This window comes from Pseudomonas sp. CFII64 (assembly GCF_000416235.1).
Lineage (GTDB): Bacteria > Pseudomonadota > Gammaproteobacteria > Pseudomonadales > Pseudomonadaceae > Aquipseudomonas.
In genome coordinates, this window is the sequence record NZ_ATLO01000051.1 from 110,962 (window position 1) to 168,632 (window position 57,671).

Annotated in this window: 48 protein-coding genes and 2 pseudogenes (1 of these 50 running past the window's edge); 24 read left to right on the forward strand and 26 right to left on the reverse strand. The window is 57.1% G+C overall.

Translation table 11 applies throughout. The features are described from left to right. From glgX to glgA, 6 genes are all read right to left on the reverse strand, one after another. On the reverse strand, positions 1–740 hold the 5' end (the start) of the coding sequence (gene glgX, locus CFII64_RS26105; RefSeq protein ID WP_020293872.1) for a glycogen debranching protein GlgX. 1,465 nt of this gene lie to the left of the window's left edge; the window shows 740 of its 2,205 coding nt (coding positions 1–740); the start codon lies at positions 738–740; its stop codon lies off the left edge, out of view. A 154-nt stretch (positions 741–894) separates the two neighbouring features. Beyond that, positions 895–1,317, reverse strand: coding sequence for a DUF2934 domain-containing protein (locus tag CFII64_RS26110; RefSeq protein WP_020293873.1), 423 nt, complete (start codon positions 1,315–1,317; stop codon positions 895–897). A 17-nt stretch (positions 1,318–1,334) separates the two neighbouring features. Beyond that, positions 1,335–4,118, reverse strand: a complete 2,784-nt coding sequence (locus CFII64_RS26115; protein WP_020293874.1) for a malto-oligosyltrehalose synthase — start codon at positions 4,116–4,118, stop codon at positions 1,335–1,337. Then, positions 4,115–6,193 (reverse strand): 4-alpha-glucanotransferase, encoded by a 2,079-nt coding sequence (gene malQ, locus CFII64_RS26120; protein ID WP_020293875.1) that lies wholly within the window; start codon positions 6,191–6,193, stop codon positions 4,115–4,117. Before malQ ends, CFII64_RS26115 begins: the two co-directional genes overlap by 4 nt. Beyond that, positions 6,183–7,997, reverse strand: a complete 1,815-nt coding sequence (gene treZ, locus CFII64_RS26125) for a malto-oligosyltrehalose trehalohydrolase (protein WP_020293876.1) — start codon at positions 7,995–7,997, stop codon at positions 6,183–6,185. Before treZ ends, malQ begins: the two co-directional genes overlap by 11 nt. A 14-nt stretch (positions 7,998–8,011) precedes the next feature. Then, positions 8,012–9,598, reverse strand: a complete 1,587-nt coding sequence (gene glgA, locus CFII64_RS26130; RefSeq protein WP_020293877.1) for a glycogen synthase GlgA — start codon at positions 9,596–9,598, stop codon at positions 8,012–8,014. Between the two features lie 596 nt (positions 9,599–10,194). On the opposite strand from glgA, the gene CFII64_RS26135 reads away from it, so the two are divergent. The 3 genes from CFII64_RS26135 to CFII64_RS26145 all read left to right on the forward strand — a co-directional run bounded on the left by CFII64_RS26135 (position 10,195) and on the right by CFII64_RS26145 (position 11,347). Then, a complete protein-coding gene (locus CFII64_RS26135) occupies positions 10,195–10,686 on the forward strand; it encodes a GNAT family N-acetyltransferase (protein ID WP_020293878.1) in 492 nt (163 codons plus the stop codon). 140 nt (positions 10,687–10,826) lie between these two features. Then, the gene (locus CFII64_RS26140; protein ID WP_156883271.1) at positions 10,827–11,015 is read left to right on the forward strand and encodes a hypothetical protein; all 189 of its coding nucleotides are present in this window, start codon (positions 10,827–10,829) and stop codon (positions 11,013–11,015) included. A gap of 23 nt (positions 11,016–11,038) precedes the next feature. Beyond that, the gene (locus CFII64_RS26145) at positions 11,039–11,347 is read left to right on the forward strand and encodes a hypothetical protein (RefSeq protein WP_020293880.1); all 309 of its coding nucleotides are present in this window, start codon (positions 11,039–11,041) and stop codon (positions 11,345–11,347) included. Positions 11,348–11,402: 55 nt separating this feature from the next. Here CFII64_RS26145 and CFII64_RS26150 read toward each other — a convergent pair whose 3' ends face one another. Together CFII64_RS26150 and CFII64_RS26155 are read right to left on the reverse strand one after the other, a co-directional pair. Beyond that, positions 11,403–13,145, reverse strand: a complete 1,743-nt coding sequence (locus tag CFII64_RS26150) for a phosphoethanolamine transferase CptA (RefSeq protein ID WP_044901701.1) — start codon at positions 13,143–13,145, stop codon at positions 11,403–11,405. 349 nt (positions 13,146–13,494) lie between these two features. Next, complete coding sequence (locus CFII64_RS26155; protein WP_044901702.1) at positions 13,495–13,668, reverse strand: DUF6026 family protein; 174 nt, start codon at positions 13,666–13,668, stop codon at positions 13,495–13,497. Between the two features lie 316 nt (positions 13,669–13,984). On the opposite strand from CFII64_RS26155, the gene gnd reads away from it, so the two are divergent. From gnd to CFII64_RS26175, 4 genes and pseudogenes are all read left to right on the forward strand, one after another. Continuing rightward, positions 13,985–14,962 carry a phosphogluconate dehydrogenase (NAD(+)-dependent, decarboxylating) gene (gene gnd, locus CFII64_RS26160; RefSeq protein ID WP_020293883.1) on the forward strand — a complete coding sequence of 326 codons (978 nt, stop codon included), beginning with the start codon at positions 13,985–13,987 and terminating at the stop codon, positions 14,960–14,962. Then, a complete protein-coding gene (zwf, locus tag CFII64_RS26165; protein WP_020293884.1) occupies positions 14,962–16,494 on the forward strand; it encodes a glucose-6-phosphate dehydrogenase in 1,533 nt (510 codons plus the stop codon). Before gnd ends, zwf begins: the two co-directional genes overlap by 1 nt. Beyond that, positions 16,487–17,305: a Cof-type HAD-IIB family hydrolase gene (locus CFII64_RS26170; protein ID WP_020293885.1), complete on the forward strand. Its 819-nt coding sequence runs from the start codon at positions 16,487–16,489 to the stop codon at positions 17,303–17,305. Before zwf ends, CFII64_RS26170 begins: the two co-directional genes overlap by 8 nt. 51 nt (positions 17,306–17,356) lie before the next feature. Next, positions 17,357–19,180: pseudogene (locus CFII64_RS26175) on the forward strand (glycoside hydrolase family 15 protein); the annotation flags it as partial. 16 nt (positions 19,181–19,196) lie between these two features. Here the strand turns inward: CFII64_RS26175 and alkB are convergent. From alkB to CFII64_RS26190, 3 genes are read right to left on the reverse strand one after another with little or no spacing between them, the layout of a single operon-like run. Further along, entirely contained in the window at positions 19,197–19,877 is a 681-nt protein-coding gene (gene alkB, locus CFII64_RS26180) for a DNA oxidative demethylase AlkB (RefSeq protein WP_020293887.1), read from the reverse strand. 20 nt (positions 19,878–19,897) lie between these two features. Beyond that, a complete protein-coding gene (locus CFII64_RS26185; RefSeq protein ID WP_020293888.1) occupies positions 19,898–20,080 on the reverse strand; it encodes a hypothetical protein in 183 nt (60 codons plus the stop codon). 25 nt (positions 20,081–20,105) lie between these two features. Next, the gene (locus tag CFII64_RS26190) at positions 20,106–20,411 is read right to left on the reverse strand and encodes a DUF1883 domain-containing protein (protein WP_020293889.1); all 306 of its coding nucleotides are present in this window, start codon (positions 20,409–20,411) and stop codon (positions 20,106–20,108) included. Between the two features lie 169 nt (positions 20,412–20,580). Here CFII64_RS26190 and CFII64_RS26195 point away from each other — a divergent pair, with 169 nt between their 5' ends. Then, positions 20,581–20,931, forward strand: a complete 351-nt coding sequence (locus tag CFII64_RS26195; protein WP_020293890.1) for a hypothetical protein — start codon at positions 20,581–20,583, stop codon at positions 20,929–20,931. Positions 20,932–20,994: 63 nt separating this feature from the next. Here the strand turns inward: CFII64_RS26195 and CFII64_RS26200 are convergent, their stop codons facing one another. After that, on the reverse strand, positions 20,995–21,276 hold the full coding sequence (locus CFII64_RS26200; RefSeq protein WP_044901730.1) for a hypothetical protein: 282 nt from the start codon (positions 21,274–21,276) through the stop codon (positions 20,995–20,997). 126 nt (positions 21,277–21,402) lie between these two features. Further along, entirely contained in the window at positions 21,403–21,591 is a 189-nt protein-coding gene (locus tag CFII64_RS26205) for a hypothetical protein (RefSeq protein ID WP_020293892.1), read from the reverse strand. Between the two features lie 35 nt (positions 21,592–21,626). Here CFII64_RS26205 and CFII64_RS30630 point away from each other — a divergent pair, with 35 nt between their 5' ends. The 4 genes and pseudogenes from CFII64_RS30630 to CFII64_RS26220 form a co-directional block, all read left to right on the forward strand. Further along, positions 21,627–21,992: a UDP binding domain-containing protein gene (locus tag CFII64_RS30630; RefSeq protein WP_324294191.1), complete on the forward strand. Its 366-nt coding sequence runs from the start codon at positions 21,627–21,629 to the stop codon at positions 21,990–21,992. Between the two features lie 60 nt (positions 21,993–22,052). Further along, entirely contained in the window at positions 22,053–22,886 is an 834-nt protein-coding gene (gene galU, locus CFII64_RS26210) for a UTP--glucose-1-phosphate uridylyltransferase GalU (RefSeq protein ID WP_020293893.1), read from the forward strand. Between the two features lie 111 nt (positions 22,887–22,997). Beyond that, complete coding sequence (gene gorA / locus CFII64_RS26215) at positions 22,998–24,365, forward strand: glutathione-disulfide reductase (RefSeq protein ID WP_020293894.1); 1,368 nt, start codon at positions 22,998–23,000, stop codon at positions 24,363–24,365. Positions 24,366–24,495: 130 nt separating this feature from the next. Then, positions 24,496–26,169, forward strand: a pseudogene (locus CFII64_RS26220) (ATP-binding protein); the annotation flags it as partial. On the opposite strand, the gene CFII64_RS26225 reads toward CFII64_RS26220, so the two are convergent. Further along, positions 26,160–27,170: a DNA-binding protein gene (locus CFII64_RS26225; protein ID WP_020293896.1), complete on the reverse strand. Its 1,011-nt coding sequence runs from the start codon at positions 27,168–27,170 to the stop codon at positions 26,160–26,162. The pseudogene CFII64_RS26220 and the gene CFII64_RS26225 overlap by 10 nt on opposite strands. A 171-nt stretch (positions 27,171–27,341) precedes the next feature. On the opposite strand from CFII64_RS26225, the gene CFII64_RS26230 reads away from it, so the two are divergent. The 3 genes from CFII64_RS26230 (at position 27,342) to ahpF (ending at position 30,647) form a co-directional block, all read left to right on the forward strand. Further along, a complete protein-coding gene (locus CFII64_RS26230; RefSeq protein ID WP_020293897.1) occupies positions 27,342–28,295 on the forward strand; it encodes a site-specific integrase in 954 nt (317 codons plus the stop codon). A gap of 100 nt (positions 28,296–28,395) precedes the next feature. Next, entirely contained in the window at positions 28,396–28,959 is a 564-nt protein-coding gene (ahpC, locus tag CFII64_RS26235) for an alkyl hydroperoxide reductase subunit C (RefSeq protein WP_020293898.1), read from the forward strand. Positions 28,960–29,084: 125 nt separating this feature from the next. Further along, complete coding sequence (gene ahpF / locus CFII64_RS26240; protein WP_020293899.1) at positions 29,085–30,647, forward strand: alkyl hydroperoxide reductase subunit F; 1,563 nt, start codon at positions 29,085–29,087, stop codon at positions 30,645–30,647. A 63-nt stretch (positions 30,648–30,710) separates the two neighbouring features. Here the strand turns inward: ahpF and gloA are convergent, their stop codons facing one another. Next, positions 30,711–31,232, reverse strand: coding sequence for a lactoylglutathione lyase (gene gloA, locus CFII64_RS26245; RefSeq protein WP_020293900.1), 522 nt, complete (start codon positions 31,230–31,232; stop codon positions 30,711–30,713). 153 nt (positions 31,233–31,385) lie between these two features. On the opposite strand from gloA, the gene CFII64_RS26250 reads away from it, so the two are divergent. Continuing rightward, the gene (locus tag CFII64_RS26250; protein ID WP_020293901.1) at positions 31,386–31,937 is read left to right on the forward strand and encodes a DUF4946 domain-containing protein; all 552 of its coding nucleotides are present in this window, start codon (positions 31,386–31,388) and stop codon (positions 31,935–31,937) included. Between the two features lie 473 nt (positions 31,938–32,410). On the opposite strand, the gene CFII64_RS26255 is transcribed toward CFII64_RS26250, so the two are convergent. The 6 genes from CFII64_RS26255 to CFII64_RS26280 all read right to left on the reverse strand — a co-directional run bounded on the left by CFII64_RS26255 (position 32,411) and on the right by CFII64_RS26280 (position 41,035). Continuing rightward, positions 32,411–32,773, reverse strand: coding sequence for a histone-like nucleoid-structuring protein, MvaT/MvaU family (locus CFII64_RS26255; protein WP_044901731.1), 363 nt, complete (start codon positions 32,771–32,773; stop codon positions 32,411–32,413). 366 nt (positions 32,774–33,139) lie between these two features. Beyond that, on the reverse strand, positions 33,140–34,240 hold the full coding sequence (locus CFII64_RS26260; RefSeq protein WP_044901703.1) for a tetratricopeptide repeat protein: 1,101 nt from the start codon (positions 34,238–34,240) through the stop codon (positions 33,140–33,142). A gap of 135 nt (positions 34,241–34,375) precedes the next feature. Next, positions 34,376–35,770: an efflux transporter outer membrane subunit gene (locus tag CFII64_RS26265; RefSeq protein WP_020293904.1), complete on the reverse strand. Its 1,395-nt coding sequence runs from the start codon at positions 35,768–35,770 to the stop codon at positions 34,376–34,378. Continuing rightward, on the reverse strand, positions 35,767–38,955 hold the full coding sequence (locus CFII64_RS26270) for an efflux RND transporter permease subunit (protein WP_020293905.1): 3,189 nt from the start codon (positions 38,953–38,955) through the stop codon (positions 35,767–35,769). The genes CFII64_RS26265 and CFII64_RS26270 overlap by 4 nt, the downstream gene beginning before the upstream one ends. 12 nt (positions 38,956–38,967) lie before the next feature. After that, positions 38,968–40,212, reverse strand: a complete 1,245-nt coding sequence (gene mexE, locus CFII64_RS26275; RefSeq protein WP_020293906.1) for a multidrug efflux RND transporter periplasmic adaptor subunit MexE — start codon at positions 40,210–40,212, stop codon at positions 38,968–38,970. A gap of 187 nt (positions 40,213–40,399) precedes the next feature. Next, the gene (locus CFII64_RS26280; protein WP_044901704.1) at positions 40,400–41,035 is read right to left on the reverse strand and encodes a LysE family translocator; all 636 of its coding nucleotides are present in this window, start codon (positions 41,033–41,035) and stop codon (positions 40,400–40,402) included. A gap of 144 nt (positions 41,036–41,179) precedes the next feature. Between CFII64_RS26280 and CFII64_RS26285 the strand changes: the two genes are divergently transcribed. Further along, positions 41,180–41,662, forward strand: coding sequence for an Lrp/AsnC family transcriptional regulator (locus CFII64_RS26285; protein WP_020293908.1), 483 nt, complete (start codon positions 41,180–41,182; stop codon positions 41,660–41,662). Between the two features lie 2 nt (positions 41,663–41,664). Here CFII64_RS26285 and CFII64_RS26290 read toward each other — a convergent pair whose 3' ends face one another. Next, positions 41,665–43,221: a Fic family protein gene (locus CFII64_RS26290; RefSeq protein ID WP_020293909.1), complete on the reverse strand. Its 1,557-nt coding sequence runs from the start codon at positions 43,219–43,221 to the stop codon at positions 41,665–41,667. A 294-nt stretch (positions 43,222–43,515) separates the two neighbouring features. On the opposite strand from CFII64_RS26290, the gene CFII64_RS26295 reads away from it, so the two are divergent. The 3 genes from CFII64_RS26295 (at position 43,516) to CFII64_RS26305 (ending at position 46,129) form a co-directional block, all read left to right on the forward strand. Further along, on the forward strand, positions 43,516–44,136 hold the full coding sequence (locus CFII64_RS26295) for a TetR/AcrR family transcriptional regulator (RefSeq protein ID WP_020293910.1): 621 nt from the start codon (positions 43,516–43,518) through the stop codon (positions 44,134–44,136). 310 nt (positions 44,137–44,446) lie between these two features. Then, positions 44,447–44,785, forward strand: a complete 339-nt coding sequence (locus tag CFII64_RS26300; protein WP_256208188.1) for an acyl-CoA thioesterase domain-containing protein — start codon at positions 44,447–44,449, stop codon at positions 44,783–44,785. Positions 44,786–44,857: 72 nt separating this feature from the next. Continuing rightward, positions 44,858–46,129, forward strand: coding sequence for an OmpP1/FadL family transporter (locus CFII64_RS26305; protein WP_020293912.1), 1,272 nt, complete (start codon positions 44,858–44,860; stop codon positions 46,127–46,129). Positions 46,130–46,234: 105 nt separating this feature from the next. Here CFII64_RS26305 and CFII64_RS26310 read toward each other — a convergent pair whose 3' ends face one another. Next, positions 46,235–47,020 carry an SDR family oxidoreductase gene (locus tag CFII64_RS26310; RefSeq protein WP_020293913.1) on the reverse strand — a complete coding sequence of 262 codons (786 nt, stop codon included), beginning with the start codon at positions 47,018–47,020 and terminating at the stop codon, positions 46,235–46,237. Between the two features lie 50 nt (positions 47,021–47,070). Beyond that, positions 47,071–48,531 (reverse strand): efflux transporter outer membrane subunit, encoded by a 1,461-nt coding sequence (locus CFII64_RS26315; RefSeq protein WP_020293914.1) that lies wholly within the window; start codon positions 48,529–48,531, stop codon positions 47,071–47,073. Positions 48,532–48,617: 86 nt separating this feature from the next. On the opposite strand from CFII64_RS26315, the gene CFII64_RS26320 reads away from it, so the two are divergent. The 4 genes from CFII64_RS26320 (at position 48,618) to CFII64_RS26335 (ending at position 55,370) form a co-directional block, all read left to right on the forward strand. After that, positions 48,618–49,232 (forward strand): TetR/AcrR family transcriptional regulator, encoded by a 615-nt coding sequence (locus CFII64_RS26320; protein WP_020293915.1) that lies wholly within the window; start codon positions 48,618–48,620, stop codon positions 49,230–49,232. A gap of 75 nt (positions 49,233–49,307) precedes the next feature. Beyond that, on the forward strand, positions 49,308–50,417 hold the full coding sequence (locus CFII64_RS26325; RefSeq protein WP_020293916.1) for an efflux RND transporter periplasmic adaptor subunit: 1,110 nt from the start codon (positions 49,308–49,310) through the stop codon (positions 50,415–50,417). Beyond that, positions 50,414–53,503, forward strand: a complete 3,090-nt coding sequence (locus tag CFII64_RS26330; protein ID WP_020293917.1) for an efflux RND transporter permease subunit — start codon at positions 50,414–50,416, stop codon at positions 53,501–53,503. Before CFII64_RS26325 ends, CFII64_RS26330 begins: the two co-directional genes overlap by 4 nt. 589 nt (positions 53,504–54,092) lie before the next feature. Continuing rightward, positions 54,093–55,370 (forward strand): ABC transporter substrate-binding protein, encoded by a 1,278-nt coding sequence (locus tag CFII64_RS26335; RefSeq protein ID WP_020293918.1) that lies wholly within the window; start codon positions 54,093–54,095, stop codon positions 55,368–55,370. 36 nt (positions 55,371–55,406) lie between these two features. On the opposite strand, the gene CFII64_RS26340 is transcribed toward CFII64_RS26335, so the two are convergent. Beyond that, the gene (locus CFII64_RS26340; protein ID WP_020293919.1) at positions 55,407–56,780 is read right to left on the reverse strand and encodes a HAMP domain-containing sensor histidine kinase; all 1,374 of its coding nucleotides are present in this window, start codon (positions 56,778–56,780) and stop codon (positions 55,407–55,409) included. Next, entirely contained in the window at positions 56,749–57,435 is a 687-nt protein-coding gene (locus CFII64_RS26345) for a response regulator transcription factor (protein ID WP_020293920.1), read from the reverse strand. Before CFII64_RS26345 ends, CFII64_RS26340 begins: the two co-directional genes overlap by 32 nt. Between the last annotated feature and the right edge of the window lie 236 nt (positions 57,436–57,671).

The following is a 57,671-nucleotide window of genomic DNA, read 5'->3' on the forward strand; positions in this document are numbered from 1 at the left end:
TGCTGGTCATTGACGAAGGCATGGATCGGCAGCAGCTCGACGGAGGTCACGCCCAGCTTGCGAATGTGTTCGATCACCGGCTCGACCATCAGGCCGGAGAACGTGCCCTTGAGTTCATCGGCCACTTCAGGGTGGCGCATGGTGAAGCCCCGAACGTGGGTCTCATAGAGAATAGTTTTATCCCACGGCACGCTGACCCGTTGATCGCGACCCCAGGTATAGGCGGGGTCAATGACCTTGCTCTTGGGTACGAACGGCGCGCTGTCACGCTCGTCAAAGCTCAAGTCGCCGTCTTCGTGGCCAATGGTGTAGCCGAACAGGGCTTCGGACCATTTCAGCTCGCCGACCAATTGCTTGGCATACGGGTCAATCAGCAATTTGTTGTGATTGAAACGGTGACCGTTTTGCGGATCATAAGGCCCGTAGACCCGGTAGCCGTAGATCAGCCCAGGGTGTGCATCGGGCAAATAGCCGTGGTAGATCTCGTCGGTGTATTCCGGCAGCTCGATGCGTTCGAGTTCAACTTCACCGGTGGAGTCAAACAGGCAGAGTTCGACCTTGGTTGCGTTGGCCGAGAACAAGGCGAAATTGACCCCCAGACCATCCCAGCTCGCGCCGAGCGGGAAGGGCAGGCCTTCTTTGATGCGCGAGGAATTGATTTCCGGGATCGCGCTCTTCTCCTTGGTGGGCTCGCCCTTAGGGGCCTCTTTTGTTGCGGTTTTAGACTGCTGCGTGCTCATGGCTTATCCTGGAATTGTAGATTTACAAGGCGGCCGGGACCGCTATCGAAGCCCATGGCTTCAACAAAAAACTGAAAAAAATGGGTTTGCCGCAGGGGAGGGCCGTGACCGACCTGTCCCCTGCGGTCTTTAACTAACGCTGCACCCTGAGAATTCAGGAAGCCGAAGGCTTGCGCGGCTTTTTAACAGCGGTTTTCGCAGGCTGTTCTGCCTGGGTCGCGGGTGTGGACTGTTTGGCCTTGGCTGCGGGAGCTGTTGCAGGCTTGGCCGCAGGTTTCGTCGCAGGCTTGACCGCCGGTGCTGCGGTGGCCTTGCTGGCGGGTTTGGTAGCTGGCTTTGACGCCGCTTTGGCGGTCGGCTTGGCGGCAGGCGCGGTTTTACCGTCAGCAGCTCCGTCGGCCTTGCTTGCCTTGGGCTTCGCTGCTTTGCCAGCCGAGGACTTTTCTGGAGCCTTCGCCTCAGCTTCGGCCAGTTTGCGGGCCATTTTCCAATGGCGCTCATCCTGACCTTCAGGCTGGCCTTCTGATTCCCAAATCTGATACGCAAACTCGCGAATTCGTTTTTCGTCGGCACTCATCTCGACACTCCCAGGTATTACGTAGTTTTGATAAATAGGTTCACAGAAAAATCCTTGAGCGCTGCGCTGAGCAACAACTCCCTACCCGTTGTGACTACAGCCTCCGAAAAAAGTCCCTTCCAACCTGCATCAGAATCCGTGAACGGTAAAAGGACCCGCGTATCTCCCCAATTGTCAGCGTTGATGAATGGAGCCTGGGCGGTGCCCAATAGTTCACTAAACAAGCGTGGAACAATGACAATTGCGCGTACGCCATCCAGGATCCGAGCGAAGGCGAGGACCCGATCAGCATGTACGCCCGCCACTTCCAGCGGGATGTACTGGCCGCGACTGAACAAGCCTGGATGTTCGGCACGCAGGTTCAGCACCTTGGCAATCACTGCCTGTTTGACCCGCCCGTCCTGCCAGTTGCCGAGTAACTCGGTTACACTGGCAGTCTCGTGCAATGATTGCGCTCTTGCACGATAGTCGACCGGGCGCCGGTTATCCGGGTCCACCAGGCTGAAATCCCAATACTCGGTGCCCTGGTAAAGATCCGGAACGCCGGGCACGGTATTGCGAAGCAAAGTCTGCGCCAGGCTATTGAGCGCTCCTGCTGCGGCGATTCGGTTGGCGGTGGCGCCTAACGACTGACGCAATGCAAGACCTTCAGGGGCAAGCAGGATGTTATTCAAAAATTCCCGGCAGGCACGCTCATACGGCTCATTATTGGCGCTCCAGCTGCTTTGCAGTTTAGCCTCGCGCAGGGCTTTTTCCTGCCATTGCGTCAGTCGCTTCGCATAGGCTTCGTAGTCGTCTTCGCTTTCCAGCCCGAACGGCCAGCTGCCCAGCATGGCTTGATACAGCATCAGCTCATCGCCAGTACTGATCGTGACGGCGTCACCCTTGAGGGGCAGGGCCAGTTGACGCCAGCGTTCGACCTGTTCGGCGTACCAGCCTGAACACTCGCTCAACACCGCCAGCCGGGTCCGGGTATCTTCGCCGCGTTTGTGGTCGTGCGTGGCGGTGGCCAGCAGGTTGTCGGGGAACGATTCCAGACGCTTGAGGCACGCCGCATGGAAGTCCTCAACGGGTGCGCTGAAGTGCTGCGGGTGGAAGCCCACGTCGTTACGCGACAGCAATACCGCGCTGCGATAAAACGACGTGTCCTCTACAGACTTGGCCGCCACCGGCGAGGTCAACTGCTGGAAACGCACACAGGCATTGCGATACAACTTGCGCTGACGGCCGCGTGGCAGCTCGCGCCAGGATTCGCCACCCAGCCAGCGTTGCAGGTAATCAAGCACCTGCCAGTCAGCTTCGCTCAACGTATTGCGCGCGCCTTGCATGGCTTGCTCAAAGAAGCGGTCATCTTCTTCGGAGCGGCCGCACACGCTGATATAGGTGCGGTAGATCGGGAAATTGACCACCAGCGCCAGCAACGCCCGGCGAATCGCTCCCAACGTCAGGTCACGGCTCATCAGATCGCTGCGCGCCACTTGCAGCAGGGATTGGGCTACGTTTTCGAAATCCCCGGCCAGGGTGCCGTGCAATACCAAGTCGCGAGCTTCCAGCACTTCCTGATTGAAATCTGCAGTGCGTTCACTCAATCGACTCCACAGCTCCGCCAGCGGAGCCTGTCCCTTGGGATCATGTTGCAGCAATGACACCTGGTTCATGAACTCGTAACCGGTCGTGCCGTCAACGCCCCAGTCTTCGCGCAGCTGCTCGTCAGGGCCCAGGATCTTCTCGACGAAGATCGGCAAATGCGCCAATTCGGTGCCCGTTGGTCGCTGCGAGAGCAGGCTTTCCACGCGACGGCGCAGTTTACGTCCATAGCCACGGGGATCGGCGAGCCCGTCGATGTGATCGATGCGCAACCCATCGACGAGTCCTCTGGCGATCAGCTCGAAGATTTTGCCGTGAGTCGCCTCGAACACATTGGGCCGCTCAACGCGCAAACCGCCCAGTTCATTGATGTCGAAGAATCGCCGCCAGTTAATGTCGTCACCCGCCGTTCGCCAGCTGGCCAGACGATAGTGCTGACGCTCAAGCAACTGGTGCAGGCGCTCGAAACCCTCCGGTTTACTGGAGTCGAAACGTGCCAGACCTTGCTCGATGGCTGCTGCGACGGCGCTGTCCTGGGCCAGTTCAGCCAGTTCCGCGCGAGCTTGACGCGCACGTTCATACGCCTGCGGATACTGTTCCAGCGCCGCAAAACGCTTGCTCAGCTCGATCAGCTCAGGGTGTTCTGCCGATTCCAGCAACGGACCGTAGGTGGCCGGGTTGATCGGGAAGTGGTGCTGGTAATGCTCGATGTAAAAAGCGCCATGCTCGGCGTCGAACCGCAAAGGGATCTCGCCTGCCTGCAACACGGTGCCGTAATCGCTGCTCAGGAATGGCAGCAGCAGTTGGCCCTCTAGCAAGGGGTCCGGCGAATTCCACTGAATGTCGAAAAAGTCCGCGTACGGGCTGCGGCGTCCCCATTCGAGCAGATCGAGCCACCATGGATTGTCCGCGCCGCCAACCGCCATGTGATTGGACACGATATCCAGAATCAGGCCCATGCCATGTTCGCGCATCGCGCCTACCAGGCGGAGCAGGGCGGGCTCGCCACCCAGCTCCGGGTTGATCAGGCGTGGATCGACCACGTCATAGCCGTGCATCGATCCTGCGCGGGCTTTGAGCAGCGGCGAAGCGTAGATATGGCTGATGCCCATGCTGGCGAAGTAGGGAATCAACGGCACTGCGTCGTCAAGGGTGAAGTCTTTGTGAAACTGCAAACGCTGGGTGGCACGCAGCGGATTGATCGTCGGGCTCATTGGTCACGCTCCGCAGCTTGAAGACGTGCCTGAGAAAGCAGCTCGATGCGACGCGCCACGTGTGGATCATCCAGCAAGCCGCTGCAATCACCTGGCAGTCGGCGTCTCCAGTTCGGGTGGCTGTCAGTAGTGCCCGGCAAGTTGAATTGCTCGGACAGACCCATCGCATCCTCCATCGGCAACAGCACCAACGGCGCGCGGGTATGGCCCAGATAACGAACCGACGCATCGATGATCTGGTCAATTTCCAGGCCGTCGTCGCAGAAATTATCGGAGTTCTGCTCCAGCGCAGTACACAGTCCGGCACGCTCCTTTTGGCGATCCAGGCGCCATTGCCCGGCTTGCTGGTCGTCGACCAAATCGAGCTTGCGGTTCCAGTCGATGTCTTTTTCGGCCAACCAGCCTGCGAGGGTTGGTAGGTCATGGGTGCTGGTCATCGCAAGGGCTTCGTCCGACCAATCCAGGACGGGTTTGAAATGAGCGTTGTGCTGTTCGAACAACAATACGCGCATGCCAAGGATGGCCCGGGCCGACAGTTTTTCATGCAGGCCTTCAGGCACGGTGCCCAGATCTTCACCCAGCACCACGGCTTTATGCCGCCATGATTCCAGGCTCAACAGGCGCAACATGTCGTCCAATGGATAATTCAGATAAGCGCCTTCACTGGCCAAAGCTCCCAGCGGCACCACCCAAAGCCGTTGCAAACCCATCACGTGATCGATACGCAGCCCGCCGGCATGCGCGAAGTTAGCGCGCAGCATTTCGATAAACGCACGAAAACCGTTGCGTTTAAGGCCAGTGGGGGAAAATGCCGAAATGCCCCAACTTTGTCCGGAACGGTTGAGAATGTCCGGCGGCGCGCCGACGGTCAGTTCAGACAGCAGCTCATCCTGGCGGCTCCAGGCCTGACTGCCAGCGCCGTCGGCGCCCACCGCCAGATCCGCAACCAGGCCGACCCGCATGCCGCTGCTGCGTGCCGCGATTTGTGCGCGCTCCAGGCCCCGCGCCATCAGCCACTGCGCAAAGGCGTGGAAACTGATTTGCGCGCCATGCTCAGCGGCGAAGCCGGCAATGGTTTCGCTACGCGGATTCTTGAATTCTTCTGGCCATTCATGCCAGTTCTGACTGATGCCCAAGCGCTCGCTTTCGTCACGCAGGGTCTCGAAACGACAGTGATTCTCCAGCGCCTCGCCGCCACTGTGGCGGAAGCTATTGAAGTCTTCATGCAGCGGGTGATCACAGCCGCTGAACGCTTCGTACAGTTTGTGCAGCACTTTCCATTTGGCTGTCGCGGCAGCTGGCCAATCGATCAGTTCAAGCTGTTCGAGACGCTTGAGCTCATCAGCGAGGCCGGTTTCATCGATTGCCAGACGCAAGGCGCGCTCACCGAGAATCGTGCCGGGTGCAGAATACAGGCTGTTCAGAAACAACCGGCTTGAAGGCGAATAGGGACTGAAACGATGAGGATCGTTGGCAAACATCGCATGCACCGGGCTGATCGCCAAGGCATCAGCGCCTCGCTCACCCGCCTTGCGGGCCAACACTTCCAGCGCTTGCGTGTCACCAAAGCCGCCATCGCCTTCGCGGCGCAAGGCGTACAGCTGAACGGTCAAGCCCCAGGTCCGGGCGACTTCAGTTTCGGTCGCCATGGCCATGCTGAAACAGGTTTCAGGCGCTACGGCAATGGTCAGATGCTGCCCGGCGATGCTCAGCTGCTGGTAGCCGACAGGCGCCAACGCTGGCAGTTGCCCGGTGGCGGTCAGGTTGGCGTCGATCGTGGCGCCGTCCTCCAGCAGCAGCACAAACGGAGTGCCCGGTTCAAACCACGCACTCAAATCCAGGTTGCTGCCGTGGTCGACGGTCAACAGTGGCGGGGGCGTCGGTTGATGGTTCGCAGCTCTTAACCGTTGCAGGCTGGCGTCGATCTCGTCGTGGTTGTCGGCGGGATAACCCAGGCCGTCCAGTACTTTGCACAGCACTTGCGGGCTGACCCGTTGCGGCCGGCCGTTTGCATCAATCCAGTCCACTGACAAGCCTGCTTCGGTTGCCAGGGCCTCTAGTTGCTCATTGCTCATCCTGTCTCTCCAGAACATCTATTGCTATCAGGCTGACAATGGCCGTGTAAGGATTGAGGGTGCCTCGGCGGGAAAGTTCTGCCGCATGTGGCAGTGTTTCAAAAAGAACGCTGGCCGGGTGCCATTTAGGCGCGGTTACAGCGTGCTCGGACAGGTTCAGGTCGATCCGCAGTTGGGTGCCGTCACCCATACGCCAGCGTGCCGAAACAGCGCCTTCGCTCAACACGTCGCAACCCAGGGCTTGTGCGCCTTGCAGACGCGGCATGATTTCGCGATGGCGGATCTCCAGCAATTGGCGGTAGAGCTCCAGCCAGCTGTGGTGATCGGCACCGATGTCGGTTTCCAGGTACACCGCGTCGAAAGCCGGTTTGCAGGCCTCGAAGGTTGCCGGCTCATTGGGATCGGGAATGTGTTCGCGCTTCTCTTCATCGGCGAATGCAGGAAAGTCGGCAAATTCGCCACGCCGTCCTTCGCGCACCGCATCGGCCAATTCGCCATGGTGGTCGGTGAAAAACAGGAATGGCTCGCTCGCCGCCCACTCATCACCCATGAACATCAGCGGAATCATTGGCGAGAGCAGCAACAACGCCGTCGTTGCTTTCAGCGCCGGGCCATGGCTGATCTGCGAGAGTCGCTCGCCAAAGGCACGATTGCCGATCTGGTCGTGATTCTGCAAAAACAGCACGAAAGCGCTCGGTGGCAAATGCCCGCTGGCTTCGCCACGAGCATGGCCATGGCGCGTGCTTTCGCCTTGATAGACAAAACCCTGGCTGAGCAGACGAGCAAGCTTTGCAGTGGCCTCGTGGGCGAAATCCGAATAATAGGCGTCTGTTTCGCCGGTCAACAGGACGTGTAGCGTGTTGTGCCCATCGTCGTTCCATTGGGCATCGAAGCCTTGCTCCAGAAGACTGGCCTGATTGAACTCATTCTCCAGGTTCAGCCAGACGTGGCGCGGCTTGGGGATTCGTTCGTGGACGGTTGCGGCAAACTCGGTGAGAAAACTCGAATCGTTGATGGCGTGAACGGCATCCATGCGCAAACCGTCGAAGCGATATTCCTCCAGCCACATCAGCGCGTTATCAATAAAGTAATCACGCACTTCCCGGCGGCGGAAGTCGATGGAATTGCCCCACGGGGTATGCACGTCTTCGCGGAAGAAGCCTTTGGCATAGACGCCCAGGTAATTGCCGTCGGGTCCGAAGTGGTTGTAGACCACATCAAGAATAACCATCAAGCCGAACCCGTGGGCCGTATCAATCAGATGCTTGAGTTCGTCCGGTGTCCCATAGGACGACTGCGGCGCGTAAGGCAGCACGCCGTCGTAGCCCCAATTACGCGTGCCGGGAAACTGCGCGATCGGCATCAGCTCGATAGCGGTCACACCCAGTCCAGCCAGGCGTTCCAGATGGGTCTCGACGCCGGCATAGCCGCCCAGAACACCCACATGCACTTCGTAGATGACGGCCTCATGCCACGGACGGCCCTGCCACTGGCTGTTCTGCCAGGCATAGGACCGGGGATCAACCACAATGCTCGGGGAATGGACGTCAGAGGCTTGAGCGCGTGAGGCGGGGTCGGGGACTTCCATGTCCCCATCGATTTTGTAGCGGTACTGAGTGCCCGCCGGGCAGCGGGCCTCGATTGCAAACCATCCTTCGTCTTGCGCAAGCATGGCCAGAGACTGGCCATCTTGCAGTTCAACACTCACTTGCTGCGCGTCCGGCGCCCAGAGGGCAAACCGGGTGTTGTCAGAGTCCAGCAGGACGGCGCCGTGGCGCCAGTTTTTTTCTGTACGCAGAGGCATCCAGCTACCCCTTGTTAGTAATGAAGAGAAACACCCACGTTCTTTTTCAACAGGTCCTGATAAAGCTCTGCGTATGGCTCTACCGCTTGGTGCCAGTTGAAAGGGGCGGCCATCGCTCTGCAGCGCATGGCATTGAGCAGCGCCGGATTGGCGAATACTTTCAAAGCTCGATTCAAGGCTTCGGTGTAACTCTCGACCGTTGATTCATCGAACAGAAAACCAGTGACGCCATCTTCAATCGTGTCTGCCAGGCCGCCGGTATTGCGCGCAATGGGCAGCGAACCAAAGCGCTGGGCGTACATCTGGCTCAAGCCACAAGGCTCGTAGCGCGAAGGCATGAGCAAGAAATCGCTGCCAGCAAACATGCGTCGCGCATCGGTTTCGTTGAAGCCGATCCGTACGCCGATCTGGCCAGGGAAGCGCAGTGCCAGCTCGCGCATAGCATCTTCTTCCTCAGGCTCGCCTCGGCCAATGATCGCGATTTGACCGCCTTGCTCGACAATGTGCTCGGCGACACCGATGGTCAGGTCCAGGCCTTTTTGGTAAACCAGTCGCGAAACCACGGCAAACAGCGGACCGGTAGAAGGTTCAAGTTCGAACAACTCCCGCACGTGATCGGCGTTTATTTCCTTACGCTGCCACTCATTGGCCGAGAAATGGCAAATCAGGTGCTCATCGGTCGCCGCATCCCAGCTGGCATCGATGCCATTGGGGATGCCGCTGAGCTGACCGCGATTGGCCTTGCTCTGCAGGAAGCCTTCCAGCCCGCAACCAAACTCAGGCGTGGTGATTTCCTTGGCATAAGTCGCGCTGACCGTCGTGATATGGCTGGCGTAAGCCATGCCCGCCTTGATGAACGACAGCTTGCCGTAAAACTCCATGCCGTCAGCGCCAAGTGCTTCGTCGGGAATCCCCAACTCGCGGCTTGAACCGGTGCTGACGGTTCCCTGATAGGCCAGGTTATGGATCGTGAAAATGCTCGGCGTGGTCTGCCCGCGCCAGCGCATATAGGCCGGTGCAAGCCCCGCAGGCCAGTCATGGGCGTGAACCAGCTCCGGACACCACTGTGTCTTGACAGCCCCTGCGGCAAATTCGGCAGCGGCCAGTCCCAAACGAGCGAAACGAATGTGGTTATCCGACCAGTCACGGCCGTTGTTGTCGGCGTATGGGGTGCCTTCGCGTTCATACAGCTCAGGGCAGATCAGTACGTAAATGACCAGACCGTCCTTCATGTCCATCCGGCCGATCTTGCAAGGAGGAAGGGCAGCGTGGCCTCCTAACTGACTGATGACATGAATCGGATTGCCGCTATTGAGGACCTGTGGATAGCCGGGTATCAGCACACGGACGTCGTGCAGGTGACGCATGGCTCGCGGCAGCGCGGCAGACACATCGCCCAACCCCCCGGTTTTGACCAGGTCAGCCAGTTCCGACGTCACGAACAGGACTTTACGCCTGTTGACTGGAGCAATCATTGGCTGTGAGGTAGGCAGTTGCAGCAGTGGAACGCTCGTCGTAGCGAAAACCGGCAGATGAGTCAGCTCGCTGGCCGGCTGATTAAAACTCTCTCCCTTCTGGGTTTTGACAGCGGCGCTTATCATCGTTTTCTCCCATTTAATACAGTGTTAGTACTGCACTTGAGTTTTTATTGGCCATGTCCTATGGCCGGGCATAAAAGCACTACGCAAGATCAGTACCCATTTACCGTTTGCGTTGAGACTGGACAGAGCGACAGCGCCTGTTTTTGGCACGCTGCCAACAGCATAGGCGCTCTAGTAAGCTGACCCATGGGTATTCGAGAAGTTTCGACTTTTTTTGTCGGAAATGTCTGGAATGCGGCTTGGCACGGACTTTAGGTCGAGCAAGATCGGGGACTGAGAAGCGCTGAAGTAGCGTAATGCTCTTTTTTAGAGCGGCCTTTGGCGAAAAAATCCTACGATTACCGGCCGTCGGATTGTTCGACAATTGATCCACTATAGGCGCCTTGGCGCTCGGTGTATTGCCGTTATGAGCATTTAAGGTACGCCGAAGGTGCTCAAGTGCTGTTTCCTGGTGCGCACCTCGCCAGCTGCGAGGGCACCCGTGCAAAGAAGTGCGATCCTGCGGGAACATTTTGGCGCGCAGCGAGATAGAATCAGCGGCCCAGGGCCGAATCCTCCGGAAGAGGCCCATCTAAAGCAGTCAGATGAGGAAGGAAATGGAATCCCCAGAGGTGTTGGTACTGCAAGCGAGTTACACCAATCCGGTTCACGCTGAAGCCATTGGCTTCTTGCTCAATCAATACGCGCAGGACGTCATGGGCGGTGGCGAATCCCTGTCCCTCGATACGCAACAGCAACTGGCTGTTGAACTGGCCAAGCGCCCCCATGCCTTTAGCGTCCTGGCGTTCGTTGGCGGTCAGCCGGTCGGCCTGGTCAACTGTTTCGAGGGTTTTTCGACCTTCCAGTGCCGCCCTTTGGTGAACATCCACGATGTTGTGGTCATCGATGGACAGCGCGGCCTCGGGATCAGCCAGAAAATGCTGGCCAAGGTGGAAGAGATTGCTCGCCAGCGCGGCTGTTGCAAGCTGACTCTGGAAGTGCTCGAAGGCAACACGGTCGCCCAGGGCGCGTATCTGAAACAAGGTTTTGCCGGTTATGAACTTGATCCTGCCATGGGCAAGGCGATGTTCTGGCAGAAGCCGTTATAAGCCTGAGGCGGCAGTGGCTCGGGTGCCCGTAGGATTGTTCTGAATTGTTCGTCCTCATATTGCAAGCAGCTTCGGACGCGAGCACTATTTTTTCCAGCGCGCTCAGTCAGGGTGGCGCCGGAATCGATAGGGAGACGGAGATGGCAGGAAGCAAAGCCAAACGTGAGGAGCGCGACCTGATGAGTCGTGCAATGGACGTCACTGTAATCGCGACGACGATAGGCGGGGCCTCCGTCGCGAACATGTTGATACCCGGCCTGGGCAGTGCAGTGATCGGCGCAGTTCTGGGGGCCGTCTTCGGTTTTCGTGCAACTCGATTCGTGGATTGAAATCAGCGCCAGGGAAGGCCGATATGATTTGGGATCAAACCAGTTGTTCTTTAGTGAGCAGCCTGCTGTTTATAGCGATATATCTGGCGATGTCTTTTCATCACCGCCAAACCCCGGAACTCTCCCACGCCGTGATCATCGCCATGTCCTGCTCAGGTGTGGTGGCAGCCGTTGTACTGGGCAATCTGACCTATTTTTCCGCGCCTGAGGCTCTCGGTGTCCTTGGTAGCAGCAAGCCCAGCATCTTCATTGGCACGCTGGCGATGATATGGGTGTCTATTACTTCGGTGACGTCCAGTGTCCTGCATCCGCGAAAGGTCGCCAGCCAGTAACCGCAAAAAGCCTGTCATCGATGACAGGCCTTTGTTGTTGCCAATTCCGATCTGATTACTTCTGGGCAACTTCCGGTGTGGGCGGTACGGGTTTATCGCCTTGCAGCAGTGCGAAATCGGTCAGGCCTTTCTCGTGATAGGGGTCGCCAATCATGCGTGGCCGCTCCTTGAAGTCGAAACTGACCAGACTCTTGCTCGTATCCAGCTCATCAAACGTCAAACCGGCCAGCTGCGCCCAGGTATGGATAAGCTGAGAGCTGGTGTAAGGCCGGTTTTTGATGCTGGTGAAATCCCAGTTGTGGGTTTGTTGCCACTTCGGTGAGGCGTAGACCATGAAAGGAACGGTATACATCGGCATCGTCGGTTTGGCTTCGTTGCGGCCCAGGACGTTATGACCGGGTGAATCGTAGACGTCTTCGCCGTGATCCGAGAGATACATCAGAAAGCCGTTTGGATCAGTCTTGGCGTATTCCTTGATCAGGCTCGACACCACGAAATCGTTGTACAGCACGGCGTTGTCGTAGCTGTTATACAGCTCGAGCTGGCTGTCGCTGATCGCGTCAGGTACACCCTTGCGGTCGGTGAACTTTTCGAAAGTCGGCGGGTAGCGATATTGATAGCTCATGTGCGTGCCCAGCAAATGCACCACGATGAGCTTGCGCGGCGCAGGGTCGGTCAAGGCCTTGCCGAACGGCTCGATGACGTCACCGTCGTACTGACGGGCGTTCTGATTGCGGTTGTTGTTCAGATAAACCTGTTCATCGGCCTGCTCGGAGAAGGTCGTGAGCATGGTGTTGCGCTTGGTCATGGTTTGCTGGTTAGTGATCCAGAACGTCTTGTAACCGGCCTGTTTCATCACGCTGACCAGCGACGGCGTCTTCAGGAACAGATCGGGATTTTCTTCGTCAGCGAAGGTCAGGACCTGCTGCAACGCTTCGATGGTATACGGGCGCGGCGTAATGACGTTGTTGAAGACTTGCAGCTCATTCTTGAGCTGATCCAGATTCGGGGTGGTCTGGCGCGGATAGCCATACAGGCTCATGCGCTGCCGATTGGTTGATTCGCCGATGACCAGCACCATCGTCGCGGGTAAATCAGCCTGCTGATCCTTGAGATTACTCAGGGGCGCAATGTTGCTGCTGCTCTGGAGCATGCCTTGCATACTGTCCAGCTGCTGAGTGTAACGGTGGTAAGCCACCAGCATCTGCCAAGGCACCGCAGGTTCGATTCGGGTTTCGAAGGCTTCGAAGCCGGACGCCAGGTCATCGTGGCGAGCCAGCTGTTTGGCCAGCGGGTAGCCAATAATTGCCACCAGCAAAGTCACGGCTACCGCCCATGCACGACGTCGCGGCATGTATACAGGGCGCAGGCGAGTCCATAGGAAAATCGCAAAGGCCGTGTGAGCGACGAATCCAAGAACGATCCACCAGGCGAAGTACTGAGTCGCGTACTCGCCTGCTTCCGACACGTTCGACTCGAACATGATGAAGATGACGCTCTGGGAGAATTCCTGCTGATAGATGAAGAAGTATCCCAGGCTGGCCATCGAGCAAGCCCATAGGACGACACCAATGACTGCCGCCATGATCCGCGTCCTGGCCGGGAACATCAGCATGGGCGCTAGCCAGATACCGCTCATCACGAACGCCTGACGAAACCCGGAGAAACCTGAGGTGTTGGTCAGCTGTATCAGTAATTGGGTAATGCCCGAGAAGTACCAGAAGAAAACGAACAGCCAGGCAAGGCCAGCCCAGTCAAAACCTTTCGGAGTCGTATCGCTCCGTTTAACCATTGTCATCAAGCGCTCCAGCTCATCATTCAGTTGAGCGGTCCGGAATTAAGGTCCCGGCCACTCGTCACGTCCCTGGTGCGGTGAGGCGCAGAACCAGGGGCATTTCACAGGGGGCGGCAGTATTGCGACGCGGGTGTGAAAAAAATGTCGCCGATTGAGGCGGGCAGTGGTGACAGTCAGCGCACAGGCGTTACAGAATGTGTCCTTGAACAATAGGGCAGTCGAAGCAACGCACGGCGCGTGACCGAGGCAAATCTTGAGGGCTAAGAGGAGGGGGGGAGTCATAGACGGGCAAGCCGGCGAATCGGCTTGCCGTGATGATCGATAATGCAGAGGCTTAAAAGTGCAGAAGAGGTCAGGCGTGCAGCGCAGTAAGTGACTGGCTTGGCTGTGACTGTTGCAGCATGAGGCTGAGGTGAGCGACCTTTTTCTGCAATTGCTCGCGCTCTTCTTTAAGCTTGCGCAGTTCGTCACGGCGGACAGTGACATAGAGGGTTTGTGGTGCAAGTGCTGGTAGTAGTGTGCTCATTGCTCACCTCGCGAATGGCGGGATTTAACCTGAAAGGCCTGTTGCAATGACTATCGAACGCCGAATTGCCGCTGCATACCTCTCTATCGGCACCGATTCTGATTTCTTTTGCCCGAGAATGGAACTTTTTTATTTTCAATGGTCGCGAACGTTTCGCAATCGCGACAGAATGGCTTTATCCGACAGTCTGAAAATACGCTTTCGCTGTCGACGGGAACCGATGTCCGACCTTTCAGGACTAACCCCTCATGCAAGGCTCTCCCGAGGGTGAGCCGGATTTGAGGCACCTTTTCTACGAATTTAGGAGCAAGGCCACATGCAACTTGGAATTGTTGGGCTGGGCCGCATGGGCGGCAATATCGCAAGACGTTTGATGCTCAACGGCCACACCACAGTGGTGTTTGATCGCGATGAAGCATCGCGTAGCGTGTTGGCCAAAGAAGGCTCGACGGCTGTCGCTGATCTTGCCGCCATGGTTGCGGCGATGGATAAACCGCGGGCCATCTGGGTCATGCTCCCGGCTGGCGATCCGACCGAAGAAACCATTGAGGTGTTGAGCGGGTTGCTTGACGCTGACGATGTGATCATCGACGGCGGCAATACCTTCTACAAAGATGACGTCCGCCGCGCCAAGGCCCTCACGGCCAAAGGTTTGCACTACGTGGACGTCGGCACCTCCGGTGGCGTCTGGGGCCTGGAGCGCGGTTACTGCATGATGATCGGTGGCGAAACCGACATCGTGCGTCGCCTGGATCCACTGTTCGAAACCCTGGCGCCGGGCTATGGTTCGGTAGAGCGCACAAAAGGCCGTGATTCTGCGGATGACCGAGCCGAACGCGGCTATATTCATGCAGGTCCGGCGGGTTCGGGGCATTTCGTCAAGATGATCCACAACGGCATTGAGTACGGAATGATGCAAGCTTTTGCCGAGGGTTTCGACATCCTCAAGCAGAAAAATTCGGAAAACCTCCCGGTTGAACAACGTTTTGACTTGAACATGGCTGATATCGCCGAGGTCTGGCGTCGCGGTAGCGTGGTTTCGTCCTGGCTGCTTGACCTGACCGCCGATGCTCTGGCGACCGATCCTCAGCTGGACGCCTATTCCGGCGCAGTGGCTGACAGTGGTGAAGGCCGCTGGACCATTGAGGCCGCCATGGAACAGGCCGTTCCGGTGCCGGTACTTTCCAGTGCGCTGTTTGCCCGTTTCCGTTCGCGGCAGAAGAGCTCCTACGCTGACAAGTTGCTTTCGGCCATGCGCTTCGGCTTTGGCGGCCACAAGGAGGGGCCAAAGTAATGGGTTTGTCGCGCAGTTCGTCTCAGCAAACGCCCGTCGTTGCGCCGCCTACGACACTGTTTCTGTTCGGCGCCCATGGCGATCTGGTCAAACGCTTGCTGATGCCCGCGCTCTACAACCTGTTCCGTGATGGTCTGGTCGACGATAACCTGCATATCGTCGGTGTCGACCACAATGCAATCAGCGATGCCGATTTCGCCAAGAAACTGGAAGATTTCATCCGCCAGGAAGCCGCTGGCAAAGTGGCGGAGGGCGGCAAGGAGCCGCTTGACGCTGAGTTGTGGGAGCGCCTGGCGAGCCGGATCAGTTACGTGCAAGGTGACTTTCTCGACGATTCCACCTATGCCGACATCGGCAGCAAGATTGAAAGCACCGGCACCGGGAATGCCGTGTTTTATCTCGCGACGGCGCCGCGTTTCTTCAGCGAAGTGGCGCAGCGCCTGGGCTCCTCGGGTTTGCTGGTGGAAAGCGAAGAGGCTTTTCGGCGTGTCGTCATCGAAAAACCCTTCGGCTCCGACCTGCCCAGTGCGGTCGCACTGAATGCCTGCTTGCTGAAGGTGATGAGCGAGAAGCAGATTTACCGGATCGATCACTATCTGGGCAAGGAAACCGTGCAGAACATTCTGGTCAGCCGGTTTTCCAACGGGCTGTTCGAGTCGTTCTGGAACAACCACTACATCGATCACGTGCAGATCACTGCGGCGGAAACCGTCGGCGTCGAGACCCGGGGCAGTTTTTACGAGCACACCGGCGCGCTGCGGGACATGGTGCCCAATCACCTGTTTCAGCTGCTGGCAATGGTCGCCATGGAGCCACCCGCAGCGTTCGGCGCCGATGCAGTTCGTGGCGAAAAGGCCAAGGTGGTCGGCGCGATTCGTCCCTGGTCCGAGCAGGAGGCCCTGGCCAATTCCGTGCGCGGCCAGTACGCGGAAAACAGCAAGGACGGCAAGGATATTCCCGGTTATCGCCAGGAGAGCAAGGTCGAGCCGGACAGCACTACGGAAACGTTCGTAGCACTCAAAGTGATGGTTGATAACTGGCGCTGGGTCGGCGTGCCGTTTTACCTGCGCACCGGTAAGCGCATGGGCGTGCGGAGTACCGAAATCGCAATTTCGTTCAAGCCGGCACCTTATGCACAGTTCCGTGATACCGAAGTGGACCGCCTCAAGCCCAATTTTCTGAGAATCCAGATCCAGCCCAATGAAGGCATGTGGTTTGACCTGTTCGCCAAGCGACCAGGGCCGACGCTGGATATGGAAGATATCGAGTTGGGCTTTGCCTACAAGGACTTCTTCGAAATGCAGCCGTCCACCGGTTACGAAACGCTGATCTATGACTGCCTGACCGGCGATCAGACGCTGTTCCAGCGCGCTGACAATATTGAAAACGGCTGGCGTGCCGTGCAGCCGTTCCTGGATGCCTGGCAGAAGAACCCGCAAGTCGAGTTCTATAAAGCTGGCGAAGACGGCCCGGCCGCTGCTGATGATCTGCTGGCTCGTGATGGTCGTGAATGGCGGGATATCGATGTCTGAGCGAACTGAACGCCCCATCAAATTCCTGCTTTCCGATATTGACGGCACGCTCCTGCGTCCCGATCACAGCCTGAGCCAGGCCAATATCGACGCCGTTGCACGACTCAGGGCAGCCGGAATTCTGTTCACGGTCGCGAGCAGTCGTCCGCCCCGGGCCATGCGCCAGCAGATCGAGGCCTTGGGCATCGATCTGCCCTCGGTGGCATTCAACGGCGGCAATATCATCAACCCTGACGGCAGCGTGCTCAAAGCCTATCGAATTGCTGAGGAGGCGGCACGCACCTGCATCAATCTGTTTGCCGATTACCCGGTATCGCTTTGGGTATTTGCCGATGATCAATGGTTGCTGATTGATCCTGCGGGCGACTACGTTGACCACGAGCGCACGACCCTGGGTTACGAGCCGGTGCAAGTTGAGAGCTTCGAGCCGTACATCGGCCGAGTAGACAAGATCGTCGCTGCAAGCAAGGATTTCGAACTGCTCAAGCGTCTTGAGTCGCAGCTCAATCCGCTTATCGCCGGGCTGGCGCTGGCCGCGCGTTCGCAGCTGTATTATCTGGACGTCACGGCGCTGGACGCCAATAAAGGCAAGGCGTTGTTGACCCTGGCCGAACTGTTTGGCATTGAGCCCGTGCAGACCGCTGCCATTGGCGACGGTGGCAATGATGTTGCCATGTTCCATCAGGCCGGTCTTTCTATCGCCATGGGGCAAGGCGAAGAAAGCGTGCGCCGAGAGGCGGATCACGTGACGGGCAGCAACCTCGAAGACGGCGTCGCTGCGGCTATTGAGCGCTACATCCTGCCGCGCTGAGCAAGCTGTGCGGCGCGCAGGTAACGAACACTTCCACGATGGCGGACGCTTTCCATGGCTGCACTGATCGAAGACTACGCATTGCTCGGCAACTGCAAGACTGCCGCGCTGGTCGCCAGGGACGGGTCGCTGGACTGGTTGTGTTTCCCACGCTTCGATGCGCCGGCCTGCTTTGCGGCGTTGCTGGGCTCGAGCGATAACGGCCGCTGGAAGATCTCGCCAAAAGAGCCGGTTGTCTTTACCGAGCGACGGTATCGCGAGGGGACCTTGATCCTGGAAACGGTGTTCCAGACCGAAAGCGGTCGAGCCATGCTCATCGATTTCATGCCCGTCAACGAAGGCAGTCACGTGGTACGCATCGTGGTCGGGCTTGAGGGTGAAGTCGCCTTTGGTATGGACCTGGCTATCCGTTTCGATTACGGCAGCACCGTGCCCTGGGTGGAAAACCGAGACGGCGAGACATTGACGGCGATTGCCGGGCCGGAAATGCTGGTGTTGCGCGCCACCGAAACCCTGCACGCGCTGGATCACCATACCGGCTGCGATTTTCGTGTCACGGCGGGCCATCGCGAGACGTTCATATTGAGCTATCAGGCTTCAACGGAACCCCTGCAAACGGCAATCGATACCGAGCAGGAGTTACAGCGTACCGAGGGTTTCTGGCGCGAGTTTTCCGATCGCTGCCCTGACGTCGGGCAATGGACTGGCCAGGTCAAGCGTTCGCTGATCACCCTCAAGGCCATGACCTATGCGCCCACCGGCGGCATCGTTGCGGCAGTCACCACTTCCTTGCCCGAGCAATTGGGTGGCGAGCGCAACTGGGATTACCGGTTTTGCTGGCTGCGTGATGCAACCATGACGTTGCTGGCGTTCATGAACCTGGGGTATTTCGAGGAAGCGTCGGCATGGCGTGAATGGCTGCTGCGCTCAGTGGCGGGTAATCCGGAGCAGATCCAGATCATGTACGGCTTGGGCGGCGAACGGCGTCTGCCGGAATATGAGTTGCCCTGGTTGAGCGGTTACGAAAACTCCAAACCGGTTCGCATCGGCAACGCGGCGGCGACGCAAATGCAGCTGGATGTCTATGGCGAAGTCGCTGATGCCATGACCCAGGCGTTGAAGGGCGGCCTGCCACGCCTGCCGCGCAGCGTAGCGATCTCGAAAGTCATCATGCCGTTCCTTGAGAAGGTCTGGCATATGCCGGACAAAGGCATCTGGGAGATTCGCGCAGAGCCACGGCATTTTACCCATTCCAAAGTCATGACCTGGGTCGCCTTCGACCGCAACGCGTCGCTGATTGCGCAGACCGCTGTCACCGATGAAGACCGGGCATTGGCGCAGCATTACCGCAGCGTCGCTGACCAGATTCACGCGGATGTGTGTCTGAATGGCTTTGATCCGGAGTTGGGCAGTTTCGTCCAGACCTACGGTGCCAAAGCGCTGGACGCCAGTCTGCTGCAAATCGCGTTGACAGGTTTTTTGCCGGCCGACGACCCGCGAGTGGTAGGAACGGTCGCGCAGATCGAGCGCGGCCTGATGCAGGATGGCTTGCTGTTGCGTTACGACAGTGACCACAGCGCGGACGGCGTATCCGGCAGTGAAGGGACGTTTCTGGTCTGCTCGTTTTGGCTGGCGGACGTCTATGTCCTGCTCGGGCGGCGCCAGGAAGCCAGGGAGCTGTTCGACCGCTTATGCGCGCTGTGCAACGATGTCGGGCTGCTGGCTGAACAATATGACCCGCGCAGTAAGCGCATGCTGGGCAATTTTCCCCAGGCATTCAGTCACATCGGCATCATCAACACGGCGTTGAACCTGCACCGCGTGATGTGCCCGGTCAAGGCTCGGGCAATGTGTGAGGCGGCAACTGCTGAATAAATCATCAGCTGTATGACTACATGGCTTTTCTGAAGGTGATGTTGATCCGCTGTTCGCCCAGCAGCGGGTGCTCTGCCGGCTTGATCGGCAACACGCCGTGAAACCGCAGGCGATCAACACCGCCCCAGACCACCACATCGCCGTGCTGCAAGACGATCCGCTGTGCCTTGTCCTTGCGCTCGAAGCCGCCAAACAAAAACACTGCCGCAATTCCCAATGACACGGATACCACCGGCCATTGCAGATCCTGTTCGTCCTTGTCCTGATGCAAAGACATCTTCGCGCCCGGAACGTAGCGGTTGATCAGGCAGGCGTCAGGGGTGAATCCGGGGAAGCCGGCGGCGGCTGCCGCCTCGTGGGCGAGCTGGATCAGCGCTTCCGGTATCGGCGGCCAGGGCTGGCTGGTTTGTGGGTCTGTGGCGCTGTAGCGATAGCCATGACGGTCGGTCGTCCAGCCAAAACTGCCGCAACTGCTGAGTGCGGCAGACATGGTGAAACCACCGGGAGTTACCATATGCCGAAATGGCGCCTTGACCAGCACGCCCTCCAATGCGGGAAGCGCGCGCTCGATCCAGGGCATCGCGAAGTTGCGCAATACCCAGGAGCAAGGACCGATCTGTTCAACCGCAGGCTCAGCCTGCTGCGGATCATCGCTGAACAGATCGAACGTCAGTGGAGTGTTGCCTTCGCGCTTCATGGTGTGCAGGCGGGCAGGGCTTATAAAGCTTTGCTGACTTTGACATCAGAGATGGTGTCGCCGCTCTGATCGTGCATTTTTTCCAGTGCCGCACGCGCTTCCTCAACCGAAGCTGAACTCAATTGAGCAAATTCGAAGCGGCGTTCGCCATTGAGCTTGTAGCTGATGGCGAATTTGGTCGTCGGTGTCGCAGGCGTATTCAAGAGATCTCCTTGGTAAAGGCTGTGATCAGCTCAGTCGTGTGGTCGAACGACGGACGATTTTGATCGAATGCGTGAACGTGCTTTTGCGTCCGCCATTGGTGTCCAGTTTGCGACCGGCCGTATCAATGGTGATGTTCCAGAAGCCAGTGCTGGGCGCTGCGATCTTGGCCGGGAACCTGTCAAAAGCGCCGCCATGATAAGTGTGGCGCCCGCCATTTTTGAAACTGCGGAAGTTCGAATCGTTCATCAGGCGGATATTGCAGAGCTGGGAGCACTCGATAACGACCAGGTCGTCTTCGTTGAGGTGCTCGCGCTGGTGTACGAATTTCATGAATGTCTCCGACGGTAAGGCTTTTTTCGAAAAACCAAAACGATAGCATGGTGAGCCCCGGCATTACCCGGCGATTGAAACTTTATTGCAGTGTTTCTGGCTAAAAGTGTCCTAACCGGGATTTAATCGCCCCCACGCTTGTCGTAGCACTTTTATTTGGGAGGATTGTATGAAATTGGGTGTTGTCATTTTAGCCCTCGCGATGACCGGTTGTGCCACCGTCGCGGACATCGAACACACACCGGCCACGATGAACGTGATGTCTGGCAAAAATCCGCAGGAATATGCCGATTGTTTCGTGAATAAAATTGCCGACAGTCGCAAACCGCCAACCATTGAGCCGCATCGCGATGGTTTACGGGTGATCGTTGCGCAAAAACTCAACAAAGATCCGGCCGCCATCCTGGATATCGAAACGCGCTCAGGCGGCAGCTCTATCAAGGTTTATGAACGCTTGTCGAACTTGCCGCTGCGGCCCAAAGACGTCCAGCGTGCGGCCACTGCCTGTATTTCCGGTTGATGCGTTCCGGCCGCGCAATGGCGGCCTTCACAAGGAACGACACGGGTTCGCGCGGTTGAAACGTTATTTGCAAACCACCAGCACGCTCCGGCTTTTGAAATTGCCCACGTCAACGCCCAGAGTCTTGTCAGCTTCTTTGGGCTGCGGCGTGCCGTCGGTGCCGACAATCTCGTAACCCGTGCCGGCACAGGAGGCGTCAGCCTTTTCGTAACAGCTGGCCCATGACATGGCTTCGCCCGAGCAATCAATGCTCAGGCCTTGCTTACCGTTTTTCATGTAGGTGTTAGATGCAGTCGCACAGCCAGCAAGGCCCAGTACAGCAATAACGGACAAAAGTCTGATCATGTTTTTTTTGCGCTTCATGGTAAGGCTAAGGAGGAAAAGTTGCGGTTCGCAGGTTCGACACAGCGAATATGCCATCGTTCCGACATCATCGGGATAACCTTAAGATCAGGCGCGACCAGATCGCGATCAAGGCTTGGTGCTGGACCGGCGGCGTGCTGCCTTGGGCTGATCCTGCAACACGGCAGCGACCTCGATGGCTGCGCTCTCAGTTGCGAATGGTCCGGCAATTGACTCGCCATCAGCGGCCGTTACCCACCATTGGCTGTCTTCAAGTTTTTTGATCAGATACCCGTTTACGCTTTTTACGTCCGACATCGAAACTGCCTCGTTCAGTAGTGTGCAAGCCGCCCATGATAAAGCGCCTGCCATCTGGCTGTCGCCCCCGCGTCACAGGGTCGCAAGCAGTTCGCGCTGCAGATGTCGGCGCTCGGGTGATAGTGCGAAAGACGCGACTTCTTGCAGCGCAATATTCCTACACAACGCTATCGCTTCAGCTACGCTTGCACGGGTCGTTGTACAGCTGTGTAGAGGGCACAGATGCAGTTGTTCTGGTCACCGATTTGAAGCAGTTTCGCCAGCCAGATTTAGCCCGTATACGAGGTCTCAGGCGTATGTGGGTGCTGTTCGATGGTCGCACTATCTATGATTTTGCGGAACTATCTGCTCAGGGATTCCTCTACCATGGCATCGGAACGGCCAGCGGCGGGGCATTGTAAGGTGACCTCCGCCTGATTAGACTGCGCCGCAATCACCCACAGCCCTTATCAAGGACTTTTATGATCAAAAAATGCTTGTTCCCAGCAGCCGGTTACGGCACTCGCTTTTTGCCAGCGACCAAAGCCATGCCCAAGGAAATGCTGCCGGTGGTCAACAAGCCACTGATCCAATACGGCGTGGAAGAAGCACTTGATGCAGGTCTGAATGAAATCTCCATCGTCACGGGTCGTGGCAAACGTGCTCTCGAAGACCATTTCGACATCAGCTATGAGCTGGAAAATCAAATCAAAGGCACCGACAAGGAAAAATACCTGGTCGGTATTCGTCGCCTGATCGATGAGTGCAGCTTTTCCTACACTCGCCAGACCGAAATGAAAGGTCTGGGTCACGCGATCCTCAGTGGTCGCCCGCTGATTGGTAACGAGGCATTCGCCGTGGTTCTGGCCGATGACTTGTGTGTAAACCTCGACGGCGAGGGTGTACTGGCCCAGATGGTCAAGCTGCACAAGCATTACGGCTGCTCGATCGTTGCCATTCAGGAAGTTGATCCAAGCGAAACCCAGAAGTACGGCGTTATTGCCGGTGAAGAAATCAAGCCAGGTCTGTTTCGCGTGACGGACATGGTTGAAAAGCCGAAACCAGAAGATGCGCCCTCCAACCTGGCGATCATTGGTCGTTACATCCTGACGCCGGACATCTTCGAAAAAATCGAAGCGACAGAGCCGGGCAAAGGCGGTGAAATCCAGATCACCGACGCCCTGATGAAGCAGGCTGCTGAAGGTAACGTGCTGGCCTACAAGTTCAAAGGCACTCGCTTCGACTGCGGTGGCGCTGAAGGCTACATCGAAGCAACCAACTTCTGCTTCGAGCATTTCTACAAAAAAGGCAGCTAAAGCTCTGAGATCTTTCAGACTTTTTTGTAGGACAAAGCCACCTTCGGGTGGCTTTGTCGTTTCTGACTGAACACTAAGCGGTTATGCTGTCGTTCTGTTCAGGAGACTCACATGGCTTACGATTTCGACCTCTTTGTAATTGGCGCTGGCTCCGGTGGCGTCCGCGCGGGCCGGTTCGCTGCAGGATTTGGTGCTCGCGTGGCGGTTGCCGAAAGCCGTTATCTGGGCGGTACCTGTGTCAATGTGGGTTGCGTGCCCAAGAAGTTTCTGGTCTATGGCGCCCACTTTGCGGAAGACTTCGAGCAAGCCAAGAGCTTCGGCTGGACCAGCGGCGAACCGGATTTCAACTGGTCCACACTGATCGCCAATAAAGACAAGCAAATCCAGCACCTCAACGGCATCTATCGCAATCTGCTGGTCAACAGCGGCGTAACGCTGCTGGAAGGTCACGCACAGCTGACCGGACCGAACCAGGTGTTGATCAACGGCCAGACCTACAGCGCCGAACACATCCTCATCGCCACCGGCGGCTGGCCGCAAATGCCTGAAATTCCGGGCCGCGAGCACGCGATCAATTCCAACGAAGCCTTCTTTCTAAAAGAACTGCCCAAGCGCATCGTCGTTGTCGGTGGTGGATACATTGCGGTGGAATTTGCTTCGATTTTCCATGGCCTGGGCGCCGACACCACGCTGATGTATCGCGGCGAGATGTTCCTGCGCGGCTTCGATGGCAGCGTACGTACGCACTTGCATGAAGAGCTCACCAAACGCGGCATGGAGGTTCGTTTCAACTCCAATATCCAGCGTATCGAGAAGCTGGCCGATGGCACGCTGCAGGCGCATCTTGAAGATGGCAGCTCGTTGAACACCGATTGCGTGTTCTATGCCACTGGCCGCCGCCCCATGCTCGACAACCTTGGCCTGGAAACCGTCGACGTCAAGCTCAACAAAGACGGCTTTGTCGATGTGAATGAGCACTACCAGACCAGCGAGCCTTCAATCCTGGCCATTGGCGATGTGATCGGTCGCGTACAGCTCACGCCGGTCGCCCTGGCCGAAGGCATGGCCGTGGCGCGGCGGCTGTTTCAACCTGATCAGTATCGACCGGTGGATTACTCGCACATTCCCACTGCGGTATTCAGCCTGCCGAACATCGGTACGGTTGGCCTCTCCGAAGAAGATGCGCGCAAGGCCGGCCACGACGTGAAGATCTTCGAAAGCCGCTTCAGGCCGATGAAGCTGACCCTGACCGACAATCAAGAGCGCACCCTGATGAAGCTGGTGGTGGACGCCGCTACCGATAAGGTTCTCGGGTGCCATATGGTCGGTCCGGATGCCGGTGAAATTGTCCAGAGTCTGGCAATCGCGTTGAAGGCCGGCGCAACCAAACGCATTTTCGACGACACCATTGGGGTGCATCCGACACTGGCTGAAGAGTTCGTGACCATGCGCACGCCGGTTGCACCCAAGCAAGCCTGATTAACCCGACACACGCTCACCCGAGATTCACGGATGAAACTCGGCAACACCCCCTATTTCTGGAAGGATCCGGCCATTGAGCAGAAACCATCCTTGGGCAGTACTGCCACTGCACCCTGCTGAGCAAGACGAAGACCCTATGCGCAAGATAGATGCGTTGCGTGAAAGCGAACGACAATTCCGTATGCTGGCCGACAACATGAGTCAGCTGGCCTGGACGGCTGATTCGGCGGGCAATGTCTATTGGTACAACGAGCGCTGGTATGCCTACACCGGCTCATCCCTTGAAGCCATGCAGGCTCTGGGCTGGCGGTCGGTGCATCATCCTGATCACGTGGATCGCGTCACTACCCGGTCGGCGCATTGCTTTGCGACCGGTTCGATCTGGGAGGATACATTTCCGCTGCTGGGCAAAGATGGCACTTACAGCTGGTTTCTGTCCCGTGCGCTGCCCATGCGCGATGAGGAAGGTCATATCACCCACTGGCTGGGGACCAATACCGACATCACGGCTCAGGTGAATGCCGAAGAAGCCTTGCGCGAGCTCAACGAAAGTCTCGAATGTCGGGTCGCCGAGCGGACTCGTGAACTCGCCACCATCAACCAGCTGCTGCAAAAAGAGATGGCCGAGCGTGAGCAGGCCCAGGAAGCGCTGCGTCACGCGCAAAAAATGGATGCGATCGGCCAGCTGACTGGCGGGATTGCCCATGACTTCAACAATATGTTGACCGGTGTGCTGGGTGCGCTGGATTTGATCCAGCGCCGCCTGGCGGCTGGACGTGTCGGTGAGATCGACCGCTATATCCACGTCGCGGTGACTTCCGCCAATCGCGCCGCTGCGTTGACGCACCGGCTGTTGGCCTTCGCCCGCCGCCAATCACTGAATAATCGCAACGTCGACGTCAACCACATGGTGACGTCCATGGAAGAGTTGCTGCGCCGCACCACCGGGGAAAGCATCGAGTTATGCATCGACCTGGACCGCGACCTGCGGCATACGCACACCGATGAGCATCAGTTGGAAAACGCACTGCTGAATCTGGTCATCAACGCCAGGGATGCGATGCCCGAAGGCGGGCAACTGATTGTGCGCAGTCGTAACGTCGACATCTGCGCGCCGCAGGGCGTGGTCAGTCCCGGCGAACACGTGCTACTCAGCATCGAAGACACCGGCTGCGGGATGTCTGCGGACGTTGTTGAGCGCGCGTTTGATCCCTTCTTCACCACCAAACCCATCGGGCAGGGTACCGGCCTTGGCTTGTCCATGGTTTATGGCTTCATCAAACAAGCCGGCGGCCATGTGCTGATCGACAGCGTTGAGGGGCAGGGCACCCGCATCGATCTCTATCTGCCATGCCAGGTACAGGAAACTGTGCGGGATGTGGCAGCGCCGGGGGCGGTCCATTCGCCCCGGGCCGTCGAGGGCGAACGCGTGCTGGTCGTTGAAGATGAAGAAGCTGTCAGGATGCTGGTGATTGATGTGTTGCGCGAGCTGGGTTATTCAACCTGTGAGGCCAGCGATGCCAAGGCGGCCTTGCCCATGCTGCAAGGCGCCGAGCGCATTGATCTGCTGATCACCGACGTGGGCTTGCCAGGCATGAATGGCCGACAGCTTGCCGAGATCGCTCGCCAGCAACGTCCTGCATTGCAAGTGCTGTTCATTACCGGGTACGCGCCCAGCGCTGAGAACCGCAGTGACTTCCTCGACGCGGGAATGGATATGCTGGCCAAGCCATTCAGTGTCGATGAGCTTGCACTGCGGGTTCGGAAAATGATCGAAGGACGCGTCCCGGTTCACCGCTGATCGTTCGGTGGGACTTGCTCGTCAGTTGAAGCCAGATCCTTGCGCAGATTGTCCAGTGCCAGCTCGGTTTTAATCAGGATCAATTCCAGCACTCGGCCTTGTTGCTCCTGATCGGTCAGGCGTTGTTTCAGTTCATCGACTTCCTCATGGCTGGCACGCAGTCGCTCTTCCAGCAGCGCCCGCTGGGTCTGCGCTTGTTGCAGTTGCTCGCCCGCGCCAGTGACCTGGATGGTCATTCTGGCGAGCTGATCCTTGTGTGTATCCAGTTCCCGTGACGTACTGCGGCTTTCAGTGAGCAGCCGCTCGTTGGCGCGATTGAGCTGGGTAATTTCCTCCTGCCGAACCAGCGCGCTTTGCTGGGCCTGACGCAACTCCATCTGGACTTGCTGCACCTGGCCTTCGTGACGTCGCTGCTCCTGATCGCGCTGTTCTTTCACCGAGTTGCGGTAATGCTCAAGGGCGTCCCGGGCGTGCAGGTGTTTTTCTTCCAGCGAACGGATTTGCCCATCCTTGTCTTCAAGGCGCGTCGCCGTGTCCTGACTGGCTTGTTGAAGCCGCGCATTCTCGGTTTGCCGGGTCTGTAATTGCTCGCGAGTGTCGAGCAGTGCCACGGTTTGCTGATCAATTATCCGGGTCTGCTCAGTGCAGCGCTGTTCTGAATCTCGCAGCTCCTTTCTGGTGGCATCCAGCTCATCTTGCAGCAGCCGATGCTGCGCATCAAAAGCCGATTGGGCTTGTTCGATGCGCTCCTGCGCCTGTTCCTGCAGGCGCTGAGCGAGGCGGGCGACCAGCTCGGTCAGCTCTTCACCAATCGTTTCCTGAGGTGCGCCACGGCGCAGATCGGTTTCATCCAGCTCTTTGAGATACCGGTGAATAGTGGTTTTCGAACCGGTATTGCCCATCTCGACGCGTACCGCATCGATGCTGGGATGCTCGCCTCGGGCGATAAGCGCCAGGCGCGCCGTCTGCACTGTTGCCTTGTTTACACCGCCGCGAGCCATATTGTCTCCTACGATTACGTACTGTGGTATGTACCCTGTAATTACATACTATATCAGCGCTAAAAAATTAGATAATTCTCTTAATTTCAGGACGGGATAATGGCGTATTATCCCGCGTCAGCGTCTGATCAGGCGCTCAGACGCTCGAAATCGGTACGCAAGGAGCCAGTAATGAGCGACATCGACCGCTATATCGAGGCCGCAACGCGGGACAACACGCGGCGCAGCTATCGGGCGGCCATCGAACATTTTGAAGTGACGTGGGGTGGTTTCTTGCCGGCCACCAGCGAAGCCGTGGCTCGCTATCTCGCCACCTATGCCGGCTCTTTGTCCGTCAACACGCTTAAAGTACGGCTCTCGGCGCTGGCCCAGTGGCATAGCAGCCAGGGCTTCGCCGACCCAACCAAGGCGCCCGTGGTACGCAAAGTGTTGAAAGGCATTCGCGCCTTGCATCCGGCTCAGGAAAAGCAGGCCGAACCATTGCAGTTGCAGCACCTGGAGCAGGTGGCTTTGTGGCTGGAGAACGAAGCCATTCAGGCGCTCGCTGACGGAGATCGTCCGCGCCTGCTGCGCAGTCGACGAGACATGGCACTGATTCTGCTAGGGTTCTGGCGCGGCTTTCGCAGCGATGAGCTGTGCCGCGTGCAGATTCAGGATGTACAGGCGACAGCGGGTTCGGGCATCACCCTGTTTCTGGCCCGCAGCAAAGGGGATCGAGACAATCTGGGCAAACGCTACCAGACCCCGGCCTTGCAGCGTCTTTGCCCGGTGCAGGCGTACATGGAATGGATCAACTGTTCGGCGCTGGTGCGCGGTGCGGTGTTTCGCGGGATTGATCGCTGGGGCAACCTCAGTGAAGAGCCGTTGCACGCCAACAGCATCATTCCTTTGTTGCGGCAGGCGCTGGAGCGGGCGGGGGTGGCAGCCGGGCTGTATACCAGCCATTCCCTGCGTCGCGGTTTTGCAACCTGGGCGCACCACAATGGCTGGGACCTCAAGTCGCTGATGAGCTATGTCGGCTGGAAGGACATGAAATCGGCCATGCGCTATCTCGAGGCCACACCATTCGCCATTCGGGAAGAAAACCTCATGCAAATTTCGTCTATTAATAAAGATCTCTTATAGTGAAAAGCAATCAAGAGCATGAGCTTTGCCAATGAGCTCATGCCAACGATTGTGCGTAAGCTCCACTTCATCGAATTCAAACCCATCAGGAGATTCACCGATGCCTATCATCAACAGCCAAGTAAAACCGTTCAAAGCCACTGCATTCCAGAACGGCGCGTTCGTCGACGTTTCTGAAGCTGACTTTAAAGGCAAGTGGTCTGTCGTGTTCTTCTACCCAGCCGACTTCACTTTTGTATGCCCGACCGAACTGGAAGACCTGGCTGACAACTACGCCGAGTTCAAGAAACTGGGCGTCGAAATCTACGGCGTGTCCACCGACACCCATTTCGCACACGCTGCATGGCACAACACCTCGCCAGCCATTGGCAAGATCCAGTACCCACTGATCGGCGACCCGACTCACCTGCTGTCGCGTAACTTCGACGTTCTGATCGAAGAAGCAGGTCTTGCTGACCGTGGCACCTTCGTGATCAACCCAGAAGGCCAGATCAAAATCGTTGAGCTTAACGACGGCGGTGTTGGTCGTGACGCTACCGAGCTGCTGCGCAAAGTCAAAGCCGCTCAATACGTTGCTGCTCACCCAGGCGAAGTTTGCCCAGCCAAATGGAAAGAAGGCGAAGCGACTCTGGCTCCGTCCCTGGACCTGGTTGGCAAGATCTAAGTCGATGAATCGGCTGGGGGCTTTGAGCTCTTGAGCAAGTAAACCGCATCGCCCCTAAAAAACGCCCGGGCGACCATCGCCTGGGCGTTGTTTTTTCTACCCTCTTAAAAATGGAAATCGCCCGCATGTTGGACGCCAATCTTAAAGCCCAGTTGAAGTCGTACCTGGAACGGGTCACACAACCGATCGAGATCGTCGCGTCCCTTGATGACGGCGCGAAATCCCAGGAAATGCTGGCATTGCTCAACGACGTGATCAGCGTTTCGAAAGACATCACCTTGAATGACAGCGGCACCGACGTGCGCACTCCGTCGTTCTCGCTCAACAGCCCCGGGAAAAACATCAGCCTGCGTTTCGCCGGCATCCCGATGGGCCACGAATTCACCTCGTTGGTGCTGGCGCTGCTGCAAGTTGGCGGTTATCCATCCAAGGCCAGCGCCGAAGCCATCGAACAGGCTCGCTCGCTGCAGGGCGAGTTCAGGTTCGAAACCTATTTTTCCCAGTCTTGCCAGAACTGCCCGGACGTCGTTCAGGCGCTGAACCTGCTGGCCGTGCTCAATCCAAACGTGCACCACGTCGCGATCGATGGCGCGCTGTTTCAGGATGAAGTGACCGAGCGGCATGTCATGTCAGTGCCGAGCATCTATCTGAACGGTGAGCTGTTCGGCCAGGGTCGCATGGGCCTGGAAGAAATTCTCTCCAAGATCGACACCGGTGCCGGTGATCGTCAGGCGGCGAAACTCAACGCCAAGGAAGCCTTTGATGTGCTGGTGGTCGGCGGCGGCCCGGCAGGCTCGGCGGCGGCAGTGTATGCCGCCCGCAAAGGCATTCGCACTGGTGTAGCGGCAGAGCGTTTCGGCGGTCAGGTGCTGGACACCATGGCCATTGAAAACTTCATCTCGGTACAACACACCGAAGGCCCGAAACTGGCCGTTGCCCTTGAAGAGCACGTCAAGCAGTACGAAGTCGACATCATGAACCTGCAACGTGCCGAGCAGTTGATTCCCGGTACGGGCGGGGCGCTGCACGAAGTGAAATTCGCTGGCGGTGCCAGCCTCAAGACCAAAACCGTGATTCTGGCGACCGGTGCACGCTGGAGGGAAATGAATGTCCCTGGCGAGCAGCAATACCGGAACAAGGGCGTAGCCTACTGCCCGCACTGCGACGGCCCGCTGTTCAAAGGCAAGCGCGTTGCGGTGATCGGCGGCGGTAACTCCGGCGTTGAAGCGGCAATCGACCTGGCGGGTATTGTCAGCCACGTCACACTGCTGGAATTCGACGTGCAACTGCGTGCCGACGCTGTTCTGCAACGCAAATTGCACAGCTTGCCCAACGTAACCGTCATCACCAACGCACAAACGTCGGAAGTGACCGGCGATGAGCTGAAGGTCAACGGCCTGCGCTACAAGAACCGTCTGAATGGCGAAGAAGTGGCGGTAGCGCTGGAAGGCATCTTTGTGCAGATCGGCTTGCTGCCAAACACTGATTGGCTCAAGGGCACCATCGAACTGTCGCCACGGGGTGAAATTGTGGTCGATTCTCGCGGTGAGACCTCGATTCCCGGGATCTTCGCGGCCGGCGACGTGACCACCACACCTTACAAACAGATCATCATTGCTCTGGGCGAGGGTGCCAAGGCCTCTCTCAGCGCCTTCGATCACTTGATCCGCACGTCCGCCCCAGCCTGACGCTCGGGCAACAAAAAAGGCCTCATGAGCGATCATGAGGCCTTTTTTTGTCGCGTCAGTTCATCACAACGGGGTTGGCTGAATGATTTCAACCCAATACCCGTCCGGGTCTTTGATGAAGGCCAGGCTGTTCATGCGGCCGTCAGCCAGGCGTTTCTGGAAGTCCACGCCCAAGGTCTCGAAGCGCTCGCAAGCGGCGTGAACATCCGGCACCGAGATGCAGATGTGCCCGAAGCCACGCGGATCGGTATTGCCATTGTGATAGGCGAACGCCGGATCGTTTTCAGTGCCGTGGTTGTGGGTCAGTTCCAGGATGCCGGGGATCGACTTCATCCACTGATTGCGTTGTGCATCGTCGTCCGGGATCTGCTCCTTGTTCACCAGTGCCAGGAAGTACAGGCTGAATTCAGCTTCAGCGAAATCGCGTTTTTCCACCAGGCTGAAGCCCAGCACACGGGTGTAGAAATCCAGCGATGCAGTGATGTCTTTGACACGCAGCATGGTGTGGTTAAACACGAATTGCTGGGTCGCGGCTTCAGGCTTCGCTGTCACGCCGGGAAAGGTGTCGAGTGCTTGCAGGCTCATGGATAGCTCCGATTGAATGTTCGCAATGGGTCAAATGATACGGGGCGTGTCGCCAGATTGCCAAATTCCCGGTGGTCAAGCCGTCGCCGCTCTTGTTCAGGGCGGCATTGCGCGTCAGACTTTCCGACTCATGCCTTGTGGAAAATGGCCATCATGTTTATCCGGTTATACCGCGTATCAATGGCGGGCCTTTGCCTGTTGTTCGCTTCAGGCTTCGTTCAGGCGAACGATGCCATGATCACCTGGCCTGAAGGGTGGCAGATTGAAGCCATGCCTCCAGAAGCAGACGCAACTGGCAAGCCCGCTGCGCAATTCAGACAACGCGCGGTCAAGAACGATCAGGCGGGCAACCCGATGATGGTCATGGAGTTGACGCAATCGACTCTGGTAGCCGGGCATCAGGTCAACGTGGAGGGTGTTTTGCTGGAAATGCGCAAGGCTATTCAGGTGATGTTTGCCCGCAGTGGATTCCAAAGCGTCTGTACCCGAGCCCGGCAGGACACCTTAAGCCAGATACCCGCGCTGGAGACGACCTGTACGATTACCCAGAACGGGGTGCATGTGATGACTCAAACGTTGGTTGCCGCAGCCACCAAGGACATGGCCTGGTCGCTTTCCTACGCGGGATCCGCTGAAGGTTATGCAGCGACCAAGGAAGAAGCCCGCCGGATCCGCGACAGCGTGCGTATAGATGGCAGTCAGTAAGTGCGGCTGGGACAAAATTCAGGCAAAAAGAAGCCCGCCGAAGCGGGCATTGGGGCGCTAATCCTTTAGCAGCCTCTATCCTGAGTGAACGGGTGTGAAAAATTCGTGAACCATTCGTTCAAAATTCGGAAGGCATCATGCTAAAAAATCAGAAGTTTCCGACAGATTAGAACGAAATAACTGACGAATTTCATTTCTTTATATCTTGGGTTTCTATCAGGCTATCGCTCATAACGAACAGATATTTAAAAACCTCCGTAGCGAAATGTGCGCTCGGCATTCGTCGATAAATTGAGTCGGACATGCCCATGGACTAATACGATAGTTCTAACGCCATGAAACGGTATTGAACGAACTTGAACGCTATCAAATGCTGTTTTTCGGACTCGATACCGCACATGTATTCGACGCTATTCATTGACGTCAATAAAAAAGCCCTGCAGAGCAGGGCTTTTTATATTCAATGGTTTCGCTCAAGCGCGAAGCCATGAATCGACGGTATCAATACCGTATTGCTCTTTCCAGGACTTCAGACCGCGATGATTTCCACCTTTGGTCTCGATCAGTTCGCCCGTGTGAGGGTTTTGATAAACCTTGATCACCCGTGCCCGGCGGCGCTTGGGCCCCGCAGGGGCGGCCTGGGCTGAGGAGCCTCTAGGGTCGAGGATTGCGATGATGTCACGCAGGCCCTTGTCATAGCTGCTCATCAAGCCCTGGAGTTTCTGCTCGAATTCAATCTCCTTTTTCAGTCCGGCATCGTTCTTCAAGGATTCCAGCTGTGCCAGCTGTTCTTGAAGGGCTTTTTCTGCTGCTCGAAACTCGGCAAGTCTAGACAAATAACATACTCCGACAGTGTAGTGGCTGTAACCCGCCAACAGCGCATCTGAAAAAAAGCGGTTGGCTGATTCGCTCGCGAGATGCATTACCCTGGGATCAGGTGCACAGCGCTTTGATGAACATAAAGCTGGCTGTCAGTCCCGTCCCGAAGAGAGGGTAGTTGCATCGGTTGCGTGTAAATCATGCACGTTTTTTTTCAGTTAGAAAATAGTCTGGAGATAATTAAGTATAAGTGCCTCTGATGAGGAATTGCCGATTTTTACCGGAGCTTGTGTTATTGCGTGAAGCGGGACGTAAGTAATTTCTGATATTAGAGTCCACCAGGAAAAGGTCGAGTGATCGTTCCGGCTTGCGTTGCGCAGCTTTTATAAGCCCTGCTGCAAGACTGGATCGTCCGGATTCTGCTGCTCCAGCTCGGCCAAAAGCACCTGGACCATCTGTAATTGGCCGTTTTCTTTCCAGTAATTAATCAGCAACACCCGAGCCCGTCGGTTTCCTGGCTGACGCTTGAGGATTTCAATCAATTGTTTTTGCGCGGCCTCCAATTGGTCCAGATCATGAAGCGCAACCGCCAGGTCGTAACGGTAGTCGTTGTTTTCCGGTTCCAGTTCCAAAGCCTTGGCCAGCCCCAATAGCGCGAATTCGGTCTGGTCGTGCTGCAGCAGCCACATGCCCAGGGCATGCTGGAGTCGCGCCGACTGCGGATGCCGCTCCAGAACTTGTCGGAACAGTTGCCGCGCCTTGTCGGTTTGCCCTTGTTTGTCGATGAGCTCGATCTGCGCCAGCGCGGCATCCAGGTTATCCGGTTCAAGGGTCAACGCTTGCTGCACGCTGGCCAGGGCTAGAACCGGCTGGCCCTGATGCATGGACAGTCGGGCCAATTGCAGTTGATTGGCGACGCTGGGTGGCTCGGTTTTCAATGTCACGGCGTAGTCTTCGGCGCTTTTTTCCAGCGCTGCGTAATAAAGCCCCAGATCATCAGGGGAAAGCCCGAGCAAGGCGCGGATTGCACTGAATCTTACCGCCGACTCTGGATCATCCAGCAGAGGTCCAAGCAACAAGCTGCGTTGGCTGGGTGAAACCATTGTCGTGGCCGCTGTGATAGCCGCCTGTCGTACCAGCGGCGAGTCGTTGTGCAGGTCGACACCCAGCAGCTTCAGGGCGTTGGGGCTGGGGTAGTTGCCCAGTTCGGCCAACAGGCTGGCGCGCCGGATATCCGACAGGTCCGTTCGTGCCAGTTGCTGATAGAGCACGCGAGCGGCGCCGGGCTTGCCGTTATGTGCCTGTTCAAGGGCTTCGGCATAGGTATGGGCCAGCGGGGTCGAGACGTTGTTCGACGGCGAGCCGCGCCAGGCGAGAAATCCGAGAATCAGCAGGACCGGCAGAAGGGCGAGCACGCCTCTATTCAACCAGCGACGTCGAGCAGTTACCTGAGAGGAAGAACCTGGTAAAGGCGATTTGGGCATACCGGTATCCAAGTCATGTCGGGGTGCAGCTTCGGGGAGTGATCGTCGACTGTCAAACGGCGCGGCATAAAAAAGCCCCGCGACCGGTCAGTCGCGGGGCTTTCACATCCAGCTATTGAGCTGCCTGATGCTGGATCAGGCTCGAGGTTGCCAACCACCGCCCATTGCCTTGTAAATCGCGACGATGCCACGGTACAGGTCGATTTCGGCTTGAGCCTGGGAATCTTCCGCAGACAGGCGCTCGCGCTCGGCATCGAGCAGGACCAGGAAGTCGGCAGTGCCTTCGCGGTACTGAATCGAGGCCAGATTCGCCGCCGCGCGACTCGACTCACTCTGACGAATGATCGAGAGCAAGCGTTGCTGGCGTTTGTCGTAGTCGCTGAAGGCGTTTTCCGACTCTTCCAGTGCCAGCAGCACTTGTTGCTCGTAATTGGCCAGCGCGCCTTCGGCATCGGCATCGGCACCGCGAATACGCGCACGCACGCTTCCCAGGTCGAACGCTGCCCAGGTAATGCTCGGTCCTAAAGCCCAAGCCTTGGCGGCCGAAGAACCGATCTGCGAGCCGCGTCCGGCGGTGAAGCCCAGGAAACCGCTGAGGCTGACCCGTGGGAACAGATCCGCAGTTTCCACGCCGATTCGGGCGGTGGAGGAGGCCAGTTGGCGTTCAGCGGCCCAGACGTCGGGCCGGTGACGCAGCACCTGAGTCGGATCGCCGATAGCCAGCTGCTTGGAAATGGCGGGCAGCTTCGACGGACTCAAGTCGACGCTGAGGGTTTCCGGCCGCTCACCCAGCAAGGTGGCAATCCGGTTACGCTGCCGGACTTGCTCGGCCTGCAATTGTGGAACTGAAGCTTCCACCGCCGCCAGCCGCGCATCGGCACGCACCACGTCCAGCTCGTTGCCGACGCCTGCATCACGCAGTTGCGCGGTGACGCCTCGGGAATCCTGTTGATTCTTGAGGTTGTCCCGGGCAATGCGTTCGCGCAGTTGAGCGCCACGCAATTGGCCATAAGCATCGACCACTTCGGCAGTCAGAGTCACTTGCAGGTCGTACAAATTGGCTTCGGCGACGTCCTGATCGGCGTTGCTGGCTTCCAGTTGACGCTGAATGCGCCCGAAAAGGTCGATCTCCCAGGCCATGTCCAGGCCCAGGTCATACCGTTCGCTGTGCACGCGCTGCTCGGTAATGCCCGGTTGTTGCCCTTTGGCCTGGTCACTGCTGACCCGGCTGGTGACGACCGGCATAGCGTCATTGCTGACGTCGTCACGGATCGCGCGGGCGGCCTTGAGCCGGGCGAAAGCAACGCGCAGTTCGCGGTTGCCGTTGATCGACTGAGCCACCAGTTTGTTCAGGGTCGGGTCATCGAATTGCTGCCACCAGATGGTATCCAGATGGCTGCGATCAAAGCTTCCCTGAGCGGCGGCCGCGACTTTGGCCGGGGCCGTGTCGGGCGTTTTGTAGTCAGGGCCGACAGCGCAGGCGGCGAGCGCCAGAACCAGCAGGCTGGGTAGAAACAGTTTTACGCTCATTGATGCGTCTCCAGCTTCAGCGCCTTGTCAGCCTTTTCAGCCTTGCGGGTTTCTTTACGTTCAACAAAGTTGCGGATCAGCACGTAGAACACTGGCGTCAGCAGCAAGCCGAAGAAGGTCACACCCAACATCCCCGAGAACACCGCTACACCCATGGCGTGGCGCATTTCGGCACCGGCACCGCTGGAGAACACCAGAGGCACAACGCCCATGATGAACGCGAAGGAGGTCATCAGAATCGGGCGCAACCGCAGCCGACAGGCTTCCAGTACCGCAGCCAGTGGCGTCATGCCTTCGCTTTGTTTGTCCTTGGCAAACTCGACAATCAGAATCGCGTTTTTACAGGCAAGTCCCACCAGCACGATCAATCCGATCTGGGTAAAGATGTTGTTGTCGCTGCCGGTCAGAATCACCCCGGTAATGGCTGACAACAGGGTCATTGGCACGATCAGGATCACCGCCAGCGGCAAGCTCCAGCTTTCGTACTGCGCCGCCAACACCAGGAATGCCAGCAATACGCAGAGCGGGAACACCAACAGCGCCGTGTTACCGGAGAGGATTTGCTGATAGGTAATCTCGGTCCATTCGTACGTCATGCCGTTGGGCAATTCATCCTTGAGCAGTTTTTCCATGGCTGCCTGAGCCTGGCCCGAGCTATAGCCTGGCGCTGCTGCACCATTGATTTCCGCCGTGATGAAACCGTTGTAATGCATGACCCGATCCGGGCCGGCTGTATTGGTCACGTTGATGAAGGTTGCCAGCGGGACCATTTCGCCCAGGTTATTGCGCACTTTTAGCTGACCGATCTGATCCGCATCCTGGCGGAACTGTTGTTCTGCCTGAACGTTGACTTGATAGGTCCGACCGAAGCGGTTGAAGTCGTTGGCATACAGCGAACCCATGTAAACCTGCAGGGTGTCGAAGATGTCGCTGATGGCAACGCCGTGGGTCTTGGCTTTTTCGCGATCGATCGCAGCATCGACCTGTGGCACGTTGACGGTGTAGCTGGTGAACAAGGCGGCCAGCTCAGGAACGTTGTGGCTTTTGGCGATTACGTTCATGGTTTCTTTGTACAGTTCGTCGTAGCCCAGGTTGCCCCGGTCTTCGATTTGCAGGCGGAACCCGCCGATAGTGCCCAGACCTTGCACCGGTGGCGGCGGGAAGATCGCCATGTACGCATCTTGAATTGCGCCGTACTTGCCATTCAGCGCCCCTGCAATTGCGCCGGCCGACTGGCTGGCGTCCTTGCGCTGGTCGAACGGCTTGAGCGTTACAAACACGATGCCTGCGTTCGGGCTGTTGGTGAACCCGTTGATGGACAAGCCAGGGAACGCAATCGCGCTCTCGACGCCGTCCTGCTTCAGGGCGATATCGGACATGCGCTTGATGACATCTTCAGTGCGGTCCAGGCTCGCAGCGTCTGGAAGTTGCGCGAAGGCCACCAGATATTGTTTGTCCTGGGGCGGCACGAAACCGGTTGGCGTGGTCGCAAAACCGAAATAGGTCAGCACCATCAAACCTGCGTAGAGAATCAGCGCGATACCACTGCCGCGGATCACGCGACCAACGACACCGACATAGCTGTTACTGGCTTTCTCAAACACCCGGTTGAAGGGCTTGAACAGCCAGCCGCCAAAAATCCGGTCGAGGAACCTGGAAAAGCGATCCTTGGGAGCGTCGTGAGCCTTGAGCAGCACTGCAGACAATGCCGGTGACAGCGTCAGCGAGTTGAAAGCCGAAATAACGGTCGAAATCGCAATCGTCAACGCAAACTGTTTATAGAACTGCCCGGTCAATCCAGAGATAAAGGCTGCCGGCACAAACACCGCGCAGAGCACCAGGGCCGTGGCAATGATCGGCCCGGTGACCTCACGCATGGCGCGCTTGGTCGCTTCGACGGGACTGTGCCCCAGTTCGATATTTCGCTCGACGTTTTCCACCACCACGATCGCGTCATCGACCACGATGCCGATGGCCAGTACCAGCCCGAACAGCGACAGCGCGTTGAGGGAGAAGCCAAACAAGTGCATCACAGCAAAGGTGCCGATCAGGGAAACCGGTACCGCTACCAAGGGGATAATCGACGCCCGCCAGGTCTGCAGGAACAGGATCACCACCAGAACCACCAGGATCAGTGCCTCGAACAGTGTATGAATCACCGCTTCGATAGAGCCCCGAACAAAGACAGTGGGGTCATAGGCGATGGCGTAATCCATGCCCTCCGGGAAGCCTTTCTTCAGTTCGGCCATTTTGGCGCGAACACCGTTGGAGATGTCGATAGCGTTGGAGCCAGGGCGCTGGAAAATCGGAATCGCCACGGCGGGCTGGTTATCCAGCAATGAACGCAAGGCGTACTGATTGGAACCCAGCTCGATCCGGGCAATATCACGCAGCCGAGTAATTTCGCCATCCGCGCCAGCGCGGATCACGATGTTTTCGAATTCCTCTTCGCTGACCAGACGCCCTTGGGTATTGATCGACATCTGGAAACTGGTCGCAGAAGGCGAGGGCGGCGCACCCAACTGGCCGGCGGCAACCTGCCGGTTTTGCTCGCGAATCGCGTTGACGACGTCGGTGGCGGTGATATTGCGCGAAGCGGTCTTGTTCGGATCCAGCCAGACTCGCAGCGAGTAATCGCCCATGCCGAACAATTGCACATCACCTACGCCGCCCAGGCGGGCCAACTCATCCTTGATATTAAGAATGGCGTAGTTGGACAGGTAGAGCATGTCGTAGCGTTTGTCCGGCGAGGTCAAGTGGACCACCATCGTCAGATCCGGCGAAGCCTTGTCCACCGTGATACCGATGCGCGTCACTTCCTCGGGAAGTTTCGGTTCGGTGCGGGTTACACGGTTTTGCACCTGTACCTGGGCGTTATCCAGATCAGTACCCAGCGCGAAAGTGATCGTCAGCGTGATCTTGCCGTCAGCGGTGGATTGCGAGGACATGTACAACATGTTCTCGACACCGGTAATGGCCTGCTCAAGCGGCGCCGCGACGGTTTCACCGATGACCTTCGGGTTGGCACCCGGGAAGTTCGCGCGCACCACCACAGTGGGCGGCACGACTTCGGGGTATTCGCTGATGGGCAACTGGAACAGCGAGATGGCGCCAGCGATCAGAATCATCAGCGACAGTACTGCCGCGAAGATGGGTCGCGAGATAAAAAATTGCGAGAAATTCATCTATTTAGTCCCTTAACCGCGTGGCGTAGCAGTGCTGGCGACTTTGACGGCCACTTTAGGCGGCGTCACTTGCGGCAGGTTGCTGGCTTCGAGGGCTTGGCGTTGTTTGAGAAGAGCGGCGAGGGTTTCAGCGCTGGCCATTTGCGTCATTTCCGGGTCCACAGGTTGACCGGGACGAACACGCTGCAGGCCTTTGACGACGATGGTGTCGTCTTTATTCAGTCCGCTGCGCACGATGCGCAAGCCTTCGACCTTCGGCCCCAGTTCAACCGGGCGATAAGCCGGTTTGTTGTCCTTGTCCATGACCAGGACAAACTTCTTGCCCAGATCGGTACCGACGGCTTCGTCGTTGATCAGCACCGCGGAATACGTGCCGCTGCCCACCAGCTTGAGCCGCGCATACAAGCCTGGGGTATAGCTGCCATCGGCGTTATCAAAGACGGCCCGACCACGAATGGTGCCGGTTTTCGGATTGACCTGGTTGTCGACGAAGTTCATCTGGCCTTCGTGGGGATTGCCTGTCTCATTGGACAGCCCCAGATATACCGGCGTGGTCTGGCCGCGTTGGCCCTTGCGTGCCAGGTCGGTGTACTTGAGGAATACGCGCTCGTCGGCGTCGAAGTAGGCGTAAACCTTGTCGGTGGACACAACGCTGGTCAAGGCCGTGACGTCAGCGGTCACGATGTTGCCGGCCGTAATTTCCGCACGGCTGACGCGTCCGCTGATCGGCGAGGTCACGCGGGTAAAGCTCAGGTTCAAACGGGCCAGATCAAGTTGGGCCTGGATAGCTGCGACGCCAGCTTTAGCTTCCTGAGCGCTGGTGGTCCGCGAATCAGCCAGTTCGGCTGAGATTGCGTTGTTGGTGCGCAGGCGTTCGCCGCGTTGAGCTTCATTGTCAGTACGGGTAGCCGTAGCGCGGACTTGCTGAAGCTGGGCTTCGAGACGGCGAACTTCAGACTGGAACGGGCGGGGATCGATCTGGAACAGCAAATCGCCTTTCTTGACCAGGGCGCCGTCGGTGAAGGCAACGGAATCTATCTGGCCGGAGACCCGAGGGCGGATTTCCACGGTTTCCGGCGCTTCGAGGCGTCCGGTGAACTCGTCCCATTCATTGATCGGTTGCTCCAGCACCTTGGCGACGCTGACTTTGGCAGCTGCCGGGGCCATCGTCGCTTCAGGCGCCCGACCGCAGGCGCTGATTACCACCAGGGCCAACGCGGCGAGTGGGTAGCGCAAATGATTGAATGTCTGAGCCATTGGAAAATCCGCCGATAGTATTGAGATGGGCGGATTCTGTTCTGAGGGGTGTTATTGCACGAATCGAATGAACCAAAGGTGAATATCATCCGGAATGATATTGACCGTCCTCCAACCGGTAACAATCGGAGAGGATCAAAGTGCCCGGCTTACCCCTGGATCACTCGGCTGAAAATCAGTCTGACAATTACTGCGGCCTGCCAGCCAGAGCCAGGCGGGCGCCGAACCCGATAAGTGCCGCTGCGAACGTCCAGCGCTGCACAGTCTGCATCACGGGATGCCGTTCTATCCAGTAGCCCAACGCTACGCCTGCCATCGAATAAATGAAATCGAACAGCAATCCGATCATCACCAGTACCACGCCAAGCAACAAGAATTGGCCGGGCACGCTGCCAGCGTCGGACTGGACGAACTGCGGCAACAACACTGAACAGAACAGCAGCGCCTTAGGGTTGGTGATATTCGTCAACAAGCCACGCCTGACGGCGGCAAGGTAGGCTTTCGATGATGCGTCGGTAGTTGCCACCGAGAGTTGCGGGGCAAGGGATGAGGCACGCGCCAGCTTGATTCCCAGCCAGACCAGATACGCCACTCCGACCGTTCTGACCAGCTCAAAAGCCCAGGGCACCGTTTTGAGGAGCGTCGCAAGACCTGCCGCTGCCAACGTGACGTGGGCCGCGCGCGCCAGACCCAGACCTATCGCGGTCGCTATTGCTTGTCCGCGTCCCTGGGTGCTGGAGGTCTGCAGCAACAACACCATGTCAGGCCCTGGTACGAGAAAAACGACGAACAGTGCGCCAATGAACATTCCAAGATTCGCCATGCCTGCAAGCCGCCCGCTATTCAATTAGGAAGACAGAATTATAATTTCTGATCGAATCTGGCATGTTGCGATGTGCGTCGTCGAAAGGTCAGATATTGGCATATCATGCTATCTAACATTCTAGATAGTTGAGTTTATGCCAATATGAAACTTGATAACCTTGATAGACGTATTCTCGGCGCACTTCAGCGCGATGCCCGATTGACTAACGTCCAGCTCGCGGAAGAAGTGGGCCTGTCACCGTCCCCTTGTCTGCGTCGTGTACGCCTGCTTGAGGAGGCCGGCATCATCCGTGGTTATCACGCCGATGTGGATCGAGCCGGCATTGGCTTGGGGCTGACCGTATTCGTGGGAGTGAAAGTGGAGCGCCATCATGACGAGGCATGGACCGCCTTTCGCAATGCGGTGGTTCTTTTGCCCGAGGTGGTGTCGTGCCACCTTGTTTCCGGCGAATCTGATTTTCTTTTGCAGGTGCTGGTGCCGGATTTGTCGGCCTACGAGGGCTTTCTACTCGGTTCGCTGCTGAAACTGCCGGGCATCAGGGACATTCGGAGCAATTTCGCGATTGCCACGGTCAAGGCGCAGGCAGCCATCCCTTTGGGGCATCTGCCACACGCGACGCAATAATCTCACTGCGCAGTCAACCCTTCGCTGCTCCCCACTTCCCGGTCTTCGAATGCGGAGCGTACGGCTTCCACTACGCGTTCCGCCCGGTGAGCGTCATCCAACTGCGGATACGCATTCTTCAATTTGCCGGATACCTGCCAGCCATTTTCCTTGAGCGAGCGAATGATGCGGTTTGCGTCCTGATCCGGCATTTCGAGCACCTCTTTGAGCCGTTCCTGAGCGCGCTGGAAAATCACCAGTACGCGAGCCTCGTCAGCCATCTCGGTCCGCACCGTATGCGCCACGACCTGCGCGGTGTACAGGGCGTGTTCGGTCAAATCGGGATAGCGCCATGCGAATTGCGCGTCGTCATAGTCATCGAAGACCAGGTTGCTCGAAGTGCCGTCCTCATAGACGACGAGTTCGCCAAACCGATGGGACGCTGCGTAGCGTTGCATGAATGGCCGGGAAAACACCTCAAGCGTACGATCGTAGCGCGCCCGGAAATCGATTGAACTGGTGATGGTGGCCGACACCGGCAAGATCACGCCATCGGGCACAGCCTTATCACGAATCAGAGAATCGTTGATCAAGAAACGATGGATCCGGCCATTGCCGTCGCGCATGGGATGGATGTACACAAAAGCGAAAGCAAGCGCGGCTGCCCGAGCCAGCGGCTCGGCGCCCCGTGTCGCCAGCTCGAATGCCTTCAGACCCTCGAGCAATTGCGGTATCTGCTCAAATTGCGGCGCGATGTAATGCACGATGTCCTCACGCATCGTCGCCTGTCCCACGAAGACCGGTGAGCGCCGCAGGCCCAGTCCGACAGCATCATCGCCCAGGATCCCGGCTTGCAACGTGCGCAGGCTGGCGTTGCTCAATGGATCGTCGATATGACCGCAGTACTTGCCGATCACGTGGGCAAACCGCTGGATCCTGTCGGACTTGTCTGCCTCTTTCTCGATCAGAAAGCTCGCCCGCGACTCCTTGAAGGTAAGCCAGCTGGCCGTGCGGATCAGAATGTCGGCACCAAAGGTCTGGTTCAACTCGCGCAGTGCAGCATCCACGTCAAATTGCAGTGCTAGCTGCACGGTCTCGGTGCGCCGAATCAGGGGGCAGAACGCCGTCACACCGGGCAGATTGTCGTTGATGCGCCAGCGCCGCACCCGCAGCGGCTCAACGCGGGTCAGATAGTGCTGCGAAGAAATGGCATCGACGTAGCCACCGTTGGTGACATCCGGCACATCCAGATGCTGCCCGGTCAGCCACTCATACAGAAATCCCGTGCGGCGGGCGTACTGGCCAAAAGGGGCTTGCCGACACCAGGCTTCCACCGGCGCGGCACCCACAGCTGCAAACAGGCGGGAAAAAAACTCAAGGTGAATTTCTTCGTACTTGAGCCCAAATTCGAAATGCCCTGCGAAGTCGTCCGCCGGCTGGTAGCTGGCAGGGTACTTGTTCTCGACGTGTCCGTTAGCCTCGCGACTCCTGCGCGTCGTACCGATCACCGATTCGACACGCAGGGGTTGTGCCAGCGCGATTGCGTAGCGATCAGCGAGAGCCTTGAAACCTACTTGCATCGTCGAATTCTCTAATGAGCGTTAAAAAATGATAACTCTCAAAGGATAGTACGCGAAAATAATAATCGGCTAGCTGTGAAAACGCTAACGGGCACTCGAATTCGATAATTATTTAGCTGTTCATGTTTAAAATGATAAAAATCGTAGATTCCGTTGCTCACCTACTTTATTGACCCGCTCGGTACCATTGCGACGGATACAGCATGCTGGCTGACCTATTTGTCAGCTAATTGTGACTACATTACGAAATAGTCATGCGTTGTCAATCATCACGTGGATGCGTAAGCTACAGGCATGAACCAGCCATCAATATCTTCGCCCGGCATTCGGGGCCCAGCCGATCATGACATTCGAAATCAGATTGTCGCGGCGGCCAACGAGCATTTCAGCCAGTACGGTTACAGCAAAACCACGGTTTCCGATCTGGCCAAGGCCATCGGGTTTTCCAAGGCTTATATCTACAAGTTCTTTGATTCCAAGCAGGCCATCGGTGAGGCCATCTGCGCAAATTGCCTAGCGGAAATTGTTGCAGCGGTTGAGCAGGCGATGAATGTCGATGGGATTTCGTCGACGGAGCGATTTCGACGCTTGGTCAAAACCTTGATCTCCACAGGTGTCAGCCTGTTCTTCAATGACCGAAAACTTTATGACATCGCAGCGTTTGCGGCGTCAGAAAGCTGGCCAAGTTCACAGGTTTACGACGCCCGGATCAAACGCTTCGTTTTGCAGATTGTGCGTGAAGGACGGGAAAGCGGCGAATTCGAACGTAAAACGCCATTGGATGAGACGGTGGACTCCATACATCTTGCGCTGCGGCCTTTCGTCAACCCTTTGCTGCTGCAATACAATCTCGACTTCGTTGAGACGGCCCCCACGCTCACCTCTAACCTGATATTGCGTAGCCTCATGCCCTGATTCCGGGCTGAGCATTGCGCGCAGCCTGGAAGCCAGGCAATCCCTATCGAATCTCGGTCTCAGCTCTTGCAATGAGCTAGCGAACGGTAAAACTTCGACTGAATAGTGACTATTGACATAAAACGTCACATGAATAAACATGGCGCATCAGCTTTAAAGGAATCGCCATGATTCAGCGTCGCCGTTTGTCGTACGCCTTTCCCAAGAGCAGGTTGCTACTGGTTCGTTCCCGCGTGGATGGTCCATCTCAGTGCCCCACACTTGAGCTAAAAGGTGGGACTTGCTTGCGGCTATAACTTTGGGATACGTCGTGCAGGCGGTTCGTTACACGTGTCTGGTGCAGGAAATCCCAACTATTGATGTGGTGCGCCACATCGATGCGCTGGGCGTAGACCCTGCGCTCGCCTTGAACGCGCCTGCCGACAGTTTGCCTCCGGCGGTCGGGACGAGCTTCACCGAACCTGCCGCTCTCAGTTCTGCAGCCTGGATGATAGATCTACCGCAGCCAGCCGTTATTGGTGAGTGGTTTCTTATCAACTCTTTCAGTCAAGAGGCTCAGGAGGGTTACTCGTTACAGGATATGGAAGTATGCGGCGAGCGCGGTCGTCGGGTCCTTTGGGTGCGCCAGACTGTGGAAGTTTTTACTTGATACCAACGTTCTAAAACCAATAACAAAACTATTTTTGCTGGTTCCTTCCGGTAATAACGAAGAGTTTTAATAATGAAAAAAACTTTGCTCAAGAGTCCACTCGGATTTGCTGTCGTGCTTGCTTCTTCCAATGTTTTAGCGAGCGGTTTTGCGCTCAATGAACAAAGCATCAGTGGGATGGGTTCCGGGTTTGCCGGGCGTTCTTCTTCCGCTGAGGATGCGAGCACGGTTTTCGGCAATCCGGCGGGTATGGCTCGCTTGAAAAGCGAGCAGGTCAGCGTGGGGGGCGCGACGCTTTTCGCGAAGTCAGATATAAGCCATACGCGCAGTACATTTGGCGGTCAGGAAGACGGCGACATGGTGCCAACGACCACTGTACCTATGGGGTACTACGTCAAGCCTATTGATGAGCATTGGGCATTCGGTGTGGGTTTCTATGTGCCGTTTGGTCTGATGACCGATTACGGCAGCGGTTTTGCTGGCCGATACTATGCCAACAAAAGTGAAGTCACGACCCTTACGTTTCAGCCCACCGTCAGCTATGCCTTTAACGATAGAGTTTCAATCGGGTTCGGTCCCACCATCAACCGTATCAGCGGTGAACTGTCTGGAATGGTGCCCAATCCGCTTAGCCCTGGTCGCAATGACGGCAAACTTAAAAGCACTGGCGATGACACGGCGCTCGGTTTCAACGTCGGTATTTTGGTGCAGGCAACAGACCGAACCCGTCTGGGGATGACCTACCATTCCAAGGTTAGCTACCGCCTGGATGCCAAGACCAAGGTTACCGACGGTCTCTTTAGCGTGCTAGGGGTGAGTGGTCGCAGCTATGACGCTTCGTTGGATGTGGATACTCCAGAATCAGTGGACATGTCGTTGACTCATCAACTCAATGATGACTGGACCTTATACGCGGGGAGTACCTGGACTCGGTGGAGCCGCTTCAAAGAATTGACCAGCAAGACTCAGGGGTTACCTCCTTTATTGAGTGCTCAACTGGGTTCCGTCACCGAAGAGCAGAACTGGCGTGATACATGGGCTCACGCTATCGGCGCGGCGTATAAGCTAAATGATCAGTGGGTGCTTCGTGCTGGCTTGTCGGTTGATCAGGCGCCCACCAATAACATCGATCGAGGGCCACGCATTCCTACGGGCGACCGGAAGGTGCTTAGCGTAGGAACAGGCTGGACCCCGGTAGACAATGTCACGATCGATGTCGCTTATTCTTATCTGTGGGAAGAAAGTGTTCAGATCAACCACGTCTCTGCGACCAGGGGCGCCTATAGTTCCAAGTATAAGAACAGTGCGAGCGGTCTTGGAGCATCTGTCAGTTATCGATTCTGATCTGCTGCTGTTCCACACACCGGCCGGAAGTACGGCGTTGCTTCCGGTCGTCTAGAGCATTCCCCAATATTTAACCGTCGGGAAAAGCTCTGCTTTATCACGCGCTCAGACGCCCATCACGTGCTCCATAAGCCCTTGGTGAAACCGACGAGGCGTGGCCCAGGTCAGGACGCTGATGGCCTTGTTGCCGAAACCGGGCACCACACTCATTCGTCCCGCTTGCAGTGCGCGGATTCCTGCTTGTACGACGGGCTGGGGTTGCATCATCACCCTTTTCAGAGTGGGTGTGATCGTTTGGTTGGCGCTTGTTGCAAAGCCAGTGTCAGACATGCCTGGGCAGAGCGCCGTGACGATGACACCGTTACCTTTGAGTTCGCGATGAAGCGCATCGGAGAATCTCAGCACATAAGCCTTGGCGGCGGAGTAAACGGCAAAATTTTTGACGCCTTGGTAAGACAGCAGGCTGGCAACCATCAAAATATGTCCTTTGCGCCGGGCTCGCATATCTTCAGCAAAGAGGCGGGTCATCGCGGTCAGGCTGGCAACATCCAAGTCGATTATGGCCAGGGAGCTTTCCAGGGGTTCGTCCAGGAACGCTCCTTGCAGGCCGTGACCCGCGTTATTGATCAATACATCGACGACAATATTGCGATCATGCAGATACCGATGTAGATCGATAATCGCATTAATCGAGGACAGGTCTGCCTGTTGTACCAACACATCAATGCCGTAACGCTGGCGCAATTCATCCGCGAGCGCTTCCAGCTCATTCAGCCTGCGCGCCACCAGGATCAACGATCTTCCTTGTGCTGCATACTGTCGTGAAAACTCTTTGCCGAAACCGCTTGATGCGCCGGTAATGAGTACCCAGGAATTCTCGCTCGACTTCATTGTAATGTTCTCCGGCTTGTTTCTATTGTGTGGTTCTGCAACAGGCTCGCTCATCGAGTCGCCACAGGCTGGGTTTCAGGAGGTTGCCAGCCACCGCCCAGCGCTCTGAACGCCGCGACCGCAGCCCGAGCCGATTCTGTCTGGGCTTGCGCCCGGGCATCGGAAACTTGCAGCAGGGTCTCATCGGCGTGCAGAACATCGATCAGGCTGGCTGTACCCTTTTCATAGGCGGTGAACGACGATTGGCGAGCCTGTGTCAGAGAGTTCTCTCCAGTGGTGAGGGTGGTTGCTTGAACCTCCCGATTCACCAGCGCGGATAAGGCGTTTTCGACATCCTCGGTGGCGCGTAGCACAGACTGGCGGTAAGCGGCCAGGGCTTCGGCTTCCTGCCCCTTGGCTTGGTCAATCTGGGCATTTATGCGACCGAAGTCGAAGAGCCTCCAGCGCAAACCCAATACGCCTGCCGACTGGCTGGCACCACCGGAAAAAAGGTTGCCGCTGGACACGGCCGTTGCACTGCCCAGCAATGCGCTAAGTGAAAATTTCGGGTAGTACTCAGCGGTTGCCTCCCCGATGCGTGCATTGGAGGCCGCAAGGCGGCGCTCAGCCACAATGAGATCTGGCCGGCGGCGCAGCAAATCGGCGGGTGTTCCCGTGGCTTTTGGCTGTGGCGCCAGAGGAATGTTGCCCTTACTCGCCAATTGCGTTCGATGTGTGCCTGGTGGCGTGCCGAGGATGACATCCAGCGCATTCATGGCGGCGTCCAGACCGGTTTGCAGGGCCGGTACTGTCGCTTGGACTTGCGACAGCGCGCCCTCCGTCTGGCGAACCTCATAGCTGGCGGCGAGCCCTTTGCCATAGAGCAGCTGGACTTTCTCTAATAGCGCCTCCTGCGTTTTGACTTGTCGATTTGCTATGTCCAGTCGGGCCTGTAATCCCCGGACAGTGATGTAGATATCAGCAGTCTGCGCAGCGATGGCCAGGCCTGTGGCAGCAACTCCAGCCTCGGAGGCTTGGTACTCGGCCAGTGCGGCCTCCCGTCCGCGCCGCAGTCCGCCAAAAACATCCACCTCCCAGCTCGCATCCAGGTTGAGCTCGTAGGAGCTTCCGTACCGATCAAAGCCAGGTGTTGAATTCAACACTTGGCCGAGTGGCGTCTCGATTGACTGATAGGAGCGCGCAGCCTGACCCCTGATGTTTCCCGAGGGCAGTAACGCGGCATTAGCGGCGCCTAGTCCTGCCCGCGCTTGTGTGACTCGCGCCGCCGCTTGTGCCAGGTCCAGGTTCTGCTCAAGTGCTTTAGAGACGAATTCGGCTAGCTGTGGATCACCAAAGCCTTTCCACCACGCTACAAGACTGGCCTGCGTCGCACCACGCCTTTGTTCAACAGAGGCCTGACCCATATATCGGTCGGAAAGCGGCGCGTTCGGACGCTGATAGTCCGGACCGACCGCGCAACCGGCTATCAAGCTGGCGCTCACCAAAAGAGCGATGGGGCGAAGGGAGGGCATTGAGATTCCTTGAATCGAATGTTGTGTGTGACCATAATACTGTATGGTCACTATCTGTCAATTGACGCTATTGAGCCAAGTTGAAAATGACTGATAACCAACACTCATCCCGCTTGCGTGGACCGTCGGAACACGGTGTCCGTGATCAGATTGTCGAGGCGGCTACCGGGCACTTCGGATGTTACGGTTATGAAAAGACCACGGTGTCCAATCTCGCCAGATCCATCGGTTTTTCCAAGGCCTATATCTACAGGTTTTTCCATTCCAAGCAGGCAATCGGAGAGGTGATCTGTGCGAATCGGCTTGCCGACGTTATGGGGGCTGTCGACGCGGCGGTGTTGGGTGCGTCGACGGCTTCCGACAAGCTGAGCGCCCTATTCTATGGGCTTGAAGCGGCTGGCAACGATCTGTTCTTCCATGATCGTAAACTCTACGATGTTGCTGCCGTTGCCGCGCGGGAGCGGTGGCCGTCGATAGTCAGGCATGAGGAGTGTCTTCGGGAGCTTGTCACACACATCATTCTTGCAGGACGGGAGGCGGGGGAGTTCGAGCGCAAAACACCGCTTGATGAGGTGGTCAGCGGCATCTATCTGGTGATGCAGCCTTATATCAATCCGGTGCTATTGCAATACAACCAGCAGGTCGCTCAGGAGGGTGCGGGGCATCTTTCTGAACTGATATTGCGTAGTTTGATCCCCTGAGCATGTGACCATTGACAAAAAGGGTCACAGGTCTAAAAATATAGCTTCCTTCTTATTATTGAATCAAGGGAATCTATGCGCCGGCTTCGACCTGCCCCTATTGCTGCTTGCTTGCTGCCTCTTGTCCTGACGGCGTGTGGTAACTCATCCACCGCTGAAGATCCGCGCACGCAAGCCCCTCTGGTGAGGTCCGCAGCGGTTCAGGTTTCTTCCGATATCTCGCGTTCTTTCACTGGCGTTGTAGCTGCCCGTATTCAGGGCGATTTAGGGTTTCGGGTTTCAGGCAAGGTACTTGAGCGTCTGGTTGACACCGGCCAGACCGTCAAGCGTGGCCAGCCGCTCATGCGCCTGGACCCCATTGACCTGGGGTTGCAAGCACGGGCACAACAAGAGTCGGTCATTGCCGCGAGAGCCCGAGCCAAGCAGACCGCGGATGACGAGGCGCGATATCGTGATCTGGTCGCTGCAGGCGCGATCTCTGCATCGGCCTATGACCAGATTAAAGCGTCGGCAGATACCGCAAAGGCGCAACTTGGCGCCGCGCAAGCGCAGGCGGATGTGGCACGCAATGCTTCTGGTTATGCGGTGCTGGTTGCGGATACCGACGGCGTCGTAGTGGAAACGCTTGCCGAGCCAGGTCAAGTCGTCAGCCCGGGGCAACCTGTGGTTCGGCTGGCGAGGGCAGGGCAGCGCGAAGCCATCGTGCACCTGCCCGAGACATTGCGCCCGGCAGCAGGGTCCACCGCCCAGGCGACACTTTATGGCAACACCACTGGTGCTGTTACTGCAAAGCTCAGGCTGCTTTCAGACTCGGCGGACCGTATGACGCGCACCTTCGAGGCGCGGTATGTGCTGGAAGGGGCGCTGGGGAATGCGCCGATTGGTTCCACCGTCACGCTGCGGATTGCTGAAGGCTCAGCGCAGGGGCAGGCGTTGCAAGTCCCTATCGCGGCTGTTTTTGATCCAGGTAAGGGCACGGGCGTGTGGGTCATCGCCGGTACACCGGCGAAAGTGACCTGGCGACCTGTTCAGGTCCTGGGCTTGAGCGACGACTCAGCACGGGTCGCCGGCGACCTCAAGGAGGGCGAGCCTATTGTGGCCTTGGGCGCACATCTGCTGCGCGAGGGTGAGGAGGTGAGGCTGGCTCAACAGGGTGACGTCAAGGTCGCGGGGAGTCATCCATGAGCGAGGGCCGTTTCAATCTTTCGGCGATCGCAGTACGCGAGCGCTCAATCACGGTATTTTTGATCTTCCTGATTGCCGTTGCGGGCATCTTGTCGTTCTTCCAGTTGGGGCGCGCGGAGGATCCTCCATTCACGGTCAAGCAGTTGACAGTCATCACTGCGTGGCCGGGGGCTACTGCGCAGGAGATGCAGGATCAGGTCGCAGAGCCACTTGAAAAACGTCTGCAAGAACTGAAGTGGTACGATCGCTCGGAAACCTACACCCGTCCTGGCCTGGCGTTCACGATGGTGTCATTGCTTGATAGCACGCCGCCGTCGCAGGTGCAGGAGGAGTTCTATCAGGCGCGTAAAAAGCTCGATGATGAGGCCATCAAACTGCCGGCGGGTGTCATCAGGCCGATGGTCAACGACGAGTTTTCGGACGTGACATTCGCCCTTTTGGCCCTGAAAGCCAAAGGTGAGCCACAGCGACTGTTGGTACGTGATGCTGAGTCGTTGCGTCAGCGCCTGTTGCACGTGCCGGGTGTGAAGAAGGTCAATATTATCGGGGAGCAGCCCGAACGTATTTTTGTCTCCTTTTCCCATGATCGCCTGGCCACTTTGGGCGTATCCCCTCAGGACATCTTTGCCGCGCTGAACAATCAGAATGTGCTCACGCCCGCCGGCTCGATCGAAACGCAGGGGCCCCAGGTATTCCTCCGTCTGGATGGCGCCTTCGATAAGCTGCAGAAGATTCGGGATACCCCCGTTACGCTCCAGGGACGCACGCTCAAACTGTCTGACGTGGCGACGATTGAACGTGGGTATGAAGACCCCAAAACCTTTCTCGTACGCAACAACGGTGAAGATGCCTTGTTGTTGGGGATCGTGATGCGTGAGGGCTGGAACGGCCTGGATCTGGGCAAGGCGCTGGACGCGGAGACGGTCAAGATCAATGAAAGCATGCCGCTGGGCATGGCGCTTTCCAAAGTCACCGATCAATCGGTGAATATCGACTCGGCCGTCGGCGAGTTCATGATCAAGTTTTTCGTCGCACTGCTCGTGGTGATGCTGGTGTGCTTTCTCAGCATGGGCTGGCGTGTAGGCGTTGTCGTGGCGGCTGCTGTACCGTTGACGCTGGCTGTGGTGTTTGTGGTGATGGAGGCCACGGGGAAGAATTTTGACCGTATTACCCTTGGCTCGTTGATTCTGGCGCTCGGCCTGCTGGTGGACGACGCCATCATCGCTATCGAAATGATGGTGGTGAAAATGGAAGAGGGCTACGACCGCATCAAGGCGTCCGCGTACGCCTGGAGTCATACAGCCGCGCCGATGCTGTCCGGTACCCTGGTGACGGCGATCGGCTTTATGCCCAATGGCTTCGCGCAGTCGACGGCAGGCGAGTACACCAGCAACATGTTCTGGATTGTCGGCATCGCCCTCATAGCCTCCTGGGTGGTTGCCGTATTCTTTACCCCGTATCTTGGCGTGAAGATGTTGCCCAACATCAAGACGGTTGAAGGTGGTCACGCAGCCATCTACAACACCCGGCACTACAACCGCTTCCGACGGGTGTTGACGCAGGTCATTGCGCGCAAATGGCTGGTGGCCGGTACCGTCATCGCTTTGTTTGTCGTGTCGATCCTGGGCATGGGCCTGGTCAAGAAGCAGTTCTTCCCGACCTCGGACCGCCCTGAGGTATTGATTGAAGTGCAAATGCCCTATGGAACCTCCATTGAGCAGACCAGCGCCACCACCGCCAAGATAGAGGCCTGGCTGCAAAAGCAGGATGAGGCAAAAATCGTCACGGCCTATATCGGGCAAGGTGCGCCGCGTTTCTATCTGGCGATGGCGCCGGAACTGCCTGATCCGTCATTCGCGAAAATCGTGGTGCTGACGGACAGCCAGGAGGCCCGTGAAGTCCTCAAGTTCCGTATCCGTGAAGCAGCTGCCGAGGGCCTCGCGCCGGAAGCACGGGTCAGGGTCACCCAACTGGTGTTTGGTCCGTACTCGCCATTTCCGGTTGCCTACCGGGTGATGGGGCCTGACCCCATAAAGCTCCGCGAAATCGCCGGCCAGGTGCAGGACGTGTTGCAGGCCAGTCCGATGATGAGAACCGTCAACACTGACTGGGGCCCGCTGACGCCGACGTTGCATTTTACTTTGGACCAGGATCGCTTGCAGGCAGTGGGATTGACGTCAAGCGCGGTTGCGCAGCAACTGCAATTCCTGCTGGCGGGCGTACCCATCACGGCGGTGCGTGAGGACATTCGGTCGGTGCAGGTGATCGGGCGTGCGGCAGGCGATATCCGCCTCGATCCCGCCAGAATCGAAGGCTTCACCCTGGTAGGTACGGCGGGTCAGCGGATTCCATTGTCCCAGGTAGGGGAGGTCGATGTACGCATGGAGGATCCGATCCTTCGCCGTCGTGACCGTACACCAACCATCACCGTACGAGGCGATATTGCCGAGGATCTGCAGCCGCCGGATGTTTCGAGCGCGATAGTGAAGGAGCTGCAGCCAATCATCGACAAACTCCCGGATGGGTATCGGATCGAGCAAGCGGGTGCAATCGAGGAGTCGGGCAAGGCCGGTACAGCAATGTTGCCGCTATTCCCGATCATGATTGCCATGACCCTGCTGGTCATCATTCTTCAGGTCCGCTCAATCTCGGCGATGATCATGGTGTTCCTCACCTCACCGCTGGGGTTGATTGGTGTCGTGCCGACATTGCTGATCTTCCAGCAACCCTTTGGTATCAACGCTCTGGTCGGTCTGATCGCCCTCTCAGGCATTCTGATGCGCAATACGCTGATTCTGATTGGGCAAATCCACCACAACGCTCAAGAAGGACTGGATCCTTTTCATGCGGTAGTCGAAGCCACGGTACAACGGGCCCGCCCGGTATTGCTGACAGCGATGGCAGCAATCCTGGCGTTCATCCCCCTGACCCATTCCGTCTTCTGGGGGACCCTGGCCTACACACTGATCGGAGGTACGTTTGTCGGAACCATTATGACGCTGGTATTCCTGCCAGCGATGTACTCCATCTGGTTCAAGATCCGCCCAGAGCAGAAGAGCGAAACTCATACAGCGACGCTGACATAAGCGTTTGATCCTGGGGGAGAGGGTGACACCAGAATTCCCATCCCCCAATTGCACGCAGAGCATTGCGCCTTAATCGTTACTTCAGAAGTGCAAGGACACAAGACCATTCGAAAAGCTAGCCGCTCAGAAAAACAATGCTCCATCCAGCGTGTGGGGCGGTAGGCTTTTCTCAAAAGCCAGAAACGACAAGGCCCTGAATAATCAGGGCCTTGTCATATAAAGGTGGCGGAGGCGATGGGATTCGAATTTATCCTGGATGTCAGGCCTCTTGCTGGACTGTTATCCGAATCGGGCCCAAATAGTTCGCCCGTTTCTGCGTGGAGCCGGCTGGGATTGTCGACGAGAATTCGCTTATGGAGCGATTCGTCTGGAGCCCACCTTACAAGTTGGTTTACTACGACCCCATCATCGATAGGTATGCTCGACACAAGAGCACATGCTCGGTAAGTATCTGGTAAGGCGCCTCGTCCTAAAGTTGTATCTCATCCCAACCGAGGTCACCGCGAGTACCTCGTCAAGTTGATGAAATTCAGCGCACTCTCCACCTCTGTGGTCGGGAGTGACCCGCTTCGGCTTAAAAGGAAGGCTAATGTCCAAACTACTCCTGTTGTTTTCACTTGCCCTGGTTGTAACGGGTTGCGCGAACATCCCAAGAAGCGAAATGTCGGAGTCTGTGTTTTCGTCGCTGGATTGTCCTGCAATCGTCAATCAATTGGATCAGGCACGCGCTACTCGTGAGAATGCAGCTCAAGCGAGGCGTGGTTCTTGGAAGGTCATCATTCCCATCGCTATTGGCGTGCGTTACTTCAACGCGGCAAGTGTCGAGAATGAGGCTGATAAAAGGGTAGTTCTGCTGGTTGAGGAACAACGGGCAAAGAAATGCACTCAGGTCTCTGATTTAACTAAAAATGCGCTACCTGCAAGAGATCGAAAAATGGCACCGATATCCGTTGTGTCGTTCCCGTCTCCTCATGATTGGCCTATTTGGGTAGCCCAGGAACTCGGCTATTTTAGCCGCAGCGGAATAACCGTTTCACTGACCCCAACCCCTGATTCGAAATTTCAGCTAGCCGGACTCATTGAAGGAGATTTCGACATCGCGATGACTGGCATCGACAATGTTATTGCCTATACAGAAGGGCAAGGTGAAGTCCGTACGCAGCGCAACGCGGATTTGTTCGCCTTCATGGGCGCCAGCAACAAAGGCTTCCTCCGGCTGGTGACCTCGCCGGAGATAAAAAAATACGCCGACCTCAAAGGCAAACAACTGTCAGTGGATGCTCAAACCACAGGCTACTCATTCGTGCTCCGCAAGTTATTGAAGGAAGGCGGCCTAGGGGCGGCGGATGTAGAGTTTGTCAGCGTGGGTGGGTTGCGTCAGCGTTACCAGACATTAGTTGAACATAAATATGCCGGCACGCTTCTAATCTCGCCATTACATGCGGCCGCTCAACAAAAGGGCTTCAATGTACTTGCCAATGTGGAAGACGTACTGGGCCACTATCAAGCATCGGTCGGTGCTGCGCGCCGCGATTGGGCGAAACACAATCACGTCGAATTAGTCGGCTACATTCGCGCGTATATGCAGGCTGTCGAGTGGCTCCGTAACCCAACAAACAGGGCCGAAGCAATAGCGATCCTGAGTAAAAATATGCCGAACTTATCAGGAACCATGGTTGGCCAAACCTATGAAATGCTGTTGGTCCAGCAAGATGGACTTGATCCACGTGCTGAATTGGATATTTCGGGAGTTGAGACTGTTCTCGCATTACGCAGTGAGTATGGAAAACCGCAAAAAATTCTAAGTTACGCTGGAAAGTACTACGATCTACAGTATCACGCAGAGGCAACTGAATCGCTGAGGTAACCGGAAAGCTGATCCGGCCTCCTTCGAGCTGGCTGATCAGCTTTCCGATCGACACAAGCAAACGATCAGGCCAGGCTCCGCTCTTCGGGCAGAAAGTGTCCATCGGTGCGCCCGCGCAATCTCTTGGCAAATAGTCAGGCCTAATCCGGCACCATGGTCGCGTCGATGAGCACCGCGCCAGAAACGAGCAAATACCTGCGATAGCTGCTCTGGCCTCACACCAGCGCCCCAATCACGTACAGTCAGGGAGTTTTCATCAAGCGCTAAATGGACTTCAGTGCCCGGCGGTGCATGCTGGATAGCATTCTCAAGCAGGTTTTTCAGTAGCGTAAACAGGGCGCTGCGGTCGGCCTGCCATAAGCACAGCGTAGTAGTACTGTTTACCAGAATGAGGCGGACGCCCGCTGCGTCGGCCATACGTCGCAGATAAAAGATGGCCTCGTTTGCAACATCCAGGGTATTAACGGCTGCAAGGCTGTAATTTTGTACCTCACTGGCTTCGGCCAAAAGCAACAGTTGTTGAACCTGCCGCGTCATGTGGGCGACATCGCTGAGCAGTGAACGGCGACCTTCGCTCTGCTCCATCAATTCGATTTGTGCGCATATCAGTGCCAGAGGCGTTTTCAGTTCATGTGCAGCGGTTGCCAGAAAATCCTGTTGTACACGGTACCCATGCTCCAAGCGCTCAAGCGTACGGTTAAAGCTGGCCACCAGCGGTGCTATTTCGGATGGCACAGTTTTGACCTCTAATCTGGAATGCAGAGACCGAGGGGAAATTGCGGCCGCAGACTCCGATATCTCACGTAAAGGTTTAAGCGTGTAGCCCAGCGTAACGTATGCGCAGCCGCCGAATACAAAAAGCAATACCAGGCTGAAGAGGACAATGCCAGCCCCCATGAACGGCCAGGCGAACCCGACATGGAGCAGCTCCATCAATCTCTTACTGGCCGCAAACTGCAAGTACCAGGTTCTGCCGTCATGCTCGACAGAGGACGTTGCAGCGTACATCAGCAGGCCTTCACGCTCGAAGTTGAATGCTCCGCTCTCTGATCGGGCAATGCCTATGTTAGAAGGCCAGAATTTATCCTCAGTGGACGTCAATCTCACATTCGCAGCGGAATCCAGCACTCGGTAGCCGATTTCCTGGCCCAGGCTTTTATAGCTCCAGATTCGATTGTCCTGGCTGCTATCGAACCCGATAGGCGTGCCAGCGCTATCAAACTGAAGTTTGCTTGCCAATTCATGAGTACGCTCGGTCACATCCGCGGTCAGGAAAACATCGCTTTCTGAAACGATCAGGGCGAGTGCCGCTGACGCGATCAGGAGGATGCTCAACAGCACTCCCGCGACATAGGCAAGCAGCATTTTGAAGCTAATACTATGGCGCCACATCGCATTGGCGTAGCGCATATCCAAGACCTCGCAAATTAACAATTCGTTGAGGGCAGCCGATGGATATCAGTTTGCGGCGAATTCGATGGAGCGCCACATCCAGAGCATTCGGTGTCACGGCGTCACCTAGTCCCCATGCGGCAGCCTCAATTGCATTACGACGGACGAGCTCCCCTGGCTTGCGAAGTAACAGCAACATGATCTGCATTTCCGCAGGCGCCAGGGCGATGCTTGCATCGGCATTGCACATCATGCCCGTATCGGGTTGCACACTGAGTTCGCCGTGGGAAGGCGCCAAGGGGCGGTGTTCGGCAGGTCGACGCAGAAGTGCTCGCACTCGAGCCACCATTTCGTCCATCGCGAATGGCTTGGGTAGATAATCATCGGCGCCAGCGTCCAGCCCCTCGACCCGGTCGTGCAGCGCATCTCTTGCCGTCAGGACAAGGCAGGGGAGCCCCATTCCCGCGTCGCGCAAGCGCCGCAGCAAAATCAGCCCATCCCCGTCCGGCAAACCTCGATCAAGAACCAGCGCTTGATAAGGAAGCTGCTGGAGGGCCGCCCACGCATTGTCGACGCGGCTAATGACATCAACGGCAATTCCAGAGGCCGTCAAGCCTTTGCAAATAAGATGTGCCAGGCGTTCGTGGTCTTCGACCAAAAGAATACGACTCATAAGAACAGGCACACATAGTCGACCCGCGAAATGATTTTCGCAGAACGGTCCGGAACGGGCAGGCATTTCAATAGAGCGCACAGGCTAGACATCTTGACGTTACTCAATGCGAAACAATGATCAGCTGGGCGATTGGCTACAGTGAATGGAGCCTCACGAATCGCCAAGCTGCAAACTCTGTTATCTTCGGCTGTTTTCTCTTACTGGCCCCTTACTGACTCATCCGGATTTGGGGC

Bases quoted from the DNA above. Each gene is read 5' to 3' on its own strand.
- CFII64_RS26110 (WP_020293873.1), bottom strand. From the start codon at position 1,317: ATGAGTGCCGACGAAAAACGAATTCGCGAGTTTGCGTATCAGATTTGG.
- CFII64_RS26115 (WP_020293874.1), bottom strand. From the start codon at position 4,118: ATGAGCCCGACGATCAATCCGCTGCGTGCCACCCAGCGTTTGCAGTTT.
- malQ (WP_020293875.1), bottom strand. From the start codon at position 6,193: ATGAGCAATGAGCAACTAGAGGCCCTGGCAACCGAAGCAGGCTTGTCA.
- treZ (WP_020293876.1), bottom strand. From the start codon at position 7,997: ATGCCTCTGCGTACAGAAAAAAACTGGCGCCACGGCGCCGTCCTGCTG.
- glgA (WP_020293877.1), bottom strand. From the start codon at position 9,598: ATGATAAGCGCCGCTGTCAAAACCCAGAAGGGAGAGAGTTTTAATCAG.
- CFII64_RS26135 (WP_020293878.1), top strand. From the start codon at position 10,195: ATGGAATCCCCAGAGGTGTTGGTACTGCAAGCGAGTTACACCAATCCG.
- CFII64_RS26140 (WP_156883271.1), top strand. From the start codon at position 10,827: ATGGCAGGAAGCAAAGCCAAACGTGAGGAGCGCGACCTGATGAGTCGT.
- CFII64_RS26145 (WP_020293880.1), top strand. From the start codon at position 11,039: ATGATTTGGGATCAAACCAGTTGTTCTTTAGTGAGCAGCCTGCTGTTT.
- CFII64_RS26150 (WP_044901701.1), bottom strand. From the start codon at position 13,145: ATGACAATGGTTAAACGGAGCGATACGACTCCGAAAGGTTTTGACTGG.
- CFII64_RS26155 (WP_044901702.1), bottom strand. From the start codon at position 13,668: ATGAGCACACTACTACCAGCACTTGCACCACAAACCCTCTATGTCACT.
- gnd (WP_020293883.1), top strand. From the start codon at position 13,985: ATGCAACTTGGAATTGTTGGGCTGGGCCGCATGGGCGGCAATATCGCA.
- zwf (WP_020293884.1), top strand. From the start codon at position 14,962: ATGGGTTTGTCGCGCAGTTCGTCTCAGCAAACGCCCGTCGTTGCGCCG.
- CFII64_RS26170 (WP_020293885.1), top strand. From the start codon at position 16,487: ATGTCTGAGCGAACTGAACGCCCCATCAAATTCCTGCTTTCCGATATT.
- alkB (WP_020293887.1), bottom strand. From the start codon at position 19,877: ATGAAGCGCGAAGGCAACACTCCACTGACGTTCGATCTGTTCAGCGAT.
- CFII64_RS26190 (WP_020293889.1), bottom strand. From the start codon at position 20,411: ATGAAATTCGTACACCAGCGCGAGCACCTCAACGAAGACGACCTGGTC.
- CFII64_RS26195 (WP_020293890.1), top strand. From the start codon at position 20,581: ATGAAATTGGGTGTTGTCATTTTAGCCCTCGCGATGACCGGTTGTGCC.
- CFII64_RS26200 (WP_044901730.1), bottom strand. From the start codon at position 21,276: ATGATCAGACTTTTGTCCGTTATTGCTGTACTGGGCCTTGCTGGCTGT.
- CFII64_RS26205 (WP_020293892.1), bottom strand. From the start codon at position 21,591: ATGTCGGACGTAAAAAGCGTAAACGGGTATCTGATCAAAAAACTTGAA.
- CFII64_RS30630 (WP_324294191.1), top strand. From the start codon at position 21,627: ATGATAAAGCGCCTGCCATCTGGCTGTCGCCCCCGCGTCACAGGGTCG.
- galU (WP_020293893.1), top strand. From the start codon at position 22,053: ATGATCAAAAAATGCTTGTTCCCAGCAGCCGGTTACGGCACTCGCTTT.
- gorA (WP_020293894.1), top strand. From the start codon at position 22,998: ATGGCTTACGATTTCGACCTCTTTGTAATTGGCGCTGGCTCCGGTGGC.
- CFII64_RS26225 (WP_020293896.1), bottom strand. From the start codon at position 27,170: ATGGCTCGCGGCGGTGTAAACAAGGCAACAGTGCAGACGGCGCGCCTG.
- CFII64_RS26230 (WP_020293897.1), top strand. From the start codon at position 27,342: ATGAGCGACATCGACCGCTATATCGAGGCCGCAACGCGGGACAACACG.
- ahpC (WP_020293898.1), top strand. From the start codon at position 28,396: ATGCCTATCATCAACAGCCAAGTAAAACCGTTCAAAGCCACTGCATTC.
- ahpF (WP_020293899.1), top strand. From the start codon at position 29,085: ATGTTGGACGCCAATCTTAAAGCCCAGTTGAAGTCGTACCTGGAACGG.
- gloA (WP_020293900.1), bottom strand. From the start codon at position 31,232: ATGAGCCTGCAAGCACTCGACACCTTTCCCGGCGTGACAGCGAAGCCT.
- CFII64_RS26250 (WP_020293901.1), top strand. From the start codon at position 31,386: ATGTTTATCCGGTTATACCGCGTATCAATGGCGGGCCTTTGCCTGTTG.
- CFII64_RS26260 (WP_044901703.1), bottom strand. From the start codon at position 34,240: ATGCCCAAATCGCCTTTACCAGGTTCTTCCTCTCAGGTAACTGCTCGA.
- CFII64_RS26265 (WP_020293904.1), bottom strand. From the start codon at position 35,770: ATGAGCGTAAAACTGTTTCTACCCAGCCTGCTGGTTCTGGCGCTCGCC.
- CFII64_RS26270 (WP_020293905.1), bottom strand. From the start codon at position 38,955: ATGAATTTCTCGCAATTTTTTATCTCGCGACCCATCTTCGCGGCAGTA.
- mexE (WP_020293906.1), bottom strand. From the start codon at position 40,212: ATGGCTCAGACATTCAATCATTTGCGCTACCCACTCGCCGCGTTGGCC.
- CFII64_RS26280 (WP_044901704.1), bottom strand. From the start codon at position 41,035: ATGGCGAATCTTGGAATGTTCATTGGCGCACTGTTCGTCGTTTTTCTC.
- CFII64_RS26285 (WP_020293908.1), top strand. From the start codon at position 41,180: ATGAAACTTGATAACCTTGATAGACGTATTCTCGGCGCACTTCAGCGC.
- CFII64_RS26290 (WP_020293909.1), bottom strand. From the start codon at position 43,221: ATGCAAGTAGGTTTCAAGGCTCTCGCTGATCGCTACGCAATCGCGCTG.
- CFII64_RS26295 (WP_020293910.1), top strand. From the start codon at position 43,516: ATGAACCAGCCATCAATATCTTCGCCCGGCATTCGGGGCCCAGCCGAT.
- CFII64_RS26305 (WP_020293912.1), top strand. From the start codon at position 44,858: ATGAAAAAAACTTTGCTCAAGAGTCCACTCGGATTTGCTGTCGTGCTT.
- CFII64_RS26310 (WP_020293913.1), bottom strand. From the start codon at position 47,020: ATGAAGTCGAGCGAGAATTCCTGGGTACTCATTACCGGCGCATCAAGC.
- CFII64_RS26315 (WP_020293914.1), bottom strand. From the start codon at position 48,531: ATGCCCTCCCTTCGCCCCATCGCTCTTTTGGTGAGCGCCAGCTTGATA.
- CFII64_RS26320 (WP_020293915.1), top strand. From the start codon at position 48,618: ATGACTGATAACCAACACTCATCCCGCTTGCGTGGACCGTCGGAACAC.
- CFII64_RS26325 (WP_020293916.1), top strand. From the start codon at position 49,308: ATGCGCCGGCTTCGACCTGCCCCTATTGCTGCTTGCTTGCTGCCTCTT.
- CFII64_RS26330 (WP_020293917.1), top strand. From the start codon at position 50,414: ATGAGCGAGGGCCGTTTCAATCTTTCGGCGATCGCAGTACGCGAGCGC.
- CFII64_RS26335 (WP_020293918.1), top strand. From the start codon at position 54,093: ATGTCCAAACTACTCCTGTTGTTTTCACTTGCCCTGGTTGTAACGGGT.
- CFII64_RS26340 (WP_020293919.1), bottom strand. From the start codon at position 56,780: ATGCGCTACGCCAATGCGATGTGGCGCCATAGTATTAGCTTCAAAATG.
- CFII64_RS26345 (WP_020293920.1), bottom strand. From the start codon at position 57,435: ATGAGTCGTATTCTTTTGGTCGAAGACCACGAACGCCTGGCACATCTT.